Source organism: Sphingobacterium anhuiense, assembly GCF_042686355.1.
GTDB lineage: Bacteria > Bacteroidota > Bacteroidia > Sphingobacteriales > Sphingobacteriaceae > Sphingobacterium > Sphingobacterium anhuiense.
In genome coordinates this window covers 1-57,671 of sequence record NZ_JBHUPE010000007.1, presented here as the reverse complement: position 1 = coordinate 57,671, position 57,671 = coordinate 1, and the positions used below count along the sequence as shown (strand labels likewise).

The window sequence follows — 57,671 nt, the reverse complement described above, 5'->3', positions numbered from 1 at the left end:
GATTAAAAAAGGTAGATCAGAGGTTTCTACAGCGATTAATCCAGCAGGTTCTTCAAAACCGACAGAGTATAAGCTATTAAAGATTTATGAGAAAGAATCTGGTAAGGATGTAACCGATATTTTTCTGAAAACGTATCCGATTAAAATCTGGACGAGATTGTACGATTCAAAAGTAGACAACACAATCGAAAAAATTGATGCAAAAAGGAAAGATACTGTAATGACGGCCTTATCAATCAATAAATTTTCAGGAGCAATAGAATCAAATGAAAATACATTACTATTACCTTCTGGAAACTATTTGTTTGATCTGGAGATTAAAAATAGTACAGGAACCCGTTATTTTCCTAAAATAGGAGAATTCACATTAGTAGATGCACCGTTGTACGAAGTTCCTGCTGTTCGATCTACTGTTGCAATGAAAGTTGGTGCTGAAACAACAACAAAATCAATTTCAAGTAATGCAAGCCACATCAAAGTGGAAAAATTGGCGGCAAAAGAGAATAAGATCATTGTACGAATTGTAGATAAAAACGGTGAACCTTTTAATCCAAAAGCGGGTGAAGTTGATCGTCGACCACTGGGTGGTACTTCAGTAGGGTTTTTGCAGACGATGCAGGATTATGCTTTAACAACCACCTTATTTGACGACCGTATGGAATTTACTTATGGGGTAGTGCCTTTTCCTTTGGTCTCCTTAGGAAATGGATTTAATTACTATTACAGAATTCCGTCAAAATATGTGAAATTTGATGATAGTTTAGAATTACCTTACAATACGTATTCATGTAATGCTCGTTTCTCTTTTCAAGCATTTGTTGGCGGAACATATCAAATTGATGTAATCGTACCTCAAGTAACAAGGGTAAAATAATTGCTTACTCTTGAATAAATACAAGACGCTTAACTAATTTTGGTTAAGCGTCTTTTTTATACCCCAATTATTTCTTACCTCCAAACAAATGAAATCACTATCTTTATATAGATTACACAACCCTATTATGATGAATGCTAGACAATTAGTCAGTTTTACGATAGCCATTTGTATGATGCTAAACATTGGTAACGCACAGACAAATTTGAAATATTGCAACGATCAGATACGAACCGGAGCAGAACAGACAGAAAAATACCTACCCTATTTAAAAGATAAACGAGTTGCCATATTAGGCAATCCATCAACAGTAATAAAAGAGCGCCATCTTGTCGATAGCCTTTTGCTTAGAGGAGTCAATATTGTCAAGATCTTTGGACCAGAGCATGGCTTTAGAGGAAATGCAAGTAATGGAACCGAAGTATCGGACGAACGAGATCCAGTGACACAGATCCCTATAATTTCCCTGTACGGAAATAAGAAAAAACCTACAGCAAAAGATTTAGCAGATGTCGATGTCTTTATTTTTGATGTGCAGGACATGGGCGTTCGCTTTTATACCAATATCAATACCTTACGAGATATAATGGAAGCATGTGCCGAAAATGGTAAAGAGTTGCTTATCCTTGATAGACCAAATCCCAATGCATACCTCATTGATGGACCCATACTCGATATGAAACATAAATCAGGAATTGGCCAATTTCCGGTACCCATTGCCCACGGTATGACTACGGCTGAATTTGCTCAGATGATCAACGGAGAGAAGTGGATGGCAACAGTCCGTAAATGCAAATTGAAGATCATTCCAATAGACGGGTATAACCACAGTATGCTATATAAATTACCTGTCAGCCCATCACCGAATCTCAATACTGAACAAAGTATAATTTTATACCCCAGCACCTGCCTCTTTGAAGGAACCAAACTGAATCACGGTCGTGGAACAGATTTTCCATTCACCATTGTTGGCAGTCCGATATATAAAGGAATCTTCACATTTTCCTTCACACCTGTTAGTAAAAAAGGAATGAGTGAAACACCACTGTTCATGAATGAAGTCTGTTACGGATTAGATTTACGAGATTATGATTTGCAAAGTCTTGTTGACAGCAAAGAGATCAATCTTTCATGGATAAAAGAAATGTACAATAAATCCCCAGAAAAAGAGAAATTCTTTGACCAGAGCTATTCCAAGCAAATCGGAAGTATAGAAAAGCTGGCTGGAGTGGACGAGTTTAGAAAGCAGATAGAGAACAATGTGAGCGATCAGGAAATCAGAGCAAGTTGGAAATCAGGTTTAGAAAGCTATAAAAAGATGCGTCAGAAATATGTCCTTTATAAAGATTGATGTAATACAAGAAAAAATCACTTATTCTACAGGTGGCACATCATTTTCATTAAAACCAATTAAAACACGCCATTAATCGGCAATGGTTTGAAGTTTCTTTGAGAATCATTCGAGACAAGTAGGAGACAAGTTCGACGATGGTATGCCTTCTGTTCGGCGTTTCTTTGCCTCCTTGTCGAACCCCTCCCGAACAATAGGCGAAGGAGAGTCGAACCAGTCCCGAAGGTGTACCCTATAAATGTCAAGCCACTACCGACTCAATCCCGAGTAAAGTATGGACTTTCACGGACTTCTACGGACTTGTATGGACTTTTACGCACTTAAATTTGCTTAATGTAGAGATATGAGCTAGTTGAATCATAAAGCTAAAAATTGTATTTATCCAATAAATAGACTATTTTTAGTAAACCAGTATAGCATAAATCATGTTCGATTTCGAAAAACCTAAGAATCCATATCGAAAAAAAGGAAAAGATTATAATTTGTCTGAGAACAGCAAATTAGCAGGAGCAGATTTCGCATACTCCAATACATTAGCCAGCAGGATTTATAAGCAGATGAAAATCATACAAGATGATTCCGCTAAGTATGAATCCTTCTTACGTCTCAAAAAGAAGCTTTACATGGTTATTCGAAATGACCGTCAACATGCTCTAGGTCAATTGAAATTAGGGTATGGGAACATAAATCCGCTAAAGAATTTCCGTTTTTCAAAAAAGACCAATTGGCAAACTTTCTTTATGAATTTTCCTACAGCAAATTTTGATGTAGAGAAAGTAGAACTATGTATAAGTACCCCACCGATTTTAGCCCGTGAACTTGATACACTTCCTGAAAGAGTTAGAAAAGTTATTCTGAAGATGCATATCATTAAAGTGGCCATAGATGATGAAAATACAGTTGATGTAAGTTCAAGTAAAGAGTTGGTTATAGTTAAGGGAGATGATGTCGAATCACGATCAGTCATTTTTTCCATTAAAAATAGACCCAATGTACTGTTATTATGTGTGGCCACTGTACGGATGTGGTTATTATCTACAGATCATAAAGAGGAATTTCTGACCCGAAACACGAAATATATGACTGCAGAAATATTTGATGCCATATTGATTCGTAACGGTCAGATCTGCAAGTTTGAAGAGGAAACAAATAAAGAAAGCCATTCTCCGGAATTTCCAGATTCAGATGAAGAACTAGATTGGGTGTAATAAAAACTATAATTTATAATAAGCGCATAGGAGACTAATTCCTATTTATTCAGAATAGACCAATATTCTGAAAAAATCGCAACTGTATAATGTTTAATATAGGTATACTTTTGCAAAATTTCGATTTGAAAAATCAGCGAATATTTTGTAAGATTGTAATGATTAAATAACCATATTATTCAGCAATACGCTCCATGACTTCAATCAGTAATTCGGAATTAATAACGATGATCCGTACGGATGAGAGAGAAGGCTTTGCTCAATTATATGAACAATACTGGGAAACACTGCTCAAATACGTTATTAGAATATTACCCGATGAAGACGAAGCTTGCGATGTGGTTCAGGAAACTTTTTTGACACTCTGGGAATTAAGAACTACAATTCCCAAACTTAAATCCATAAAAGCCTATCTTTTAGTTATCGCCCGTAATCTCGCATTTAAACAGCTACGTGCAAAATTAGCGAACACAGATCTGATTGATTTTTATACAGCGCAATATGCAGATGCATATCACAGCATCGATCAGCATTTGGAAAGTAAAGAACTCGGAGTAGCTCTGGAAGCCGAGATTCAGCAGTTGCCGGTAAAAATGCGCGAAGTATTCTTATTGAGCAGACAGCAGCATCTGTCTTATAAGGAAATATCCGAAAGGTTGAATATATCTGATAAAACAGTGAAAAAGCAGATCCACAATGCCTTAAAACTGTTAAGAATGAAAGTCGATGAAGAATATATTCCATATCTGATCCTCTTCTTAATATTTGATATCTGCCGTTGATTTTTTGATGCAAAATATTTTTTATGCTGATAGTCAGGTGTTTGTGATTATTTCGTGAAATGATATACTACTCTGCATCCCTTAATCCCTCTTATCTATAATAACCAGTTATACTTAATGATACATGGACCCGCAAGACTTTAAAGACTTATTGAACCGCTATGCCACGGACAAATGCGCTCCTGATGAACAGCGGGAAGTAGAAAGGCTCATGCTAAAATATCCGCTTTCAAAAAATTGGAAATGGAAAAGTGAGCTGCATAAAGATCGGATTAAAAATAATATGCGGAAACAGATTTTTAATCAGGTAGACCGCGATCTTGGAAAACATATTAGAAGAAAATCTTACTGGATGACCGCTGTCGCATCGTTGCTGTTGATGATCGGAATAAGTACTTTTTTCTATCTTAAGATACATAAAACGATTAATGATGAGCAAGTGATTGCAGAAGCAATAAATGAAATATATAATGACGTTACCCTAACTGATGCAACAGGTCGCGTTACAGTATTAAAAAATAAAGAACAAATACTTGATCTGCGGAAGCTAAGTACGCAGGATAGTAAGTGGAATCCTTCAGGATCATTAAATACGCTACGTGTTCCAAGTTTGCATCAGTTTGCTCTGGTGCTGATGGATGGCACTAAAGTCCGGTTAAATGCAGGTAGCAGTTTATCGTTTCCGACACAGTTTACAGCGGTAGACCGGACTGTGACATTAAAAGGTGAGGCTTATTTTGAAGTCATGCCAAACCATAGTAAACCCTTCATGGTAAATGCTAAGGAAAGTCAGATCAAGGTAACTGGCACCAAGTTTAATGTAGCAGCTTACCCTGCAGATCCACGCATAATTACATCATTGATAGAAGGTGGAGTAGCGTTTCACATAAACCAGAAGCAATACCCGCTTAAACCCGGATATGAAATTGTCGCTGATGGCAATAAAAACTCGGTAGAAATGAAAAGCTTTGACCAAGATCAGGTAATGGCTTGGATAGATGGGTATTTTGTCTTTAACAATATGGATCTGGTATCGGTCATGAAGCATGTTGCTAAATGGTATAACATTTCAGTGACCGCTCCAAGAAAAGTTCCAGCAAAGCGAATAGGAGGTACTTTCCCAAATACAGCATCTTTGGACGACCTGCTCAAAGATCTTGAATTATTGAGTGGTGTAAAATTTATTAGAAAGGGAAAGGAGGTGCAAGTGGTCTACTAATACCCGATCATAGCGCCAAAAAACAAACCAGAAGTGCGACCAACACTTCTGGCTAAAAATGCGCATGAATGTGCATAGGCGTAACACTATTAAGTCTCTAAATCTTAAACCATTAAACCTATACAAATGTATAAAAATAATCGCGCATATCCTTTGTGGTGCGGTAATGAACTATTTAAGTTCCTGTTTATGTTAAAGTTGATAATATTAACTTCTATTCTTTCGATGTCACAGGTAAGTGCCCGAGTGCTGGCACAGCATGTATCGATCAATGTGAAGAATAAAACCTTGAAAGAGGTCTTCAGTCAGGTCAGTAAAAATTCTGGCTATCACTTTTTGTATCTGGAGGAAGATATCAGGAATAAGAAGCCCATATCTTTAGATCTCAAGAATGTGTCTGTTGATAAACTTCTGGAGAAGACTCTCTCTGGACAATCTCTCACCTATATCATTAGAGGAAACCGCATCATCATTGAGAAAGTGCAATCACTCGATGTTACAGAAAAAGAGATCCTGATCCAAAAACGGGAAATATCGGGTGTGGTCACCAACGAAAACGGAGAACCTATTTCTGGAGCATCTGTAACTGTGAAAGGTGAACAGACCGGAGGTGTAACAGATGGGACCGGTTTTTATAAATTTCAAGTTTCGCCAAATGCAACACTAGTTTTTTCTTTTGTTGGATATCAAGGTAAAGAAGTTGCGGTAAGTAACAATACAGTGCTAAATATCACGCTAGATCCACAGGTTAATACAATCGACGAAATTGTTGTAACAGCATTGGGTATTAAAAAAGAAAAGAAAGCTTTGGGATATGCAGTGCAGGAGGTAAAGGGTTCTGATCTGGTTAAAGCGCGTGAACCGAATGGTATTGCTGCGCTAACCGGTAAAGTAGCGGGATTGACCATCACACCATCCAGTAATCTTTTTGGCGATCCAGGTATCTATCTTCGTGGACGTAGCGGTGTATTGATCGTAATCGATGGAGTTCCTGTAAGTTCTGATTCATGGAATTTAAGTCCCGATGATATTGCTTCGTATTCTGTACTGAAAGGTGCAAGTGCCGCCGCACTTTATGGGCAGCGTGGGATCAATGGAGCTTTAATCATTACGACTAAAAAAGGAGGCGGGGCCGGTAAAGGTTTCTTAGTCGAATTCAACTCCAGCAATCAATTGCAGACCGGCTTTAATGCAATACCTAAAGCCCAGACAGAATATGGACCTGGTGACAATTATAAGTATGCGTTTAAAGATGGACGTGGTGGTGGAATCAACGATAATGATTACAACATCTGGGGGCCGAAATTTGAAGGACAGCTTATTCCACAGTATAACAGTCCTATTGATGAAAAAACTGGTGAGCTTATTCCCATTCCCTGGTTGGCCAGAGGAAAGGACAATCTGACTAATTTCTTGAGAAATGGATTTCTAACAACAAATAATCTTGCCATATCAACAAGCAGTGATGTAGGCGAAGTTAGAATGTCAATCTCCCAAAATTATCAACGGGGACAGGTGCCTAATACGAAATTGGGGAGCACCAATTTTAATATGTCCGGCGGACTTAATGCAGGTAAGAAACTACGCTTTGAAGCTAACGTAAATTACAATAGACAGTATACCCCAAACTATCCTAACATGGGCTATGGGCCGATGAACTACATCTATCTGATGCAAGTCTGGGGAGGTGCAGATTATGATGTAAATGACCTTCGTGACTATTGGATCCCAGGACAAGAAGGTATACAGCAATATAACCGCGAATATACCATCTATAATAATCCTTGGTTCGTGGCCAATGAGAATTTAAGAAGCTATCACAAAGAAGATATATTCGGACACCTATTAATGAACTATAAAATCAATGATCAGTTCACGTTTAATGTCCGTACTAACGTAAGCAGCTGGAATCGTAAAAGAACCGTTAAGTATCCGCTCTCAGGTGATTTTTATGAACCAAGAAGAGTAGGTGGATATGAAGAAACAATGGATAATTTTTGGGAAAACAATACAGAAGCCTCTTTAAGCTATCAAAATAAATTCGGTGATTTTGGTTTTAAAGGATCTGCATTTGCAAATTTAAGAACGGTTGGATTGAATAGTCTTTATGGTTCGACTAAGGGCGGATTAATCGTTCCTGGCGTATATGACTTGTCCAATTCGGTAGAACAGTATCTTCCTCAAAATGACAATGCTAGACGTCAGGTTGCCAGTGTTTACGGTTTTACAGATTTTGATTATAAGAACTTTATTTTCTTAAACCTGACCGGTCGTTTTGACCGTTCATCAACGATGCCTAAAAATAAAAACACTTATTTCTATCCTTCAGCGTCTTTAAGTGCCGTGCTTTCTGAAATGATTGAATTGCCAAAAGCCTTCTCACTATTGAAGTTAAGAGGTTCTTACGCCAATGTTGCTAGTGATTTAGTGTCCGAAAATGATCCTTATAATATCTACAAATTATTTCCTACGTATAGTGCGTATAGCACAAGATGGGATAATAATGTGGGGGTAGGCTATAGCGGAGTTTTATATAACAATCAAATATTACCGTCTAGAGTAAAGACTTCTGAGTTCGGCTTAGAAACCAGACTGTTTAATGGACGTTTGGGATTGGATGTTGCTTATTTTAGAAATATTGAAGGACCTGGCATTGTTGACGTAGGTGTGTCCAATAGCTCAGGTGTTACCGGGATTCAAAAAAATGCATATACCTACATCCGGAAGGGGTTTGAGATTACATTGGATGGAACTCCTGTTAAAACAACAGATTTCACATGGAATGTGCTTGCAAACTGGTCCACAAACCACAGATGGTTGCACGAAATTGACGGTGTTTTACAACGTAATGGAATGACTAAACTGGGCGATCGCGTAGATGGGTATTTTATCAGTGATTTTCAACGCGATCCAAATGGTAAAATGATCGTTGGAACAGATGGGCTTCCTGCGTACAACCCGTATAGCTCAAAAATAGGTTATAGCGATAATAATTTTGTACTGAGCTTGAACAATAGTTTCAAGTACAAAGATTTTGGACTTAGCTTCCAATTTGATGGACGTTTTGGAGGTTTGATAAGTAACTACGTAGATAGCTATCAATGGAGCTCAGGTACAGCAGTGGAATCTGCAAATCAATATAGAGATCTAGACTGGAAGAATAGAGATAATGATGCTTGGAATGGTTCTGTGATGAGTGATGGCTTGAAAGTCGTCAGTGGCCAATTAAATACAGATCAAGATGGAAATGTAATATCAGATACACGCAAATTTGCACCAAATGATGTTCCAGTCCTGTGGCAGACTTGGGCCCGTAATTACTACAGGTCTGGTGATATGCTGGCGCGTAGTCGCACATTTGTCAAATTGAGAGAAGTAGTTTTAAGCTATAATGTTCCTAAAACACTATTGGATAGATCAAAATTCTTTAAAACAGCAAGTGTATCGCTAGTAGGGCGTAATCTGTTATACTTTACAGGTAAGGGAACCAAAAATATGGACCTTGATCAGTTTATTGGTGACGCAAGTTTTCAGACTCCATCGGTTAAGAGCTTTGGATTGAACATTAATGCATCCTTTTAGATCACCTAATTTTAAATGTGATAATCAATAATTAAAACTAAAATAAGGAGATGAAAAGCATCATAAGCACACAGCCTACAAACAGCAATGAATATGCTTATGATAGCTTCATAACAGTTAAAAAATAAATATATTTCAATGAAAAATATTAAAATAGCATTATTGCTCGTCCTTGCATCCGCCATATCTTCCTGTCAAAAGATAGATTCGCTCCAGAAGGATACATCAGCTATAAGCAATGCGAAACCACAGCTGATCTTGACAGGCTTATTGCTCAACAGTTCGGATAGTCCCTGGAATACAGATCAACGACACAATCAATATATGGTACTCAATTTTGAACTCTACGGAACACAATCATACGGTTGGTCGACAAGTTCATTTACTGAATATGATCAATTGCGTAATGTAGTCCGGATGGAGATCGAGGCGGAGAAATCCGGACTTGTTGGAGCTCCATATTTGGCATTGGCCAAATTTTTTAGAGCTTATTTTTTTACGAGACTTACAGAAAGGTTTGGTGATATCCCAATGAGTGAAGCATTGCAGGGGGCAAGTAATGGAAACTTTGTTCCGAAGTATGATGACCAGAAGCAGGTGTATAAACAAATATTGCAATTACTGGATGAGGCAAATACCCTGTTGACTCCCTTGGTCGCCGATGGTGCCAAGGTGGATGGAGACTTTTATTTTGATGGTAATTTAGCAAAATGGCAAAGATTGGTCAATTCTTTTAAATTGAGAATTTTGATGTCTTTGAGTAAAAGAGCTGATGATACGCCGGATCTGAATATCAAACAGCAGTTTGCTGCTATAGTCAATAATCAACCAAAATATCCGCTAATGTTGGAAAATGCGGATAATTTTCAGTTGGTGTATAATGGTAATAACCGTACCAATAATTACCCTTTATGGCCGGCTGATGGTGTAGTGATTAAGTATGACAATAGAAATACACTGGCAGCTACTTATGTTAATATTACAAGAAATACAAAGGATCCGCGATTGATGGTTGTTGCTTGGCCAACGGACTCTGCAAAAAATAGTGGTGATGCCAACTATGCGAAAAAGTTTACATCATATAGAGGTGGAAATACAGGCGATCTGCAATCTACGTTACAGAAACAAACTGTTGATGGAAAACTGTCGATGATTAATTTTGATTACTGGATGGCTTCCCCCTCAGGAATTCCTTGTGTACAATTTGGAGCATATGAAACTCATTTCACAATCGCTGAGGCAATCAATAGAGGTTGGTTAACAGGCGATGCGTCCGAGTACTACCGATCAGGTATCAAGAGTTCAATGAATTTTTACGGTGTAAAGAGTGAGGATATTGAAAGTTTCATAAGTAATAACGCTTATAAAGGAAATAATACAGATGGTCTGAAACAGATCTTAAATCAAAAATATGTGGCATTTTTTCAAAATTCCGGACGTGAAGCTTACTATCAGTTTAGAAGAACAGGTATTCCAATGTTTAATATAGGACCTTCTAATGCCAATAACAATGCGATACCGACAAGATGGGCATACCCTACATCGGAGTATACGGTGAATGAAAAAAACGTTAAAACCGCTATCACTAGTCAATTTGGTGGTGCTGATACGCAGAATGGTATCATGTGGAAAATTAAATAATTAAAATTTATAAAATAATGAGAAAAATATCAATACAATTGTTGCTGATCCTAATATGTACATTCGGTGCAACGGCACAGTTTAAAAAAGTAAAACATATTGTTGTTATTGGATGCGATGGTTTAGGCGCCTATGCCATACCAAATGCAGAAATGCCAAATGTGAAACAATTAATGGCAACAGGAGCTTGGAGTTTAAAAGCAAGAACGGTGCTTCCTTCATCCAGTGCTGTCAATTGGGCATCTATGTTAATGGGGAGTTCGCCGACTATGCATGGGTATACAGAGTGGGGAAGTCAGGAGCCGGAAATTCCATCTATAGTTAAGCATGAGAAATATAATAAATTTCCTTCTATCTTCAGTGTGATCCGCGATCAAAAACCCAAAGCGGTTACTGCAGCGGTGTATAGCTGGCCAGGGATCGGCTATCTGATTGAAAAAGATGCGATAACACATGTTTTACCAGCAGACGATAATGAAGATGTTTGTACAGAGAAAGCTGTTAATGTGATTCTTCAAGACAAACCGCTATTTACATTTGTGCATTTTAGTGAACCTGATTATACTGGGCATGGTAAAGGACACAGAACGGAGGCATATTACGATATGCTCAAAAAAGTAGATGCACGTATTGGAAAAATAATTGATGCGGTTAAAAAAGCAGGCATTGCCGATGAAACCATTATCATGGTAACAGCAGATCATGGTGGTATAGATAAAGGTCATGGTGGAAAATCTTTGGATGAAGTGCAAGTACCGTGGATCATGAGCGGACCGGGTATTAAAAAGAATACTGAACTGAAAAGCACGATTATAACTTATGATACTGCCGCAACTTTGGCAACGATCCTGGGGCTTGAACAACCGCAACCCTGGAGAGGAAAGGCAGTGACGGAAGCTTTTGTGAAATAATGCTCTTTTAAAAGTTTATATCCATATAAAGTTAAATAAATAAACGCAAAAAGCCCTCTGATCTGCTCAGAGGGCTTTTTTATTTATGAATCAATTTGATTAAAGAATAATACTTTGTAAATTGGGACATATAAATCTAAACATGCTATTAAAAAAATCAACCTTCCTCCTGTTATTACTTTCTTTTACGATCGGAAGTGGCGAAGTTCATGCCCAAAAGCAAGAAAGACCGAATATTATCGTATTTATCGTAGATGATATGGGATGGGAAGATACTTCGGTTCCTTTTTGGAAAGAAAAAACTCCGTTAAACAATTTTTATCAAACCCCGAATATGGAACGTCTTGCCAGTCAAGGTATGAAATTTACACAGGCTTATGCCAGTAGTGTCTGTTCTCCAAGCCGGGTAAGTTTAATGAGCGGGATGAATGCCGCACGGCATCGGGTAACCAATTGGACATTAAACAGAAATGCTTCGGTAGATGCTAAAGATGATAAACTGGATTTTCCTTTGTGGAACGTAAATGGTATGCAGCCCGTGGATACTATAGAGCGATCTGTATTTGTCAATTCCTTGCCTCAACTATTAAAGGAAAACGGATATTTAACCGTTCATGCAGGAAAGGCTCACTTTGGAGCTGTGGGAACACCAGGAGCTGATCCTATAAATTTGGGATTTGATGTGAATATTGCCGGTCATGCAGCGGGTGGTCCTGGTAGCTTTCTGGGAACAGAAAATTTTGGAAATAATAAAGATGGAACGCCAAAAAGTCCTTGGGGAGTACCGGGTTTGGAAGAATATTACGGTCAGGATATATTCTTGACAGAAGCATTGACGCAGAAGACACTAAAAGTTTTGAATGACTCATTGTCAAATCAAAAACCCTTCTTTTTGTATATGTCACATTATGCAGTGCACGTACCTTTTAATGCGGATAAGCGATTCTATCAAAAATATATCGATAAAGGAGCCACTCATGTTGAAGCACAATATGCTTCAATGGTAGAAGGTATGGATAAGAGCCTAGGTGATATGATGAGTTTTTTAGACCGTAAACATTTGACTGAGAATACAATTATCCTCTTTATCTCTGATAATGGTGGTTATGCCATACAGGATCGTGGTAGAACAGGCAAAAAACACAGATGGAATGAACCTTTAAAAAGTGGCAAAGGATCGGCCTATGAAGGTGGGATAAGAGTACCCATGCTGGTTAAGTGGCCAGCTGTTGTTAAAGAAAATTCGGTAACGGAATATCCCGTTATAATAGAGGATATATTTCCGACTGTATTGAGCATGGCAGGTGTTAAAAAAACAAAAGCTGTGCAACACATAGACGGAGAAAATTTTGTTTCGGTATTGAAGACAAATAAGCAGACAAACCGTAAATCGGCCATGTATTGGCACTATCCAAATAGCTGGGGCGAGACTGGTCCAGGAATAGGTGCAACAAGTACAGTGAGGGACGGTGACTGGAAATTGATCTATTGGCATAAAACACAGAAAAAAGAACTGTTTAATATCAAGAACGATATCGGAGAAGAGCAAGATCTTGCGATGAATAATCCTAAAATCGTAAAAAGGTTATCCGATAAATTGGGTGCTTATCTTCGAAATGTAGATGCACAGATGCCAATAATTAAAAATACTAAAGCTACTGTTCCTTATCCAGACGTAGTTTCTGATCGGTAATACTTCGTAATAAATTTTGGTAAATAATTTATCAAAATAACAAAGCCCTCTAGCATATATTAGAGGGCTTTTACTTTTTTTAGCTACCTAATTTATTCCTGAGTTTAATTTATGCTCCAAACATTTTTCTATTCCTCCCACAGCATATATCGTCTGCAGAGCAATGGGAAGATTAGTGAGAAATTGAGCAATGGGAATTATACTATCCGCACTTTGTATGAAAGAATCTTTTAATGAGCTAATGGAATAACTTTCTATTAATTCATCCATGATTTCGTACCATTCTCTATGAGTTTTGAAACGAAACATTCGAGCTAAGAAATCAGGAGGATAGATCCCTAAGTTATTATTGCAAGAACAAGCTATCTCGTGTTTATGATTTAAGAATAAATCTTTTTTCTTGCATTTTTGTAGGTCTGATTGGATGAAAATCAACCACGCGAGGTCAATTGCATAGCCGATATTCACATAGATGTAACCATAGTTAAAGCCTTCGCATCGCATTATGCTACTGACAGAAATATTAACAAGGTGGTTGAAATTTTTACTCCAGTCCGTACTGCTTTTTGCAAAATTCTCTAAAGAATTTGAATAATTCTTAAAGGTATATTTAGGTAAATACCTAAACTCTTTCCATTTTAGTTTTTTTCTTTTCATGATTGTAGTATTGGATTATTATGCTGTTGGGGTAGCATTAAATAGGCTGTCTGAAAGGCTATATCAAGGGGTGTGTGTTGTGTTCATTTGCTACATTTTAATTTGTGTTATTTCTTGAAATATCTTTTTGGTGAGATATGGAGATGAAATGTAACATTGTATTCAGACGCCTGATTATTTATCGATTTTATAACATAATTTTTTTGTTAACTGCTCTGTTTTTTAAGATTATGGCGACTGTAAGGTTTGCTGAATACAGGTCATGTTCTCTTCTAAAGTGGTTACCGTGTCAAGATGATCTGCTGCTTCCATATATAGTCCTGTTATTTTCTGTGTAGCGTCTTCTTTTATATTTGCGCCTTTATTTTTTGTTTCCAGTTCTGCTGAATTCATTTCCGACATTTTTTCTTCATCTCGTATATCATGAGGACCACCTAATGATTCATTATTTGATTCCGCTTCTTCACGTGGTTTCCTCGATTCCATATGAACATAGGGAGGAAGAGGAATAGAGATACCCCCATGCTCATAGATGTAATAAAGTGCGTACGCCAGACGAATGAGAAATTCGCGAATAACGACAATTTTATCACCAAAATGTTCATTGCCGATAGATCTCTTTAAAGTTAGCTGTTCCATCAGGTCATCCATGGTTTTATACCATTTTTGTAAGGGCTGATAAGAGAAAAACTTACGAATCAAATCGTAGGGGCTTCTTTTATTATTACAAGTGAGTTCAAGTCCATACGAATAGTTGAAGTAATCGTTTCTTGTGTCAAATAATGTTAAGGGATCCTTATGTTTGGGTAGTCCACATTGTTTAAAAATAACATAAGCTATTTCCATCTGCTTAATCATTTGATGGCAATTGTAGCCATTTTCGGGATAACCACCGGTCGACATCGCTGGATAAGCTCCAGTTATTACAAAGAGATTGATATCATTTTGCCAGTTAATGATATCAGTTTGCTGTTGGAAAAAATCACGGATGTAGACCATGGGATTTTTGATATTCTTTTTACTTAAATAGCGAAATTGTTTCGCTTTTAGTTTCTTTTGCGTATTTTTCATAATGGAAATTTTGGTTTAAAATGGTTTTAATTATCTTCATAAAACTAATTTAGGAATTATTTTAAGTCAAAACAAATTATTTTAAGATTAAATTTGCATATATGAGTGATTATTTGAAGAGAATTAAGCTTGTTGCTGACCGGGAAGGAATGAGTGTTTCTGCTTTAGAAGCTACTATTGGAGCCAGTAAAGGCGTTTTTACAAGAGCCTTGACCAACGGCACAGATATTCAATCAAAGTGGCTAATCAGCCTGTTAGAAAATTATCCCGATTATTCAGCAGAATGGTTACTAAGAGGTGAAGGATCGATGTTATGTGCTAAATCAATCGTTAAAGAATTTAATGAGACCTATTTAACCGCCGAACAGGAAGGAATTAACAATGCTGTTATTAATGCCTTACATCAAGTAATAGCATCTCAAAATGCAACAATTAAATCCCAGGAAAAGATAATTTCCTTCATGGAACGACAATTATCAGTTTACGAACAGGAAAATACATCGTCAAAAAAGGAGTAACCCATACGGGGTGATATTTAAGTAGGGATAAAGTAATATTGAAATAGCGTAAAATAACACGCAGAAATTGCGAGTTAAGAGGTTATAATGATGAGAGCGCTGTGTTGCATCATAAAGTATAGGTTAAAAAAGAGAAATCATGTCGGGAGTTAAAGAACGTGTATTATTAATTGCGGAAAGTAAGGGGATAAGCAAAGCTATTTTTTTTGAAGGCTTGGGATTTTCTTATGCTAACTTTAAAGGCGTTCAAAAATTTTCAGCACTTAGTTCGGATGCAATGATAGCGATCTTAACTAAATATAATGATATATGTCCAACCTGGTTATTGATGGGTACAGGTGAAATGTATAGGAACAGTAACGGTGATGAAAGGGGTTCTCTTGAACATTCCAAGCAGCGCCCAGATGATAATGCAATTAAGATGGACGAGGCAATGAATAAAGTGATCAATGCTTTGGAACTGACGATAAGAACACAAGAGAAGACAATTCTTGCCCTTGAAAAGCAAATTGGTTTCTTGGAAAAAGAATAGGGTCGGGTATCATTGAACCTAGTTCTATAAATTAGGCCAATATTGACTCAAGAAAATTTGTATAGTACAATATTTCGTTATTATAATTTTAAAAAAAATAACGGATTCAAGTGATTTTATTGCCGTGGTTTTCGTTTATTTTTGTCTCATGGAGGTAAACTGTCGAATAGAAGAATTATCATTGCTAAGATCTTTTAATAATTAATAATACCATATTTATGTTGGGAAGACTATATCGTTTGTTTGCTGTGTTACTTTGTTTTACAACACTTGATACTGTTGCTCAATCGGCCGGTGATCGTCCTGTTTACACTTCAGAATGGGGGCATCTCTATAGAACCGAAAATAACAAAATGGATCTGCTGGGGATATTTCCGACGGAAGCTCCTGTATATGTTTTGGACTCTACAAAAACACAATATAAGGTGCAGGTGAGTAATGGGGATATTGGGTTTATAATGAAGCAACCTCTCCAACGGGCAATGTTTGGTAAGCGATCAGCGGGTGAGCCTACGCAATATTTCTATCGGGGTACACAAGGAAGCCAGTGCCCTCATTTTTTTGTTCAGGTATCGGAATTACGGGTGCGTAAAGCTCCAGATGTTTCAAGCACTGCAGTAAGAAGAGCAAGACTCAATGAGCTGGTCTGTATCGATTACTTTCCGCTCTACACGGACGGTTGGGTATATGTGGGTGATCACTTTCATGAGAGACCGGAATTTATTCAGGCAAAATTTCTAGGTGCGGAATTGACCTATGATAAAGTGTTAAAAGAATATCTCAAAGTAAAAGGTAAGGATCAAAAACAGGAAATTTTATGGGTAGGAAGACTCAGGGAAATTGCCTGGACCGATGATAAAAAATTAAAACAGGCATTGACATTTTGGAAAGAGTCATTTGAAAATGCTGGATTACAGGACCCGAAAGTTGATATTGATTTTGAATTGTATCTGGCAGATCGGTTTCAAGTTCGTCCGGCATTCGATGTGGTGGAGAAGCAGGTGACATCTTTACGGATGCATTTCGATTGGAAGGGGTTGCTTCTTTATGATGGGAAGATAACAGAAAGTCAGATGAAGCAACTTCAGATGCAAAAAGTATCGGTTATTCCGGATATGCCCGAATGCGGTTGGGAACCTGTATATTATTATCGATCTGATAATAATATCGTGGCATTTGAAGAAAATGTCAAGGGAAAAGTTTTTGGGTCCGTATATCAGGTTACCCTCAGCAATGAGCTAGCCTTGTGGATGGGAGAGGAGCGAATCGATATGAATTATGATGAAAAGGAATTTGTGAAACATTTTGGACATCTGGTTTCGACCGACTGGATCGGTCCCCCGCATGTTTATCGAATCCCCGATGGTGACGCAGGCCTATTTATGATCACTTTTGAAAATGGAAAAGCCGTCCGTTATGAATGTATGTTTTATTGTTAGAAAAGTCAATTAAAGATAAAATAAAAAAGGACCTGCAGCTTTTGTAAGTCCTTTTTTATTTTAAACCAGTTCCATGGCGAAGAGATTGGCGATATGCCCCTTTAGCTTATCTTTTACCTCGTCAATATTGGGTTTATAGCCCAGTTCTCGCTCCATAGAGGTAACGTCTTTGTCGTCTATACCACAAGGTACAATATTTCCAAAATAACTTAGATCGGCATTTACATTGAATGCAAATCCATGCATGGTTACCCATCGGCTTGCGCGGACACCCATCGCGCAGATTTTCCGTGCCTTTTCGTTGTCCCCATCGATCCATACACCCGTAAAACTTGGGTATCTTCCTGCCTGAATTCCATAATCATTTAGGGTTAGGATGATCGCCTCTTCTAACGTGCGTAGATAAAGATGAATATCGGTAAAGAAATTATCTAAATCCAGAATTGGGTATCCAACAATCTGACCAGGACCATGATAGGTAATATCACCGCCACGGTTGATCTTATAGTAGGTTGCTTCTTTCTCTTCGAGCGCTTTTTCATCCAATAAAAGATGTTCAGGTTTCCCAGATTTCCCTAAGGTATATACATGAGGGTGCTCGTTGAAAATTAAAAAGTTTTCCGTTGGAACTTCTGTGCTGTTAACCCGGTTTTCATGTTTTACAGCTAAGGTTTTATTAAAAATCTCTTCTTGTCTATCCCAGGCTTCTTGATAATCTACCAAGCCCCAATCGATAAAGGTTACTTTTTTATTTTGCATAGTGATGTGGCTATATGCGTTTTAGCCCAGTTTGAAATGATTAAAGCACGCTTGATTTTACATCGGGTATACCCTGTCATTCAAGCGTACTTTAAGTACTTATAAATTCGGATTAGTAAAGCAAATTATTATAAGGATATCTTTCACGGTGAATTTCCACAATGATATCGTATAATTTTTGTTTAAATTCCTCTAAGTTTGTTTTATTTGTAGCTGAAATGAAGATTGCTGGATCAGCATTCTTGGCCATCCAGCTGTTTTCAAAATCTTCTAATGTTACTGTTTTTTCACCTTCTTCACCCTCTTCAACTGTCGGTACATAAGCATCAATTTTATTGAATACCGTAATGATTGGTTTATCTAAAGCTCCAATATCTTTCAATGTCTCATTAACAGCGATAATATGATCTTCAAAATTTGGGTGTGAAATATCGACCGCATGAATCAATACATCCGCTTCGCGGACCTCGTCTAATGTTGATTTAAAACATTCAACTAAATGATGGGGAAGTTTACGGATAAAACCTACAGTATCGGATAATAAGAAGGGTAAATTATCAATCACTACTTTACGAACGGTTGTATCTAATGTTGCAAATAATTTGTTTTCAATCAAAACGTCCGATTTTGAAATCATGTTCATGATGGTTGATTTCCCGACATTGGTATAGCCGACTAAAGCAACACGTATCATTTCACCCCGATTTTTACGTTGTGTTTCGTTCTGTTTGTCAATCAGGTCAAGACGTTCTTTTAAAACAGTTATTTTATTTAAAATAATACGTCTATCAGTTTCAATCTGACTTTCACCAGGACCACGCATACCGATACCACCACGTTGGCGTTCCAAGTGGGTCCATAATCTTGTCAACCTGGGTAATAAATACTGTAATTGTGCTAATTCAACTTGTGTTTTTGCTTGCGCACTTTTAGCGTGGCTTGCAAAAATATCTAAAATTAAATTTGATCTGTCTAATATTTTAACTTGAAGCTCACGTTCGATATTACGTAATTGAGAAGGAGATAATTCATCATCAAAAACGACCATATCAATTTCTTCTGCGATTACAAAAGCTTTAATATCTTCCAATTTTCCTGCCCCTACATAGGTGGAGCGATCTGGATAAGTTAATTTTTGCGTGATAATACCTTTTGTTATCCCGCCTGCAGTTTGAACTAAAAATTCTAATTCTTCAAGATACTCGTGTGCTTTTTCCTCGCTTAATCCCTGAGGAATTACACTCACGAGTAAAGCTGTTTCCGGTCTTACTGCGGTGTCGTATATTTTGATTTTTGCCATTGTTTTCTATTCTAATTTTGTATTGCTTATTAAGATTTTGCATGAGTAGGCCAAGGGGCACTGCAAAAAGACGTGAAAATGATGTGACGTCATAGCACGATGACTCAATAATAATACAAAGATAATCGTTTTTAGTTTAATTGTTTTATGCCAAAAGCGGATCCTATAATTTTATTAAAGAAGCTTACAGACTAATGCATAATGGAATAGGAGGGAGATAAGTACTTTATGAGATCTTATCCCATGCAATACCGTCCGTTTTTCTAGCGAGGTATTGTCTGAGTGATGCATGACGTTCTTCTGTCATTTCTGGATCTTCCTTGAAGATATCAATAACAGAATTACGGGCTTCTGACAGAAGCTGTTGGTCTGTTGCAAGGTTGGCCAGTTTTAATTCCAGTACACCAGATTGCTGCGTACCTGAAATATCGCCCGGACCACGAAGTTCTAAATCAACTTCTGCGATTTCGAATCCATCATTTGTTCGTACCATTGTATTCAATCGCAACTTCCCTTCCTTGCTTAATTTATTACTTGACATTAAGATACAGAACGATTGCTCTGCACCACGGCCAACCCGTCCTCTCAACTGATGGAGCTGTGATAAACCAAATCGTTCCGAGTTTTCAATAATCATGACAGAAGCATTGGGAACATTAACACCGACTTCAATTACGGTTGTTGCAACCATAATCTGGGTTTCATGTTTCACAAAACGTTGCATCTCAAAATCCTTATCTTTGACAGGCATCTTGCCATGGACAATACTGATCTTAAATTCAGGAAGCGGAAATTCACGTTGGATATTTTCTAGACCTGCTTCTAGGTATAATAAGTCTAGTTTCTCACTTTCCTTGATCAGTGGAAATACAACATACACCTGTCTCCCCTTAGCTATTTCTTCACGGATAAGACCAAACATGCGCAATCTGGAGCTCTCGAAAAAATGAACTGTCTTAATCGGTTTTCTTCCCGCAGGGAGTTCGTCGATAACCGAAATGTCCAAATCGCCATACATAGTCATTGCCAAAGTACGCGGAATAGGGGTAGCGGTCATCACGAGCATATGTGGTGGAATGCTATTTTTACGCCAAAGTTTAGCGCGCTGTTCAACTCCAAACCGGTGTTGTTCGTCAATAACAACAAAACCTAAATTCTTAAATTTGACTTTGTCTTCAATTAAGGCATGGGTTCCTATCAGGATATCCAACGAACCATTTTCCAATTCTTCATGTATGATACGGCGTTGCTTAGTACTCGTAGAGCCTGTTAACAATTTAATATTGCAGATATCCTCTCCCAGTAACTCTTTTAGCCCCGTATAATGTTGGGTTGCTAATATTTCTGTTGGAGCCATCATGCAAGCTTGAAAGCCGTTGTCTATGGCCAAAAGCATAGTTAAAAGTGCAACCACTGTTTTCCCGGATCCCACATCGCCCTGCACCAAACGATTCATTTGTGCGCCGGTAACAGTATCCTGTCTGATCTCTTTGACGACACGTTTCTGTGCATTGGTCAACGGAAAAGGAATTCGTTCTTTGAAAAAGGTATTGAATTTGTCCCCGACTTTAGAGAAAATCTGTCCCCTGAATTTTTTAGTATTGAGCTGTTTATTTTTTAGTAATTTGAGCTGAATATAAAATAATTCTTCAAATTTGATACGTTTGATAGCCTGTGTCAGTTCCTCTTGGCTCTGTGGAAAATGAATAGCAACAGTGGCTCTGGCTTGGTCCATCAATTGATGCTTGGCCAATAAATAAGCTGGTAGCTGTTCAGTGAGTTGACGAAATACGGTTTCTAAAGCCGTCTGCTGTAATTTTTGAATCCCTTTACTGTCCAAGTTGAATTTCTTCAGTTTCTCAGTGGAGGAGTAGACAGGTTGCAAAGTCATATTACCCAAGTTTTTTACTTGAGCTTGATAAGGTTCCATTTCGGGATGTGTGATCGATATCTGTCCGTTAAATACAGATGGTTTCCCATAGAGCACATAAGCGGAACCTACTTTTAATGATTTTTGTAACCAGGTGATCGATTGGAACCACACCAGTTCGATGCTCCCTGTTTCATCTTTGAATTGGCCAACCAAACGTTTTGCTCTTTTTTCACCAACTTCTTTAAGCCCAATAAGTCTCCCTAATACTTGGGCCGAATACATATCGGCATCGAGTTGTCTTATTTTATGAAATACGGTACGGTCAATATAGCGAAAAGGGTAATAGCTGAGCAGGTCACCAATGGTGAAAATCTGTAATTCTTTTTTAATTACATCAGCTTTCTGAGGGCCTACGCCTTTCAGATATTCTATTGGGGTTATTAAAGATAAATCAGCCATTCTTCTACTTTGCTAATTTAAGGATTTTACTTAAAAATTTAGCAAAATAGTATAGATGATTGCTAAAGTTGTCGTACCTGCTAATTAAAAAGGAGTATTTAGTACGGTGATGTGGTATCAGATATTTTTCCCAATAATAATAAAAAAGGCTGCCCTTTATGCAGTGCCCCCAAAATATTGGACAATTCTTCTCGGATTGCGGTAAGGACAGAAAGCTTAAAAGAAGCACTAAAGTGTCTTTCCCCTTTCCTGGGAAGTAGCCCCGATTCCCCCTGATACTTATATATTTTGTACCAGGTCTCAAACAAAGAATACGTAATCCCGAATTCTTCTCCCAAAGACTTTGCAGAACGATAATGCTCATCCATTTGTCTAACACAGCTCAACTTAAATTCAAAACTGTGCTTGTTTTTCTTATTCATAAAAATGCCCCCAGAAAGTGTCTAACTTTTTGGGGGCACTGCAAAAGACAGCCTTTTAAATGAGATAAGATCTTGACTAAAAATTTCCTTTATTTACATCCCACCATAGACGTGTACCACCGTTATCAGCACCACCAAGTAATGAAATGGCATTCTGTACCTCAGCTGCATTCGTGTTGTACTCATTTTGCGGAAATGGTAAACGGCGGATCTGAATCTTAGTGTCAATAAGACCCGCGCTATTATTAACCGCAACAGGGAATAATTTTGGATATCCGGTTCTACGGAACTCACTCCAGGCTTCTTGTCCTTCCGGGAAGATCGCTAACCATTTTTGTGTAATAATACGTTCCAATTTTTCTTCATTAGAGGCAGCATCATTCCATTGAATAGTTAAGGTAGTTGGTGCATCTGCATTATTGCTTGCATTGAATGGATCAACGTAAGCAGCAGCTTTACTCGTGTTGTCTTGTAAATATGCCGATAAACCGCTTACGCCCCATTGTGCAAAAGAGGTTTCAACACCTTTTTCATAAAGTGATTTTGCTGTTCCACCAACATTTGCCCAACCTCTCAATGCGCCTTCAGCACGTAAAAAATAGACTTCAGCAGCCGTCATTAAAATTGGGGCAGTGGTTGCCGTGAATGAAGGTGTACTTCCTCCTGTATTAAGCGCTGACAACATCTGGTATTTGTCTTTTTCAATACCTGCTGCACCTGTACGGATACCAATGTATTTGCCCGCGAAGCCGGTTGTCTGTTTGTCAACTGGTACTGGCTCCATATATTTGGAAATACGTGGATCGCCGTAACCTGTCATGTATGACTGTAAAGAAGCATTCATTCGGGTATCTGCCCAATTCTTTGAAATAAACCAAAGGGGATTGCTGAATGTACCGTCTGTAGGAACCTTCACTTTGAAGTTTTCACTATTCGCTTCAATAACGCCACCATTTGCTGGATCTAACGCTTTCTCTGCTTGTACTTTTGCTAGTTGAGGGTCAACTTTTACAATACGCACAGCAAGACGCAAGCGAAGTGAGTTAGCTAATTTTAACCAGTTCTTAAAACGTGTTTGGTTATCCAAATTCGGATAAACTAAATCGATCTCTTCAATTTTGTCGGTCATTGGACTTTGGGCATTAAATGACTTTAAAGCCTCAGTCGCTTCATCTAATTCTTTGAAAAAAGCAGTGTAAAGATCAGCTTGCTTATCATAAGGAATATCTCCAGATGTGCCTACTTTGCTATATGGAATAGGTCCGTAAATATCAGTTACGCGATTAGCAGCTGCTACCTTAATTACTTTTGCGGCTCCGCCAAGTGCTGGATAGTTTTTATCCAATCCATTTTTTTGTAGTTTATCAATAGATTTGATCACATCAAGGTAAAGCACTTTAAAGGGTTCACCATTCCAGCCATTTACCATAGCGTAATTCAGGTTATTTTGACCGCTATTGAAAGGTGTAGGGGACATGAAATAACCAGAGAATACGTCGGCATTCAGATTTTGTTGAAGTTGATATGAATTTGGATCACCACCTCCGGAAAAATTGTAAATGGCCATCTGTGCTGTTTTGAAGAATAGTACCAAATCTTTTCCATCGGCAGCTAAATCTTCATCTGTCAAGCCGTTGTTGTTTTTGTTGTATTCTTCGAAGTCTTTTGTACAGCTGCTCATGGCACTTCCAAGTACCACAAAAGCTAACATCAACTTAGTTATATTTTTGAAATTGTATTTCATCGTTGTTTTATTAAAAAGTTGCATTCAAAGTAAGACCATAATTACGAGTTGGAGGCATCATGAAGATATCGACTCCACTTAATGTATTGCCGGTAGACATGGTCACTTCAGGATCAAAAGGTGCTTTCTTAGTAAAGTAGAATAGATTTCTTCCGACTGCCGAAACGCGTAGCTTTTTAAAGAAACTATCATTAAGATTAAAGTCATAGCCTAGCACTAATTCGCGTAGTCGAACAACTGTTCCGTCATAAATATATTGACTGCTTACAGGTCCCATACCACCAACGGTTGTATACCATTTCTCTGCTGCAACATTTGTTACTTCAGCACCAGCAGCTGTAACGCCATTAATTGTTACACCTCCATTAGCACGGGCATCTCCACTTGCTTTTGAAACACCATAACCGTCAAGAAGCGCCTGTGTTATGGACATCACTTCGTAATCAAACTTGCCGTCGATCAAGAAACTTAAGTTGAAGTTTTTGTAACTAAAGCTATTGTTCAATCCCATCTGCCAAATAGGATTTGAGTTTCCTAATTTAGTATAGTTAGAATTTTTTTGAGGGGTACCATCTGCCGAGACTAGGATACGGCCTTGATCATCACGTGCAAAATCTTGACCATAAATGTCACCAAAAGAACCCCCTACTTCAAATTTGGAAGCGTAATTGTTACGACCATCTCCAGTTAATGCAAATTCTTTAATGCGATCATCTAATTTGATAATCTTGTTTTTATTATAGGTGAAGTTTAAACTTGTTGTCCAGGTAAAATTGTCGTTCTTAATGGCATCTAATGAAACTAATGCTTCAACCCCTTGATTTTGGATATCTCCAGCATTGATAGCATATTGATCATACAATGATGCTTGACTTGCTGCAATTTTGAAAAATTGATTCTTCGTGTTTGTCTTATAGTAGGTTACATCTACGTTTAAACGGTTGTTCCACATGCGCCATTCAGTACCAATCTCTAATGAATGGGTTTTTTCTGGTTTAAGACCTTTCAGAAAAGCGATGTCATTGAGGTTGATAACACCATAAGCATTCAGATTATTGGTTAATAAGGTGGTGTAAGGAGGTAAATCATTACCAACAATAGCATATGATCCTCTGATTTTGGCCATATTGACAAAATCAGGCATATTCAATTTGTCGTTCAAAACAACACCTAAACCTACTGATGGATAAAAGAATGAATTTGATTCTGTGAAAGCAAGTGTACTTGACCAATCATTACGAGCAGTTAAATCAAGATATAACCATTGATCGTATGATAGATTAGCACTGGCAAAAACAGATTGCAGTTGTCTTCTGTTATTTGATAAACCTGTCGGAGTAGGTGTAGTCGAATTCTGAATGATAAACTGATTTGGATATTGCAGACCTGCTGTTCCGCTGGTGTAATCTACTCCTTCAGTCTTCCAGTCTGTAATACTTGTTCCCACGACACCGGTAATCTGAAGCTTATCGTTCACATTGAAGTTCATGTTAGCGATTAGATCACCATATTGTTGTGTGATGGTTGTATTCGTGTAATTATAGCCGCCATTTGGTCTAGCTAAAATATTTTGAGTACCTGCATATATTTTTCGATCCCAAACTTCACTCGTCCGATCTACACTTCCACGTGCTTGAACATTAATCCATGGTGCAATTTGATATTTGGCACTTCCATTTAATAATAAACGGTTTCTTTTTGAACTGTTCTGGTTTCTGTTTACGATCCACCATGGGTTTTGTTGGGTTGTAGGATCGTCGGATAAAGTAAACCAGTTCTGATCATAAAGATTACGGCTTGGATTAAATTTCTCAAAATCTTTGTAAGGTGAAATATCAATGCTACGAGGCAATAAATAAAGCCCTACTAAAGGATTATAATAAAAACCAGATGTCGGTGCATTATCCAATTTTTGGGTAATATAATTGGCACTTCCTTCAACCGTTAATTTGTCATCAAAGAATTTAGCACTTTCTTTCAGATTGAAATTGTGACGGGTCATGTCATTATTTGGCGTGATTCCTTTTGCTAAGGTGTTCGCGTAAGAAAAATAAGTTTGATTTTTCTCGTTTCCGCCTGATAATGTCAATGAATTTGTAAAATTACTACCTGTTCTTAAGAACTTGTCAACATTATTAAAATTAGCTTGATCGCTTTTCTCTCCCCAACTGGATACACTTGTCGCACTAGATTTTCCACCCGATCCTTGTCCATATTGATTTTGAAATTCGGGTAAAGATGTTGCTTGTTCGATTTGTGCACTGGAAGAGAAATTGACGGTTGTACGTCCTCCTTTTCCAGACTTTGTTGTAATCAGAATAACACCGTTTGCCGCTTGGCTACCATATAAAGCCGCAGCAGATGCTCCTTTTAGTACAGAGATATTTTCCACATCTTCTGGATTGATCATAGCAATTGGATCTCCGGGATCGCGTTGGCCACCAAATACGTTATCAGGCTGCGTTCCTAATGTCTGATTATTAATGGGAACACCATCAACAACATATAATACCTGATTGTTACCTGATGCAGATTTATTACCTCTGAGGACAACTTTAGCAGAACCGCCTGGTCCTGACGAACTTGATGCAATATTAACACCTGCAACTTTACCATTTAGATTGTTGGCTAAATTGGTGCTTTTTACACGATTCAGTTCATCTCCTTTAAGTTGTTGGGTCGAATAAGTTAAGGATTTTTGAGAACGGCTAATTCCTAGTGCTGTAACGACTACACTTTCTAATTGCTGTGTCTGCGGTACAAGACTCACGTTGATAGTGGTTTCATTTGGCCCTAATGTAACAGTTTTGGTTTCGTAACCAATCACACTAATGCTCAAAATACGATTCTTATCGTCAACGTTAATTTGAAAAACACCATTAGCATCCGTAGAACTAGCTTTAGAAGTACCTAGAACTTTAATGGTTGCTCCAGCTATTGCGGCTTTAGATTGACTGTCCACAATAGTACCCTTTACTTGATTGTTTTGGGCATGGAGTAAAGAAGCTGAAAAAAGCATTGTCGGAACAATACCCAGTATCTTTAATGTAGTTTGTAATTTACTATTCATTCAGTAATATGTGTTATGATCTAATTATGTCTTTACACATTTCATAAGAATAGATTTATTGTAAATGGCTAATTCAATTTAGCACATTGGTCAGTAGATGTCTCATATTGAAGATAGGTAGGATACGCAATTTCGTAAATGTGAATAAATATCAATACAAGGTAAAAATAAGAAGGATTCTTATTCTAGGAATCTAATGTACTACTGTTCTATAAAATTTAAAAGAGTTTTATAACATATGTGATACATTTTAACACTTGTTTCCTATAAGTGGTTATTTATCAGGTTGTTTTATTTCAATGTTTTTTACAGGGAAATTAAGTTTTGTATCATAATTTGTTTTAATCTCAAAAAATATATGTTCAGACGTAGAGAGGGAGATCAAAAAAAATCGGCCAATACTTTAAGAGCTTAGCCGATTTTAAAAATACTGCTGTTTGTTTTATTATTCTGAGAGCTCAACAACGGGTTTGTTATTGACGCATTTTACTCCTTTGGGATATGTATATTTTCCTGTCGAACAATTCGGCTTTTCACGTTCTATGATATTCTTTTTTAAGGAATTGTAAAGTGCAATATCTTTCATGATTTCCGGACGTTCTGCTGTTCTAATATATGCTATATGTTCAACTCCACAGTCTTTTAAGCGTATTGTCGTACCCCAGTTTTCGGTTCCGCTACAAATAAGATTATTCAGGTATTTGTCGATCTTTATTTTTAAAGGGGCAATACGTATTTTACTTTCTGATAAGCTTAAATCTTTTATGTATAGTAATTTGGATTTTCCGTTTTCGCAGGAAAGTTGAGTAGGTTCACTATTAAACAAAATATACTCCTCACAGGGTTCGTAAATAATTCCTTCTTTGATACCGGCATTGACTTCGTTGGATCTAAGTGCTAAATATTCCTCCCATAGTTTGTTGAATTGTGATTTGAAACGTTTATGCACAGGAAAATAAACATGCCCACACCAAAAGTTGTTGACTTTCTCAATGTTCCAGTCTGTCAGATCTCCACATTTTTCTGAAGCAATAAGTTTATCAATTTCGGTTTTCTTTTCTTCAGCTTTAGCAGACCATTGTTCAGAGGTAAAATCGTCTTTTTTGCAAGCACTAAAAAGTAACAGAAATAGAAACAAATAGCTGAGTAGTTTTATAAATTTCATATCGAGTAAGTATAAAGTCTAAAAGACTAAAATCGGTTTATTATTTTCACATCGCACGGATTTGGGGGCGGGGGCACTATTCGGAGTACAATTTTGTAGTTCTTTATCTAATTGGGTTAGATGAAAATATAAGGTATTATATTCTGTAAGAATTATATAAAATCCATTACGATATGTTTGATCAGCAATAGTCGGAATCCATATCTGGGAGCAATCTTTTTTTATACCAGTAATTATCCAATCGCCTGCTGCTGTGCATGGTTTATCTTTAAAGTAATTTTGCAGTGTTTCACTTCTTTCGTTTAAAGCCGCTCGTGTCTGTTCGATATTGAAATCTTCGACAGTTTTTACCTTTGCAAATCCATTCTGACATATAATCCCGAAATGCACAGGCATATGTAGATATGCAAGGTTTAGGTATGGTCGATCATCGGCTTTCATTGCTTCTGTTAATAGTTTTGTATGTTCGGTTTTTAGAAGATCATATTGTTTTTTTATTGTAGGGGAAACAGGTAAGTAACCTTTAACATTAGGATTTAATAATAAGGTATCAACATATGATTTGCTGATTTCTTCACACGAAATACGCTGTGTCAGCAAGTTCATTTCTTGATATTTTTCTGATGCTTTTTTATAAAGTTCTTCATAAGAAGGATGATCTTTTTGACACGACGATATTATCGTGAGCACTAAAAAAGAAAGTGTAAAAAATCGATAGATTTTCATTGCATTAAGGTTACATGGTTAATATTAGTTTATTAGCATGTAAACGTAACTAACGAAGGTTGTGCTACATGTATTTTTTCCTTTTAAAGAGAAATTTTATTTTATCAGAATTGAAGATCAGAATGGCAATGAAAATAAGACCATATGCCCAAAATTTGTAAGGATCTACCTGCTCCCGAAAGTAAGTAATAGCGAGTGCGAATGCAATGATGGGATTAATGTACAACATGATTCCCAATGTGGAAGAAGATATTTTCTTTAATGCATACATGCTCGAGAAGAGCGGTATGATTGTGAACAATAGTGCTATTGTTAAAGTAACAGTCCAAAATGTGCTGTCTTGAGGTATTGGACTTTGATCAATTAGCATTTGGGGGATAATAAATAATGTACAGATGGCAAGTTGGATCGCCAACATATTGAGCTTGTCAAACCCTTGTATAATACGCTGTAATACCAAATAAAAGGCATAGAGTGCGCCTATGGTTAGGGACCATAGTACTTCTGTAAGTGATCCGGTTGCCAACATGAGCACGCCAGTACTAGCAACAAACAATGATAGCTTTTGGGCTATATTTAGATTTTCTTTTAAAATTAAATAGCCTGCTGCAGTAGTGATTAATGGACATAGGATGTAAGCAAAAGCACCGGCCTGCACACTGATGCTATTAATGCAGTAGATATATGTATACCAGTTTGCAAATAAAAATATAGCAGAAATAACGGTAAGACAGATAATTTTAATTCTTTTCTCCCTGGACAACTGCCAAAAATGATTATAATCAGCTTTAAGGTCCGCTTTTCTGAAAAGAATATTGAACAGCCAAAGAAGTGAAACCGCTAATATGATGCGGTAATGGAGAATATCCTCGGCTGACCAATTTTTTAATAAGCGTATAGGGACTGCCATAAACCCCCAGATTAAAGGGCCTAAAAAAGCCGCTAAGAAATACTTTCCGCGGCCTTCAGTATCTTGTTGTACGTTTGTCATTAATCTTTCCAAGCAATCACGGAGATTTCTACGTTTACATTTTTAGGAAGAGTCTTTACAGCAACACATTCACGTGCAGGCTGTACGGTCGTGAAGTATTGGGCATACACTTCATTTACAGTAGCAAAGTCATCCATACTGCTTAAGAAAATTGATGCTTTAACAACATCTTCAAATCCATAACCTGCATTTTTTAAGATAGCATCAACATTCTTTAACACTTGATGTGCCTCATCTGCAACTCCTGTTGTGATTAATTCCATAGTTTCAGGAATTAAAGGAATTTGTCCAGAAACGTATAATGTTTTGTCAGCTTTTATAGCTTGGTTGTAAGGACCAATTGCGGCTGGTGCTTTTTCGGTATTTAAAATAATTTTTTGAGACATATGATGGTATTTAGGATGCAAAGAAAAACTTGTAAATCAGCGCCAGAATGAAAACGATGATCGCTATAGCATTGATAATATGCATAGCTTTTAGATTGCCGTTCGTTGGGCGATTGGGGTCTTTTTTTCTAAAAAAGTACATGGAACTAAGTTACGCTAGTAAATTGATAATCGCAATGATTATCTTTAAACAATCAAAAATAAAAGATAATGAATAAACTCGCTTTAGTTGGTGGAAGAATTTTTTCAGATTATAATCTTATTGAAGATAGAACATTGCTTATTGAAAACGGAGAGATTACTGGAATAGTAGAGCCTAATCAAGTTCCAGCTGATTTTGAACAGATTGTTGTTAATGGAGCTAATATTTGTGCAGGTCTCATTGATTTACAGCTGTATGGCGACGGTGACGATTTATTTTCGGCGCATTTGACTTCAGCATCTTTACAGCGCATTTCTGATCGTTTGGTTCGAAAAGGAACGACTTCATATATGATGACTTTAGCGACAAATACGTTTGAAGTTTTTCAAGAAGCAATTCAGGTTGCTGACAATTTTAAACATGATGCATTATTGGGATTGCACCTTGAAGGGCCATTTTTGAATGTGAAGAAGAGAGGGGCTCACCCGGCTGATCTAATTGTAAAAGCAACAAAAGAAAATATTAAGGAATTGCTTGGCGAGCACAATACTGTTGTGAAAATGATGACCATTGCTCCAGAATGTATGGATGATGATGTTCTTGAGTACCTAAAATCGTATGAACTTTTATTAAGTGCAGGACATAGTGATGCAACCTTTAATGAAGGCACTAAAGGTTTTGATCTGGGGATTCCCACAAGTACCCACCTATTTAATGCGATGTCTTCTTTACATCATCGGGAGGTTGGTATGGTAGGAGCTATTTTCAATCATCCAACAGCATGTTCGAGTATAATTACAGATGGACATCACGTCAGTTTCGAGGCAGTTAAAGTGGCTAAAAAACAAATGGGCGAACGATTGTTTTTGATATCAGATGCAGTTGCTGCTTGTACACAAGGAATCTATCAACATGTGTTGAATGACGGTTATTATTCACTGCCCGACGGAACGATTTCGGGAGGAGCCATTTCTCTATTTGAATCGGTTAGAAATATAGTGCAACAGATTGGTGTTCCATTGGACGAGGCGATACGGATGGGAACTACTTATCCAGCAAGATTGCTAAAGCGTACAGATATTGGAAATCTGAATATAGGAAGTATAGCTAATGTGATCATATTTACTTCTGATTTTGAACTTCAAGATGTTCTGGTTAAAGGAAAGTTAATATCGCACTAGTGCTGTTGATACAAAATCATAATCCGTACATTTGTAACTTATTTTGAAATTATTCTTTAACATTTTTTAATGAAACATCACTTATTAATACTTTCAGTTGCTTTATTCTTATTTTCATGCTCTTCCAAAAAGAATAGAAAAACAGAAGAGGTAAAAACCACACCTGCAGTAATTGTACAGCATCCTGATAAAAAGGATAAACCGCAACGTGAAAAAGTTAACATTAATATACAGGAGAAAAAGGTTGAAGCACCAAAAGAAATTGCCGTGGAGCTTCCTGAAGTGCAACGTGAATTTCGTGCTGCATGGATCGCATCTGTCGCGAATATAAATTGGCCAAGTAAAAACTTTTTATCTACGGATGAACAAAAACAGGAAGCGATCCAAATTTTAGAATTTTTGAAAGCAAATAATTTCAATGCTGCAATTTTTCAGGTTCGCCCCTCATCGGATGCGATGTATAAGAGTGATCTCGAGCCCTGGTCATATTTTTTAACAGGAGAACAAGGAAAAGCTCCTTTTCCATATTATGATCCCTTGGAGTTTTGGGTTGAAGAGGCACATAAGCGGGGGATTGAATTACATGTTTGGTTAAATCCTTATCGTGCTCACCATACTTCTGGCGGTAAGTTGACAGAGGCATCTATGGCTAAAAAAATGCCCAATTCCGTTGTCCGTTTGAAGCAGGGATGGTATTGGTTTGATCCGTCAAAACAATCTACTCAAGACCATGCTGCACGTGTAGTAATGGATATTGTAAAACGTTATAACATTGACGGAGTACATTTTGATGATTATTTTTATCCTTATGCGGAATATAATGGAGGGCAGGATTTTCCGGATAATGACAGTTGGAATGATTACAAAAAGAATGGTGGTACATTGGCTCGTGCAGATTGGCGTAGAAATAGTGTAAACACATTCATTGAACGGATCTATAAAGAAATAAAAGCTGAAAAGAATTTTGTGAAATTTGGTATTAGTCCTTTTGGGATCTGGAAACCAGGTTATCCGGCCGGTATTCAGGGGTCTAGTCAATATGATCAATTATATGCAGATGCAAAATTGTGGCTGAATAAAGGTTGGGTAGATTATTATACGCCACAATTGTATTGGCCTATACAGCCGGCTAAACAAAGTTTTACAACTTTGTTGAAATGGTGGGAGAGCGAAAATACAATGCATAGACACCTTTGGCCGGGTATCAATACCGTGGGGAAACGTACAGCAGAATATTCAACTGAAATTGTAAACCAAATTGCAGCGATGCGTAATATCGTGCCAGATAGTAAAGGTATTGTTCATTGGAGCTTAGCTGGCTTAATTAAAAACCCTACGATGACAAGAGCAATTTTTGAAGGTCCTTACCAAAATAAAGTATTGATACCTAGAACGCCTTGGTTGAATGCAAATCCGATGCTGAAGCCAACTTTGTTGTTGACCGCAGAAAAAGATTTTGTTTTTGCAAAGTGGCAACATAAACAAGTAGATCAAGTTTATCACTGGATACTTTACTGCAATTATGGTGGTGAGTGGTCATATGAGATTTTTGATCCTTCGGTTACTGCCAAGCAACTTGCAAAAAGTAAGAATGGTAAAAAGTTACAATATGTGGCAGTAAAAGCAGTGGATCGTCTGAGTAATGAGAGTCCATATATGGCGGAAAGGATTAAGTAATTTAAAATAAATCTATAAAAAGGGATATCTAAAAAGGTATCCCTTTTTTTGTTCTGGGAATTTGTGTTTTGATGTGGTAGCGTACATTATAGTCTCGGTGTATTAATTACATTGCTTGATAACAAGCGATTTGGAGTTCGTATTTATCTGAAGTATATTTAGATATGGAAGATACTTATAAAAAAGCTGGTGAATCTGTTATACGGATATCTCAGTTGATGTTACCCTCTAACGCCAACTTTGGCGGAAAGATTCATGGCGGCTATATTTTGTCATTGATGGATCAAATTGCTTTTGCAGTTGCCTCCAAGTTTTCCGGAAATTATTGTGTGACAGCGTCCGTTGGAAAAGTGGACTTTCTAAAGCCTATTGAAGTAGGGGAGTTGGTAACACTTATCGCTTCGGTCAATTATGTAGGAAATAGTTCGATGGAAGTTGGAATTCGTGTTGAATCGATGAATATTCAATCTGGTGAGACAAAACACTGCAACTCATCATATTTTACAATGATTGCAAAAAATGCTGAAGGAAAATCTGTTCGTGTTCCGCGACTTATATTGGAAAGTGAAAAGGAGATCTTTCGGTTTTATAAAAGTGTGATTAAAATAGAAATTGAAAAGGAAAGAGAGCGGGCTACCCTCGATTTGGAATTTGACTCTCAAGAACAACAGGAATATATCAAACAACATTACGATGTGAAAATAAATTTGTGATGATGGTGATAATAATTTAGTGGTGCGGTCTTTTGCATATTGTTTTTTTTGTTTTTAAGGTTTATCAATCGATTGTATGGTAACTTAATGATTTTCAAGTGTGTTTTATGGCATTTTTTGAAAATAATTACGCATAATCTTGCAAAGCTTAGAACCTTTTTATACTATTGTAGAGTAATTCGTATAAACCTGTCGGGATCGAAACATCCGATATAAACAATTGCTACTAACTAAATTATTATCATGAATAAAAAATTACTCTTATTCTGTTCGGGAGTGATGTTATCTACCAGCTTGTGGGCACAAACGAAAACTATTTCGGGGAAAGTGACCAATGCATCTGATGGGACATCCATGTCGAATGTGACTGTAAGCATCAAAGGCAAAGCAGTAAGTACGCAGACCAATCCAGATGGAAGTTTTACCATTAAAGCAGATCCTGGAGATGTGCTTATTTTTAGCACTATTGGTTCCAAACCATTGCAACAGACTGTTGGCTCAAGCTCTACCGTCAATATTGCCCTTTCCAACAGTGAAGAAGCATTGACCGAGGTAGTTGTAACTGCTATGGGGATAAAGAAGGAGAAAAAAGCTTTAGGTTATGCTGTTCAGGATATTAAGGCCGACGAGCTGATGAAGAATAAAACTGCAAATGTAATTAACTCCTTAGCGGGTAAAATTGCTGGGGTTAATGTTACACAATCATCTGGTGCTGCGGGTGCAGGAGCACAAATTATTTTAAGAGGAGGTACTTCTTTAGAACGTGATAATCAACCGTTATTTGTCGTGGATGGTGTTATTTATGACAACTCAACGGTGATTGGTGGTAATAGTGCTTTTGATGGAGCTCAAGCAACTTCAACTTCGAATAGCAATCGTGTTATGGATGTAAATCCGGAAGATATTGAGAATGTTTCAGTTTTGAAAGGTCCTGCAGCCGCGGCTTTATATGGATCAAGAGCAGCGGCCGGTGCAATTATTATCACAACAAAAAAAGGAAAAGATGGAAGTACTGAAATTGGTTTTTCAAGTCGTGCTTCTACTAACTGGGTGAATAGATTACCAGAACAACAGAGTAAATACAAAAGAGGTATCTATAACACGCAAGGACTATTAGATAATAATACAACAAAATCCTGGGGAGAAAGATTTGGAGATAGTGATATTATGTATAATAATATTGAAGACTTTTTCCAGAACTCAACAATCTTTGATAATTCAGTGAATTTATCGGGTGGTAATAAAAATGGTTCATTCTATTTGTCGGGTTCCCGATTTGATCAAAAGGGTATTATCCCGAATACAAGCTTTGATAAAACAACATTTCGATTTAATGGTGATCAAAAATTTGGCAAGTTAACAGTTGGTGCAAATGTTGCCTATTCACTGTCAAATACCGATAAAACATTGACCTCTGCAGGGTTGTGGGGTTCTGGAGGCTCAGGAGCATTGGAATCACTCTATGGCTGGTCTCGAAGTGAGAATATGAAAAAATATCTCAATGATGACGGGACAAAGTATCGGTTATTTGCAGGTTTACAGCCATTAGAAGATGATGTTGAAAATCCTTATTGGACGATCAATAAAAACAAACTTGGTGATAATACTGAGCGATTTACCGGTAGTATTAATGCGACAATGCCAATTTTTGATTGGTGGAATGTTTCTTACCGTGTAGGAACAGATAGTTATTTGACCAAAAATTCAACAACTTTAGCCGCTGGTGGTGCTGTTAAACCATTGTGGCAAGATGGGATGATGTCTGAAAGCGATTATAAATTTAATTATTGGTCGTCAAATTTAATGTCGGATTTCAATAAAAGAGTAGGTGATTTTGACTTAGGCGCTCTAATAGGTTTCTTTTCAGAACAGACAAAAACGAATAACAACCAAAAAATGGGTTATCGTTTACAAGTTGAAGATTTTTATAGTTTCGAAAATATTGAGGCGGCAAATAAACAATTTCGTGTAACAAATGCTAAGAAACGTTTATTCGGTGTGTATGGCGAGTTACGTGCTTCTTATAAAAACATGCTTTACTTAAATGTAACAGGAAGGAACGATTGGACGTCAACATTGCCGGTTGCAAATCAATCCTATTTTTATCCATCAGTCGGCGGAAGTTTTGTTTTTACAGAGTTGTTAAAGGATAAGGGTTTAGACTGGTTGAACTTTGGTAAGTTACGTGCCTCTTACGCACGCGTAGGTAAAGATGCAAATCCATACGTAACCAATACTTACTTGTGGCGACCAATATCCCATCTCGGAGATATTGTTGGAGTTGGGAATAATTGGCAAAAAGGAAACCCATATTTAAAGCCAGAAACAACAGGTTCTTTTGAGGTAGGAGCTGAATTACGATTCTTTAACGGACGATTGGGTATCGACTACGCTTATTATACAAATAATTCTTATAATCAGATTCTTTCTCCCCGTCTAGGTCAATCTACGGGTTACATTTTTGTCTCTGTTAATGGTGGAGATATTTATAATAAAGGGATGGAGTTGTCATTAACAGGTAAACCGATTGTTAAGAAGGATTTTATTTGGGAAACAACATTAAATATGTCTAGAAATAAAGGAACTGTTGATAATTTATTGGCAGGAGTTGATATTCTATATGTAACTGATGTACAGGTGGGAAATGCAAAAGCAGCATCATTTAATGGTGGTAATTTTATGGGAATATCTGGATCTCGATGGACACGCACATCTAATGGTCAAGTTGTTTTAGATGCAAATACGGGTATGCCTGTTAGTGATAATCTGGCTACATATAATATTGGTAATCGTGAACCAAAATTGACAGGTGGTTTTAATAATAGTTTGACATATAAAAATTTCAATTTATCATTCTTATTGGATTTTAGAATCGGAGGAGATGTTTATAATGGAACCGATTATGCAATGACATTAAATGGTACGAGTAAGCGATCAGAAGATCGGGATCAATTGATTTTGAGTGGTGCCGTACGTAATGGAGGCACAGATTTAGAGCCAATTTATAATGATAAAACATTTACTTTTTTAGCCGATGAATTTTATGATATTAAGGGTGTAAGGACAAGCGGAAAAAGTATAATTCGAGATTATTGGAGTGATTACTACGCTCGTGAAAGTGCAAATTTCATGACCAAAACTAATTGGTTAAGATTGAGAACTATTTCTATGTCATATAACTTTTCAAATGGGGTTCTTAAGAATGCAGGTATTTCAAATGTTGTAAAGGGCTTAACGGCAACGCTGACGGGAACCAACCTGTGGTTATTGACCAATTATAAAGGTTTGGATCCTGAAACTTCCGCAGCGGGTTCTGGAGTAGTAGGATCAAGTTCCGTAGGTATTGATTATAATGGTGTGCCAAGTACAGCTGGAATTATGTTTGGATTAAACTTTAAATTTTAAGATTGAAAGCTCATGAATAAATATAGAAAAATATTAACATTACTACTGGTTTTAGCACTATCATCTTGTAGTAAAAAATGGTTGGATATTAACGTCGACCCCAATACACCATCTAGTACTGTTGCTTCAGTTAAAAGTCGATTGGCCTGGATTCAACATTATTATTTATATGCTCAGGGGACTGCTGGGACAAGAGCAAATTTTATAACACAACAATTGACTTTTGTAAGCAGTGCGGCGCAACAAAGTATGACTGCTGGCTGGAATCCAATTGCAGGAATGTCAACAACACCATATCAATTCTTTTTTGTAGGTGCTGGTTCAAATTTTCAAGATATGGAAGCTAAAGCTACTGCAGAAGGTGCCTATCATTATTTGGGGGCTACTAAAGCTATTCGTGCAATGGGATTTATGCTAATGACGGATTGGTACGGTGAAATGCCATATACTGAGGCATTAAGTGAAGTTATCACGCCCAAGTTTGACGGAGGAAAAACCATATTTGAGGGGTGTTTAGCAGATATCGATCAAGCGATTGAATATTTTAAAATGCAACAGCCAAGTACAGCCACTCCACTATCAGAAGGCGATAGCTGGAATGGTGGAGATGTAAATAAATGGTTGAAGATGTGTTATGGCTTAAAAGCGCGATGGCTGAATAACCTATCTAAGAAATCAAGCCTTTATAAACCGGATGACATATTGTTAGCTTTAGATAATGCTCCTTTGTCGATTGGTGAAGGAACAACGGTGTCTCATATTGATGATCCGACCGATAATCTTGGCGATATTTTATTTGCAGATCCTGTAAAAACTTCTATTGTATTTAATAATGCAGGGATGAATACAAATACACTGGTTACGAAATGGTACGAAGATATCTTGACTAATTTTGATCAAAAGGGTGTTGAGGATCCAAGAGCGGATAAACTTCTTCCTTGGGCAGAATACGGTATTCCAAAGAAATTTATTCGTAGCAAAGGGGTGGATATGCAATCAACAATTCGTATGAATGCAGGGCCATTGACATCTTCATACAATGACGGAAATACGCCGATTATTAATAATAATCGTACAATTGCACCACATACATGGTATGTAAATTCAGCTAATAATGCGCGCTGGGGAGATACTGTTTATGTTTCAATTAAAAGTAGTTCAAAAGGATATAATAATGATGTTTCGGATATATTTAGATGGAAAGATGGTACCGTGGCTGCTTCTGGGACATTTTATTCTCGACCAGATGCGCCAACGCATTTGTTAGGGTATCCTGAGATGTGCTTTATCAAAGCGGAGGTATTATTTAATAAAGGAGATAAAGGAGGTGCATTTGAAGCATACAAATCAGGAATCAAGGGGCATATTGATTTAATGAATATGAAGTTAAATACTTACGGTAATATAAACCCGAGCAAGTCTCCAATGACAGATGCTAAAATTGACAATTTCTTGAATAATGGTATTGGTACCGCGGCCAATATTACTTTAGCCAAAATCATGATTCAAAAATCAATAGCCTTGTCATTTTCACAACAAAACTGGAATGATATGAGAAGGTATGATTTTAGTAATTTGGTTTACCCAGGGTGGTCTGTGCCGTATGAATATACTGTGACAGCCGCTGCGCAGATTAAAATTCCTTTAGGAAAGCAATTTAGAAGAGTGCGTCAGGTTTCGCATGAAATAAATTATAATGCAGAAAATTTGAGAGCATCACATCCAAATGCATTGAGTGATGATATTTGGTCATTCCCTGTGTGGTGGGATATAAAAGAATAATCTATATTTGAAAGCCGCGTTTTGTTGCGGCTTTCTTTTCTTTGAACTGCAATAATTATGCTTATGAGATTTTATTTAAAATTTATTTTTATCCTGTTTCCAGTTTTTCTTTGGGCTCAAACACCAATTGTTATTCAAAAACCAATTATTTGGAATGCTGAGCGTGAGCAATTGTCTTTAGATTATTTGAAAAACAGGCATGGTATTGTACAGCAAAAAGCCATTATTAAGCCTACAATGGTAGTGGTGCACTGGACCGCGAATAACAGTGTTCAGGCAACATTTAATACATTCAATCCAGTGCTATTGCCCGGAAGGCCCGAACTAAGAAAGGCAAGTGCTTTAAATGTTTCTTCCCAATATGTTATTGACAGAGATGGAACCATTTATCAGTTTCTACCCGATACAGTGTTTGCAAGGCACACGATCGGCTTAAACTATTGTGCTATTGGTATTGAAAATATTGGAGGAGATAAGTATCCACTTACTGAAAAGCAATTAAAAGCAAATGAGAAACTTATTAGACACTTGAAAAGTAAGTATCCAATTGATTTTGTAATTGGCCATCATGAATATAGAGCTTTTCGAAAGACTAAGTACTGGAAGGAGACAGATCCTGATTATTTTACGTCTAAATCAGATCCAGGGGATGCATTTATGTTACAGCTGAGGGAAAATCTGGCTGATTTGAAGCTTTTATCTTTATAAAAGATCGAATCCGATCAATGAAATAAAAGGAGCTCGTAAGGGCTCCTTTTTTTGTTATTTATATTTTTTTAAGGATTTCATTGCACTTACAGAGTTTTTTCTTGCTTTTAGTGTGCGAAAGATAAGTATGTTGTAATTCTAATATTAAACTAGCATTTGCATTTTTATGCTACACTATGCACGTGTATCAGTAATGTTACATTTGAGTGTATCTGTTACACTATTTGACGTATTATTTTAAGTTTTATTTTATATTAAATGCTTGATATTTAACTATTTATGATTTAAATACAGATATTTTTGTTAAAAAATGTTAAATATGGAGTGGCGATGTTTGAATATGATAAAAGTGATCACTTACTTTGTTTTGCGTTTTTATGAGTGATTTAATTTAAAAAACGAAAACATCTACTTACATTTATTGACGAATTATCAACTATTTGGCAGTATGGTAGATATGCTGTCATCAATTTTAATTTAACTATGAAAAGACTATTTGCATTCCTTGCATTGACAAGTTTTCTTACTTTCAATTCGTGTGCTAGTAAATCAGCAATTGTAAGCAAGACTTCTTCTGTCAATAATAATTCAGAAATCTTACCTGGAGCAGATCAACTTGCAATTTACTTACCCATGTTAAAAGGTAAGAAGGTTGGGATAATGGGTAATCAAACTTCTGTTGTTGGACGATCAAAGGAACATTTGGTTGATCTATTATTTCGGGAGAAAGTGGATTTAAAATTCGCTTTTGCTCCTGAGCATGGATTTAGAGGTGATGTAGAAAGGGGGGAGAAATTTGGAAATGATGTTGACTCAAAAACAGGATTGCCTTTATATACTTTATATGGCGGTAATCAGAAACAGGATTCAATCATAAACACTATCGATGTTATGATTTTCGATCTTCAGGATGTAGGTGCTCGATTTTATACTTATATCACTTCGTTGCATCGTGTCATGGAATTATGTGCAAAACATAATAAGAAATTGATTGTCTTGGATCGACCTAATCCAAATGGAGATCAAGTGGACGGTCCAGTAAGACATGATGATAAATTTAAATCTGATGTTTCTTGGCACAAAATAGCGATGATTCACGGTTTGACAATTGGTGAATTGGCGAAGATGGTTAATGGTGAAAAATGGTTGGAAAATGGAAAGCGATGTGATGTTACGGTTGTCCCTGTAAAAGGATATGATCATAAGATGATGTATGAACTGCCGGTTATTCCCTCACCAAGTCTTCCAAATGCGTTATCGGTTCGGCTTTATTTGTCATTATGTCTTTTTGAAGGGACTGATATTTCGGTGGGTCGTGGAACGGATTGGCCATTTCAAATTATTGGTTATACCAATCCAGTTTATGGTTCATTTACTTTTACTCCAGGTGATCGCCATGGTATGACAAAACATGTCGAAGGTAAAGGTGCTGTTAATTATGGTCTTGATCTTCGAAATATAATTCCTTCGCAGCACAAGTTTACCCTGAAATATCTCTTGGATTTTTACAATAAAACTCCTGATAAATCAACTTTCTTTGCCCGACCTGCCTTTTTTGACAAGCTAGCGGGAACAGATCAATTAAGACTGCAGATTCTTGCTGGTAAATCGGAAGATGAAATTAGAGCATCATGGGCTAAGGATTTAGACGCATATAAATTGATGCGTAAAAAATATTTGATCTACCCAGATTTTGAATAAAACAAACAAACTAAATATCAATATAAGCAATCATTTATTTTAAAACGCTACAATACAATGAGAAAATTTATACTATTTTCTGTTGCGGTTGGATTAAGTGTGCCTTCTAAGTCTTTCAGTAATGTGAGCAAAGAGAGTATTCTAAATAATCCTAAAGTAACACAGTCACTTTTAGCTTCATCCAAATCTGTACTTCAAAATGCAGTTCAGGGGGTAGTGACTGGACCAGATGGGCCCATGTCCGAGGTAAGCGTAGTAGTTGTTGGAGGGACAGCATCTACAAAAACTGATAGCCAAGGTCATTTCAAAATTGCTGCTCCAATTGGAAGTAAATTAAGATTTACTTCTGTGGGTTATGCAACAAAAGAGGTGACAGTAACTTCTAATAAAGTCAATGTAACCATAGAATCAAGCAATGAAGCTTTGGAAGAAGTCGTTGTGGTTGGTTATGGTACACAGAAAAAAGGAAATGTAACAGGTGCTGTATCGACTATTAATGTCAAAGAAAATTTGCAGAGTAGACCAATTGCAGATGTTGGTCGTGCAATTCAGGGAACAACACCAGGATTAAGTGTTACAATACCTAGTGGAGAGGTGGGGGCTGATCCGAAAATTAGAATTCGTGGTGCGATTTCTTCAATCCAGGGGACATCTAACCCACTTATTTTATTGGATAATGTTGAAATACCAAGTATTCAATATGTCAATCCTGAAGATGTAGAGTCGATTACCGTTTTAAAAGATGCCGCAGCTTCTTCTATTTATGGAGCTAAAGCCGCTTTTGGTGTTATATTGATTACAAGTAAGACGGGAAACACAACCGAAAAAATCAATGTGAATTATTCCAACAATTTCTCTTTTCAGAATCCCTTTAAAAGATATGAGATGGGGCGTTTGAACGCATTGAAATATACGGTAGACGCTATGGATCGAGTAGGGGAAACGGAGACTGGAGCTTTTTATAAAATCAATAGAGAAAGCTACGAGAAAGCTGTCGATTGGGATAAAAAATATGGCTCTACTATCGGAGCAGATGATCCGACAGTATACGGAAGGGATTGGTATGTGAATCCTACAGCTCCAACTAAGAAGTTTGGTATACGTACTTATGATCCATATGATTATATGATTAAGGAGTGGGCGCCTACGCAAACTCATAATCTATCCTTAAATGGTAGTATTAATAAGACAAAATATACTGCTTCATTCGGTTCGTTAAACCAAAGCGGCATGTTGAAACCTGGAAATTCAGATAAATTCACAAGGTATAATGCTGCTTTACGCCTTAGTACTGAGCTTAATAAATATATAACTGTTCGGGGTGGTGCTATGTTTGCTCAACGAAATAAGACATATCCATATGCCACAAACTCCACTACAGCAGATCCGTGGTTATACATGTATCGATGGAGTTCCTTGTATCCGATGGGCAATGATGAAAATGGAAACCCAATTAGAAGTCCTTGGAGTGAAAATAATGCAGCTAATGATGCATCGATGTTGCGCAACTACATTAACTTAAATGCAGGTGCGACAGTTAATATTAAGAAAAATTGGCGAGTAGATATTGATTATAGTTTTACGAATGAAGATTTTTCGTGGAGAAGAAATGGTACACGATATACAGCAGCAAATTCATGGGTAGCAGCGAAGAAAAGAGTTGATGCTAGTGGTAATCCGGTGTATGTTAATAGTGATGGTGCTGTTGTGTCTGCTACTGATGAAGGAGCTATACAGGCATATGATTTATCAAATGATATGTATACCGCGAATGGTTCTGCGCAAGATCATATTTATATGCGGTCTGAAAATGAGCAAAAACATACCTTTAATGCCTATAGTACATATGATTTAAATCTAAATGACGATCATGTATTTAAATTTATGTTAGGTATGAATCGTGTTGCTTCAGCCGGTCAATATCATTGGACACAAAGAGCCGATTTAATTGATATTACAAATCCGCAGTTTGATCTTGCTGTGGGCACAATTACGGGTAGCGGAGGAGAGTACTGGGAGTCGCAATTAGGGTATTTTGGACGTGTTAATTATGCTTATAAGAACAAATATTTATTAGAGGCAAATCTTCGTTATGATGGCTCATCTAAATTTCCAAAAGATTTGAAATGGAGATGGTTCCCGTCGTTCTCTGCAGGATGGGTGGCTTCGGAAGAAAGATTTATGGAATGGGCAAAACCCACGTTGAATCAATTGAAGTTTAGAGGTTCTTGGGGTATTATTGGTAACCAAACTGTACCTTCTGATCTTTATATATCTAACATGTCTGCTGGTCAGACAGGATGGGTCATTGATGGAACATTGACAAACTCTGTTGGCTCACCGAAATTAAACGTTCTTGATGTAAGCTGGGAAGATTTGGAAACTTTGGATTTTGGTTTAGATGCGCGTTTTTTTAAAAATAAATTAGGCCTTACAGTTGATTGGTATCAAAAGAAAACAAACAATATGTTTGCTCCTTTAGAGGGAACAACTTGGACTTTGGGAGCTGCAGCTCCAGTAGGTAATTATGGTACATTGACAACTAAAGGATTGGAAATTGCTGTTGATTTTAATCATAGATTCGAAAATGGTCTTGGGATTAACTTAAGAGCTAATATCGACGATTCAAAATCGGTATTTAGTGGATATACAGAATCAAGAACTACAGGTGTGAATTATAATGGACGTGTGTATGGTGATATCTGGGGTTTTGAAACTGATCGCTTGTATCAATATGATGATTTTGTATTGGATGGAAATGGCAAAGCTCAATTGGTCGACCTTACTGAAGGTATGTCCAAGTATTACCTAAGTGGTGGTAAAAAAGCTTATTTATTAAAAGATGGTCCTGACGGCGAAAAGGCTGTTTACCAACCGAGATATCAAAATTCATCTAATTTTTATTATGGTCCAGGGGACGTGAAATTCAAGGATCTGAATGGTGATGGAGAAATCGACAACGGTGATGGTACGATTGATAATCCTGGAGATATGAAAATTATTGGAAATTCAACACCAAGATATCAATATGGATTCAGGATCGGTGCAGATTTTAAAGGTTTTGATATTTCGGCTTTCTTTCAAGGTGTTGGTCAGCGTAAAGTTTGGGGAACAGGATTTTTAGCTATACCGGGTTTTAATGTCTCTGATGGTGCTATGCCAGCAAGTTTTGTGGATGATTATTGGACACCTGAAAATCAGGGTGCATTTTATCCAGCAGCATTTAATAATGCAGGCGGTACCAATGTGAATAATATGCAGATTCAGTCGCGATACTTATTGGATATGTCTTATTTAAGGATTAAAAATTTAACAATGGGATATTCGATTCCTAAACAAATATTGGATCGCGCAAAAATCAATAATTTAAGACTGTATGTGTCGTTGGAGAATTTCTTTACTTGGGATAAATTGAATGGGTTACCTGTTGATCCAGAGGAGGTAGAAGGGGAATCGATTTTTAATTCTACGAACTATAATGGTGGTCGCACAGGTGTTGGTACACCAACATTTAAAAGTGCTTCATTTGGTGTTCAGTTAAACTTTTAAAACTAGAGAAATGAAATTAAATAAACATATTATAGCAGTTTTACTGTCAGCGACAGGTTTAGTTTCTTGTAATAAGGACTTGCTCGATCGTTCAGAAACAACTAAAGTGATTGATGCTGAGTTTTGGAGAAATCAGACTGATGTTAGATTATATGCAAACGATTTTTATACAAACTTTTTTGTAGGATATAATTCCGGATTCGGTGTCGCATTTGCTCCTTTAAGAGGGTACAATTGGGCTGATGATTTTACATCTGAAGGAACACAGGCGAGTTTTGAATCAACCGTTCCTACCACTCGTGGATCTTCTTCAGCTACAACTGAAATGTTAACTCAATATTCAGGACCTTCCTGGAATTTCTATTGGGTGCGAAAGGCTAATGTAATGTTAAACAGGTTGGAAAATAAAGCAAAGCCTAATTTATCACAAGAGGAGTATAATCATTGGACAGCTGTTGCGAAATTTTTCAGAGCTTTTGAGTACGCTCGTTTAGTAGGAGTGTTCGGAGATGTTCCCTACTTTGATGCTGAGGTCGATCCAAAAGATTTTGATACGATGTATAAAGCCCGGACCCCAAGAACGGAGGTAATGGATAAAGTATATGACGACTGCAAGTTTGTTCTTGAAAATATGCGTGTTGATGATGGTAAGGGATATATTGGTCGTTATGCCGCTGCTGCTTTGATCTCAAATTGGATGTTGTTCGAGGGAACTTGGGAGCATTATCATAATGTCGATAAAACAAGAGCAAAAAAGTTTTTAGAATTAGCGGTTGAGGCTTCTCAATATGTGATGAATTCAGGTAAATATACCTTTGGAAGTGATTTTAAGAGTTTATTTGCTTCTGAAGATCTAACGGGTAATCCGGAAGTGATTTTCTTTAGAGCTTATAATGATGCTGTAAAAGTTACACATGCAATAGGTTCGTACAGTAATGGATATGAGGGGCAGGATAAAGCATCAAATCTGAGCTTGCTGAAATCTTTTATCTGTAATGATGGTAAGGTGTGGCAAAACTCAACAGCAGCTAAAGCAAGTGATTTTTCATTGAAGGCATTGGCGGCATCTCGGGATCCTAGATTTGAAGCAACTTTTATGGATACGGTCAATACGGCTGCGGTTACATTGGCTTATGTTCATAAATTTTCGAGTAGAGACGCATTGACTTACATCGGTAAAACTTATCCTGCGAAATGGACAAGTAATACAAATACAAATGATGCTCCTGTAGCGCGCTTGGCAGAAGTGGTGCTGAATTGGATTGAAGCTAAACAAGTGTTGGCTGAGAATTATGGTGGTGCTGCTGTGAGTCAGAATGACTTGGATAAATCAATCAATGCAATAAGAAATCGACCATTAGATGCAGATGCGGTGAGAAAAGGTGTTAAGAAAACAGCGCCATTATTACTGTCTGCGATTCCAAATGATCCTACTAAAGATGGTGACGTGTCTCCTTTAATGTGGGAGATTCGACGTGAACGCCGTATGGAGTTTGTATATGAAGGAGCTCGTTTGAATGATATTAGGCGTTGGAAGAAACTAGATTATATGAATTTTAATAAGCCTGATTATATGTCTGGTCCTTGGATCAATGCATTGAAAGATTTGCCTAAAAATGCTGCTGGTACTAATTTAGCAGATTCATATAAAAATAAGTTGAAAGTTATGAAGGCAGATGGTACTATAGTGACATTTACAGGTACAAATGCAGGTGATATGATAGGTTATTATGTTGTCGCAAACTTTACAAATAGAGTCGCTTTCACAGAACGATCATATATGTCACCTGTTGGACTTAATCAAGTACAACAATACGTGGACAGAGGATATACATTAACACAAACAGCAGGCTGGTAGTCTTTGACTACTGGGGTATTAGAGCCACTTAATTTTAGTGGCTCTTTTTATTTGGTCCCATTGACCATTTTACAAAGTGTTTGTTTGCGTTATTATTTTGTATTATTGCACAAACATGCATGTTTATGCATTTTTTTAAGTATATTTACGTTAATAACTGATTCCTATCATGATAAAAAGAACCTATACGATTATTTGCATAATGATTTTTGCCTTCAATTTCTTGCATGCGCAAACTTTCAAATTTGCCCATGTAACAGATACGCATGTTGGCGGTGCAACTGGAGAAGAAGATTTACGACGAACCGTAAAAGATCTCAATACATTAAAAGATATTGATTTTGTTATTTTATCGGGTGATATCACAGAATTTGGTGCAGATCATGAATTGAAATTGGCGAAGCAGATACTGGATAGTTTGTCATTGCCCTGGTATGTAATACCTGGAAATCATGATGGTAACTGGTCTGAAAATGGGGCCAATACTTTTCGCAGCGTATTTGGAGGTGAAACCTTCTTCTTTAAACATAAAGGATTTATGTTTTTGGGAACAAACTCTGGTCCTAATATGCGGATGAGTCCTGGTCAGATTCCGAGGGAAAACCTAGTGTGGATGGATTCTGTGTTTAGTGCTCATCCTGATCGTAATACCCCTCTCATATATATCAATCACTATCCGCAAGATTCTTCTTTAAATAATTGGTTTGAAGCGTTGGATCGTGTGAAAGCTAGAAATGTGCAATTGGCTTTTTGCGGACATGGTCATATAAATAAAGTGTACGACTGGGAGGGGATACCTGGGATCATGGGAAGGTCAAATTTGCGCGCGAAGAATGAATATGGTGGTTATAATATTGTGACGATTGACCAGGGTAAGGCTACTTATCAAGAACGTACAGTTGATGGACGTTACTTGAACCCTTGGGCAGTGATCAAGCTAGAAAATCATCATTTTGAACTAGATAAAAAGAAATATCCGAGACCAAATTACGCTGTTAATGAAAAATTTGCCTCTAAAGTTGCTGTGGATTGGGTTTTTCAAGATGAAAGTGATATCGGTTCTGGAATGGCACTTTATAAAGATTTGATCATTACAGCAAATACTTCAGGTGATGTTTTTGCTTTGGATAATAATACGGGACAGAAAAAATGGTCATTTAAAACAGGTGGTAAAGTTTATTCAACACCAGCTGCTTGGAAGGGGGTTGTTGTCGTCGGTTCTTCAGATCATTATATCTATGGGTTGGATGCAGAAAGTGGACTGTTAAAATGGAAAGTTAAAACAGAAAAAGCTGTTTTGGGGTCGCCTTTGATTCAGAGTGGTACTGCATACATCGGCGGTTCGGACGGAGTTTTTAGAGCATTGGATGTATTGACTGGAAAGGAAAAGTGGAATTTTAAGGGTGTAAAAGGGTATGTTTCCACGCTCCCAACTTATTATCAAAATCTAATAATTTTTGGTTCTTGGGGTAATGGTTTTTATGCCCTAAATGCGCAGTCAGGTAAATTAGAGTGGGAATGGAATAATGGTCATGCAAATCGGATGTTTTCAGCAGCTGCTTGTTATCCCGTTGCGGTGAATAACGCCATTTATGTGGTAGCTCCAGATCGGTTTATGACAGCTTTAAATGCAAAAAATGGAAAGGTTATCTGGAGAGAGAAGATGGATACAATACGCGTTAGAGAGTCAATGGGTTTATCAACTGATCATAAATATGTTTATGTGAAAACAATGGATGGTGATTTACTTGGTATTTCCACCAAAGCTGATAAAATGGAAGTCTCATGGAAATCAGATTTGAAACTTCCATATGAACTAACCCCATCAGCGATTACCGCTAACAATAAAATTGTTTTTGTTCCAAGTCATTCAGGTTTGCTGTCAGCTGTTAATGCCTCGTCAGGAGCTGTATTGTGGCAATATAAAATATCAAATGGTATGGTCAATCCGCCATTGATTATGGGTAATAAAGGGTTAGTTTGCAGCACAATGGATGGTAAAATTGTTAAACTAAAATTTTAACTTTATAAAAGTTCTAAATTATGAAATTAACTACGCAAAACTTATTACATTTACAGCGAGTTTTTATGCTTGTTTTTGCATGTTTTGTTTTTAACTTTGCGAAAGCGCAAGAACAGGCATGGATAAGAGTGAACCAATTAGGGTATACACCTGCAGGAATTAAAGTTGCGGTATTTGGAGCAAAGGAAAAGGCTGATTATACTCGGTTTGAACTGATTGATGTGAAAACGCAGAAAAGTGTATTTTCGAATTTAATCGGTAAAGATTTTGGAACTTATGGGCCATTTGTGCAAAGCTTTAGGTTTGATTTTTCAGCATATCGCGATACGGGTTCTTATTATTTAAGAGTTGGAAAAGTGAAATCACCAGTTTTTAGAATTGGAAAGGATGTATATAAAGGAGCTGCTGATTTTGCGCTTCGTTATATGCGGCAACAAAGAACACTTTTTAACCCGTATCTAAAAGATAGCTGTCATACACACGATGGTTTTGTATTGCATGCTAATAAGGTAGGTATTGCAGATAGCTCACGTATTGATGCAGGAGGAGGCTGGCATGATGCTTCCGATTATTTGCAATATTCAACGACTTCGGCTAATGCTACTTATCATTTGTTAGCGGCTTATAGAGATTTTCCAAAAGTATTTGGGGATCAAAAGCAGGCAAATGGATTGGATGGTCAGAATGGTCGCGCTGATGTGCTGGACGAAGCAAAATGGGGTTTGGATTGGTTGCTGAAGATGCATCCTGCGCCAAACTTAATGTTTAACCAGATTGCAGATGACCGTGATCATACGAATATGAGAATGCCAGGTGAAGATCCTTTTTATGGAAGAGGTTTTGAAAGACCTGTTTATTTTATAAATGGAGAACCGCAGCAACGAGGTAAGTTTATGAATAATACAACAGGTACAAGTTCAACGGCAGCCAAATTTTCGAGTGCTTTCCATCTAGGTAGTTCTTTGTTTAGAAATGATGATATTAAATATGCTAAAAATTTGGCTAATAAAGCCAAAACAGCATATAACTTTGCATTGATAAAACCAGGGGTAACACAAACAGTATCAGTGAAGTCTCCTTATATTTATGCTGAGGATAATTGGGTTGATGATATGGAGCTGGCTGGAGCAATGTTTTATGGAGCAACAAATAAGAAGAGGTTTTTAAATGAATCGATAGCTTATGCGCGGCAGGAGAAAATTACGCCGTGGATGGAAACAGATACCGCAGCACATTATCAATGGTATCCATTTATTAATCTTGGGCATTATGAACTGGGAAAACAGCTAAAAGGCAATGATCGCGAGGAGATTGTCTCATATTATAAGTCTGGAATAGCGTCGGTCTTTGAACGAGCAAAAACAAATGCCTTTTATAGGGGGGTCCCTTTTATCTGGTGCAGTAATAATTTGACTGTATCCTTCGCTATTCAATGTTTATGGTATAAAGAATTGACACAGGATACACAATATGATGAATTGGCACAAGCAAATATAGATTGGATCTTCGGTACAAATCCTTGGGGTACAAGCATGGTTTATGGTTTGCCTTCGTGGGGCGATACACCGGTTAATCCGCATTCTGCTTTTACTCATTTAAAAAATTTTCCAATTGATGGTGGGTTGGTTGATGGTCCCATAATGACTTCGACATATCGTAATCTGATCGGAATTAAATTGCTCAATGAGGATCCGTATGCGGCATTTCAAAGTGATCTTGTTGTTTATCATGATGATTATGGTGACTATAGTACAAATGAACCCACAATGGATGGTACTGCTTCATTGATCTATTTGTTAGCTTCTCAAGAACAAAAGGCCTTAGAGGAGCCTCAAATAAAAAAGTAGTCAAAGATTCTTTTGGAGCTATCGTGAGAGGAGATAGCTCGCAAAAGCAACTAGCGCTGGTTTTTACAGGACATGATTTAGCTGATGGTGGATTGACGGTGCTAAAAATATTGAAAGAAAAGGATGTAAAGGGTTCTTTCTTTTTGACAGGAGACTTTTTGAGAGCGTCGAAATTTCATTCTGTTGTAAAGGAGATTAAAAGCAATAAACATTATCTTTCTGCTCATTCTGATAAACACTTATTGTTTAGTGACTGGGGCAATAGACAAGGTTTATTAGTAACAAAGGATTCATTTATCCAAGATTTGGAGATGAATTTCAGGGAATTAGAAAAATTAGGTTTTCAAACCGATAACAAATATTTTATTCCTTCGTATGAATGGTACAATCAGGAGATTGTAACTTGGAGTGAGGAAATGGGATATGTGCCCATTAATTATACTCCTGGATTACGAACTGCCGCCGATTATAGTTATCCTGAAATGGGTAAACGATATTTATCTTCCGATGATATTGAAAAGGGGCTATGGGAACAAAATAAAAAGCTAAACGGATTAAATGGATTTATCATACTCATACATATGGGCACAGACTCACGTCGAAAAGATAAATTTTATCACCGTTTAGGTAAAATAATAGATAAGTTAAAGAAAGAGGAATATCAATTTGTCGATATTCGTGAGTTATTACAATAGAATAAAGGATAATATAGAAGATAGGATGATAAATACAACCGAAAAAGAATCGCATTACCAGGATTTAGAAAAAATGACTGTTTTGGAGTTGTTGACGAATATTAATAACGAAGATAAGACCGTTCCGATGGCCGTTGAAAAAGCTATTCCGCAGATAGAGGCGTTGGTTAATGAGTGTGTGGCTAAGATGAAAAATGGGGGACGTGTTTTTTATATCGGTGCTGGTACAAGTGGACGATTAGGTGTTTTGGATGCATCAGAATGTCCTCCAACTTATGGTGTTCCATTTGATTGGATTATCGGAATGATTGCAGGAGGAGATACGGCTATCCGAAAAGCAGTTGAATTTGCCGAAGATGATACAGAACAGGCCTGGAAGGACTTGACTGAATATAGTATCAATAAAACGGATGTTGTTATCGGTATTGCCGCATCAGGAACGACTCCTTATGTAGTTGGAGGTTTACAAGCTGCCAATGCCGCGGGATTAGCAACAGGCTGTATCGTTTGCAATAGTGGTTCTCCTATAGCAAAAGAAGCGCAATTACCTGTGGAAGTTGTGGTTGGACCTGAGTTTGTTACAGGTTCTACACGTATGAAAGCAGGGACTGCTCAGAAATTAGTACTGAATATGTTAAGTACCTCCATTATGATCCAATTGGGACGTGTGCAGGGAAATAAAATGGTCGACATGCAATTATCTAATCATAAATTAGTGGCTCGCGGGGTTCGTATTATTATGGATGAAACGAATGCAACGGAAGCTGAAGCGACAGAATTATTAGAAAAATTTGGTCATGTGCGCCAAGCAATAGAGGCATATCAAGAAACACACTAAAACACTAAATCACCTATTATAAAACAAACTTATGTCACCAATAATTTTATTATCATTTTTGGTGGTCTACTTTGCTGTTTTACTTGCCGTAGCGCATTTTACTTCAAAGGGATCATCAGACAACTCCACTTTTTTTGTGGCTAATCGCAATTCGAAATGGTATATGGTTGCCTTTGGAATGATTGGTACTGCATTGTCAGGAGTGACCTTTATTTCAGTACCGGGAGCAGTTGGTGCTTCAGAATTTAGCTACTTTCAGTTTGTACTCGGAAATGCCGTTGGTTTTATTATCATCGCATATGTCTTGTTACCGCTATATTATAGGATGAACCTAACTTCTATTTACACCTATTTAGAAGAACGTTTTGGTCATACAACCTATAAAACAGGAGCTGCTATTTTTTTAATTTCAAGAACGATCGGTTCTGCTTTTCGTCTTTACTTGGTTGCTATTGTATTGCAACATTTTATTTTTGACGCTTGGAATATTCCTTTTGTAGTTACAGTTGTCATCTGTCTGTTGTTAATTTGGCTTTATACAAATAAAGGCGGGTTGAAGACAATTATTGTTACAGATACACTGCAAACAACATTTTTGATAACAGCGGTCATTCTTTCCATCTACTTTATGGCTAAAGGACTAAACTTTGGAATTGTTGATACTTTCGAAGCAGTTAAAGAAAGTAGCTATTCTAAAATATTCTTTTGGGATGATTTTGTTGGTAGCAAAGCTAATTTTTGGAAACAATTTCTAGGGGGAATTTTTGTAACCATTGCCATGACAGGATTAGACCAGGATCTGATGCAGAAAAATCTTTCCATGGGAACAATCAAAGAGGCTCAAAAGAATATGATTACGTTTACCAGTGTATTTGTGGTGATCAATATTTTCTTTTTGGCAGTTGGAGCACTGCTCTATATCTATGCAGAGAAAAATGGAATTGATATCAGTCAGCTTGCTACTCGTGATTATTTATATCCCGAAATTGCCTTAAATCATTTGGCTATTCTTCCGGCAATAATTTTTATGATGGGATTGACGGCAGCTACATTTGCAACTACTGACTCAGCATTAACTGCTTTGACGACTTCATATTGTATTGATTTCCTAAATTTTAATAAAAAAGAGAATCCAAATGACCCAGTATTGGTTAAGCAACGTAATTATGTACATTTTGGCTTTTCTATTGTAATGTTATTGGTGATTTTAGTATTCAAATTAATTAATGATGATTCGGTGGTAAACGCAATCTTTACAGCGGCAAGTTATACATATGGTCCATTGTTGGGACTGTTTGTGGTAGGTATTGCGACAAAATATGCAGTTAGAGACAAACTAGTGCCTTTCATTTGTGTGATATCACCAGCTATTTTGTATATTTTGAAAACTTATGTAATAGAAGTTTATACGCCGTATGTGATCGGTTTAGACTTGATCATTATCAATGGTTTTATAACATTCTTATTGTTGATTTTAACTTCTCCGGGTAAAGCCTCCGATAGAGCGCTTTCACATAATTAAAAAAAGTTAAGTGATTTGTACGTGCAAAAAAATTAAGTTAAGTTTGATTAAATTAGTTTTTTTGCACGTATGTATCAATTGATAGAAGAAACCGCTGGATTTATCCGCAAGAAAATAGGCGATTTTCAGCCTGAATTTGGAATAATACTAGGTACTGGATTGGGTAAGTTGGTCGATGAGATCGACGTCCAGTATTCATTGATGTATTCCAATATCCCCAACTTTCCCATTTCTACAGTTGAATTTCATTCCGGTAAATTGATATTCGGTACGCTGAATGGTCGTAGGGTTGTAGCGATGCAGGGTAGACTTCATTATTATGAAGGCTACAATATGAAAGAAATTACATTTCCAATCCGTATCATGAAAGTCTTGGGCATTCAGAAGCTCTTTGTTTCAAATGCCTCAGGATCTTTAAACCCTAATATTCTTAAAGGTGATTTGGGTATTATTTCCGATCACATTAATTTGTTGCCAGATAATCCGCTACGTGGTTCAAACTTAGCCGCATTCGGCCCGCGTTTTCCTGATATGAGTCAACCTTATAACCGTGAAATGGTAAAGCAAGGTTTAGACATTGCTGTCTACAAAGAAATTAGGGCACATGAGGTTGTATATGTAGCTGCCCCAGGACCAAATTTGGAAACTAAAGCCGAGTATCGTTACATGAGATTGATTGGCGGTGATATTGTGGGGATGAGTACTGTGCCTGAAGTTATTGTCGCTAATCATATGGATATACCTGTTTTTGCGATCTCTGTGATTACTGATGAGGGTTTTCATGATAATCTGCAACCTGTTTCTTTGCAGGACATCGTAGATATAGCTGCAAAAGCTGAACCAAAGATGACGTTAATTTTGAAAGAATTAATAGCTTTGCAATAGTTTTTAAACAATACTAGTTCAAATATTAATGAAGGTGACCCTGCGCTTATTAGCGATTTTTTGTTGTATTCTTGGTTTTGTAAATCAAGTTCAAGCACAAAGTAATGATGAATGGAGTAGTGCTTTAGATTCTGCTCGGGCAAAAGAAGATGCGAAACAGGATTCTGTTATTTTGTCTGCTAAATATATTCGATATACAACATTGGATATGATGAAAAAAGGAACCTACACCGTTCAAATAGATACATCACATCGTAATTTTCAGTATTACAATAAACAGAATTTACCATGGAATCCCAGTATCAATTTAGGTTCCTATGGTTTAGCAACGCGTGACCTATTATTTCAACCTAGTAAAACGATAGGTTTTCAAAGTGGATTTCACAGTTTGGAACGTACCTTGTACAGGCCGGATTCTATTCAATATTTTAGGGCACGTGCCAGATTTTCGGAACTTTATGCTGTAGGATTTTTCTTTGATGATCAAGTATTTCGTGCAAGACTTGCACAAAATATAAATCCAAGACTTAATATAGGTGGAGAATTTCATGCAACAAGAGCTGATGGATATTATACCAATCAAAAGTATTCCGATATCAAATCGGCTTTATTCGCTTGGTACGAGTCAGAAAATCACCGCTATAATTTGTTGACAAATTTGGTGTTTAATAAACTTGATGCTTCAGAGAATGGTTCGATTTTGTCAGATAATATATTTAAAGATAAAGAAAAACAATCGTCCGATCGTTACCCCGTAAGATTGCAGGGACTAGGGGACAATAGACCTCGAAATGAATGGCGTGATAATTCATTCTTCATTCGCCAATCGATGTTTCTTGGTCATCTTGATACCGTTGATGCAGGTAAGCCTACAATGCAGATTTACCCTACAAATAGCGTTGCACATAACAGTTCTGTACGAATTCAGAAATATAATTTTTTTAAAAATGAAACCGATGCTAATGGTGCTTTCCCCTATGGCTCTTCCAGATTAACGCAGGATACAACGGAAATTACTTCTATTTCAAATGAATTTGAATATAGCTTTTACTTGAGGGGAAAATCTATTTTTAAAAATGAAGCGAAATTAAATGTTGCTTTTCAACATGATATGTATTGGTATTCAGATAGTGGTATCAATAACAGATTTTATCAAAATGGTATGCTAAAAGGGGAGCTGGGGTATAAGTTCTCAGATCGAGTTAATCTGACAGGTAAAGTCAATCAGATAGTGATGGGTCATAATTTTGGTGATTATCTTTATGAAGCAAAAGCCGACTTTTTATTAAGTTCGAATGTCGGTAAAATTACGCTTTCGGCTTATTCGCAGAATAAATCACCAGAAATGGTGTTTAATCGAATGAATTATACCTACCACCAATGGGAGCGAGATCTTAATAAAACAAAAACACAAAATCTAGCTTTTCAGTATAGCAATCCAAAAATTGGGTTCAATGGAAAGGTTGAGTACTTTTTAATGGATAACTATCTTTATTTTAAAGAGATTGATAATCCGAAAAATGATCCACGTCTGGCTAAATTAATTGAACCGGCGCAATTGGGATCTGTTAATCTATTAAAGGTTTCAGTAGGACAAAAGTTCAAGTTTAGTAAATTCACTTTGGATAACTTAATTGTATATCAAAAAACAGATCAGCAGGAAACACTTGCAACTCCTGAAATATATACCTGGCATAGTCTGTATTACAGCAATGTGCTTTATAAGGTGGTTGATTTCAATATTGGAGTTGATGCACGTTTCAACACTCCGTTTACAACTCCATCTTATTCAATTAATGCAAGTCAGTTTTATAATGATAATGCAGGAATTAAATTTTCGACTTATCCTATATTTGATGCATGGGCTACAGCAAACATACAACGCGTGACACTTTTTATCAGTTGTAATTTTGTAAATCAATATTTGGGCATGCCAAAAGGCTATTATACTGTTCGTCGTTATCCGATGAATGATGCGAATATAAGATTTGGTGTTTCTTGGAAATTCTATGACTAAAAATATTGAAAATTATATGCGTGGCTTCTAGTGGATTGCGTTTTTAAGCGTAAAAAACTTTTGAAATAATTTTGAGAGTCGAAATTTTGCAGTACATTTGCATACGCAATTAGGGAAAGGCATTATATACCGAGAACTAAAGCAGAAAATTAGCTCAGCTAATTTATTGAAAGTCTGAAAAAATGGAGAATTAGCTCAGCTGGTTCAGAGCATCTGCCTTACAAGCAGAGGGTCACTGGTTCGAACCCAGTATTCTCCACGCAAACAGAAGTGTTTAAAAATACTTAACGGAGAATTAGCTCAGCTGGTTCAGAGCATCCCGATATAGCGGGAGTGGTCACTGGCAAATGAGATGGTTCATTGAAAGAAAAAAGGAGAATTAGCTCAGCTGGTTCAGAGCATCCCGATACATCGGGAGTGGTCACTGGCAAATGAGATAGTTCATTGAAAGAAAAAAGGAGAATTAGCTCAGCTGGTTCAGAGCATCTGCCTTACAAGCAGAGGGTCACTGGTTCGAACCCAGTATTCTCCACATAAACAGAAGTGTTTCAAAATACTTAAATGTGAATTGGCTCAGCTTGTTCAGAGCATCCCGATATAGCGGGAGTGGTCACTGGCAAATGAGATGGTTCATTGAAAGAAAAAAGGAGAATTAGCTCAGCTGGTTCAGAGCATCTGCCTTACAAGCAGAGGGTCACTGGTTCGAACCCAGTATTCTCCACATCAAAGCATCGATTTATCGATGCTTTTTTTAT

At 37.0% G+C, this 57,671-nt stretch carries 41 protein-coding genes and 3 tRNA genes (1 of these 44 running past the window's edge); 31 read left to right on the top strand and 13 right to left on the bottom strand.

Going from position 1 to position 57,671, the window contains the following annotated elements:
- The 9 genes from ACFS6I_RS17040 to ACFS6I_RS17000 form a co-directional block, all read left to right on the top strand.
- Positions 1–874, top strand: partial view of a DUF5007 domain-containing protein gene (locus ACFS6I_RS17040; protein WP_380922372.1) — the 3' portion only. 116 nt of this gene lie to the left of the window's left edge; the window shows 874 of its 990 coding nt (coding positions 117–990); the start codon falls outside the window, past its left edge; it ends in the stop codon at positions 872–874.
- Between the two features lie 172 nt (positions 875–1,046).
- Positions 1,047–2,225, top strand: coding sequence for an exo-beta-N-acetylmuramidase NamZ family protein (locus ACFS6I_RS17035; protein WP_380923067.1), 1,179 nt, complete (start codon positions 1,047–1,049; stop codon positions 2,223–2,225).
- A 425-nt stretch (positions 2,226–2,650) separates the two neighbouring features.
- Positions 2,651–3,433: a hypothetical protein gene (locus ACFS6I_RS17030; RefSeq protein ID WP_380922371.1), complete on the top strand. Its 783-nt coding sequence runs from the start codon at positions 2,651–2,653 to the stop codon at positions 3,431–3,433.
- Between the two features lie 194 nt (positions 3,434–3,627).
- A complete protein-coding gene (locus ACFS6I_RS17025; RefSeq protein ID WP_380922369.1) occupies positions 3,628–4,215 on the top strand; it encodes an RNA polymerase sigma factor in 588 nt (195 codons plus the stop codon).
- 124 nt (positions 4,216–4,339) lie between these two features.
- A complete protein-coding gene (locus ACFS6I_RS17020) occupies positions 4,340–5,434 on the top strand; it encodes a FecR family protein (RefSeq protein WP_380922367.1) in 1,095 nt (364 codons plus the stop codon).
- Positions 5,435–5,623: 189 nt separating this feature from the next.
- Positions 5,624–9,016, top strand: coding sequence for a SusC/RagA family TonB-linked outer membrane protein (locus ACFS6I_RS17015; protein ID WP_380922365.1), 3,393 nt, complete (start codon positions 5,624–5,626; stop codon positions 9,014–9,016).
- Positions 9,017–9,154: 138 nt separating this feature from the next.
- Complete coding sequence (locus ACFS6I_RS17010; protein ID WP_380922363.1) at positions 9,155–10,657, top strand: SusD/RagB family nutrient-binding outer membrane lipoprotein; 1,503 nt, start codon at positions 9,155–9,157, stop codon at positions 10,655–10,657.
- A 17-nt stretch (positions 10,658–10,674) separates the two neighbouring features.
- Entirely contained in the window at positions 10,675–11,568 is an 894-nt protein-coding gene (locus ACFS6I_RS17005; RefSeq protein WP_380922361.1) for an alkaline phosphatase, read from the top strand.
- A 142-nt stretch (positions 11,569–11,710) separates the two neighbouring features.
- Positions 11,711–13,261 (top strand): sulfatase, encoded by a 1,551-nt coding sequence (locus ACFS6I_RS17000; protein ID WP_380922359.1) that lies wholly within the window; start codon positions 11,711–11,713, stop codon positions 13,259–13,261.
- Positions 13,262–13,348: 87 nt separating this feature from the next.
- Here ACFS6I_RS17000 and ACFS6I_RS16995 read toward each other — a convergent pair whose 3' ends face one another.
- Together ACFS6I_RS16995 and ACFS6I_RS16990 are read right to left on the bottom strand one after the other, a co-directional pair.
- Positions 13,349–13,918 carry a hypothetical protein gene (locus tag ACFS6I_RS16995; RefSeq protein WP_132840906.1) on the bottom strand — a complete coding sequence of 190 codons (570 nt, stop codon included), beginning with the start codon at positions 13,916–13,918 and terminating at the stop codon, positions 13,349–13,351.
- Positions 13,919–14,146: 228 nt separating this feature from the next.
- Complete coding sequence (locus ACFS6I_RS16990; protein ID WP_380922357.1) at positions 14,147–14,989, bottom strand: hypothetical protein; 843 nt, start codon at positions 14,987–14,989, stop codon at positions 14,147–14,149.
- Positions 14,990–15,090: 101 nt separating this feature from the next.
- On the opposite strand from ACFS6I_RS16990, the gene ACFS6I_RS16985 reads away from it, so the two are divergent.
- The 3 genes from ACFS6I_RS16985 (at position 15,091) to ACFS6I_RS16975 (ending at position 17,478) form a co-directional block, all read left to right on the top strand.
- Complete coding sequence (locus tag ACFS6I_RS16985) at positions 15,091–15,507, top strand: hypothetical protein (RefSeq protein ID WP_380922355.1); 417 nt, start codon at positions 15,091–15,093, stop codon at positions 15,505–15,507.
- Between the two features lie 139 nt (positions 15,508–15,646).
- Entirely contained in the window at positions 15,647–16,039 is a 393-nt protein-coding gene (locus ACFS6I_RS16980) for a hypothetical protein (RefSeq protein WP_380922353.1), read from the top strand.
- A gap of 218 nt (positions 16,040–16,257) precedes the next feature.
- The gene (locus ACFS6I_RS16975; RefSeq protein ID WP_380922351.1) at positions 16,258–17,478 is read left to right on the top strand and encodes a hypothetical protein; all 1,221 of its coding nucleotides are present in this window, start codon (positions 16,258–16,260) and stop codon (positions 17,476–17,478) included.
- Between the two features lie 60 nt (positions 17,479–17,538).
- On the opposite strand, the gene lipB is transcribed toward ACFS6I_RS16975, so the two are convergent.
- The 11 genes from lipB to ACFS6I_RS16920 all read right to left on the bottom strand — a co-directional run bounded on the left by lipB (position 17,539) and on the right by ACFS6I_RS16920 (position 30,515).
- The gene (gene lipB, locus ACFS6I_RS16970) at positions 17,539–18,237 is read right to left on the bottom strand and encodes a lipoyl(octanoyl) transferase LipB (RefSeq protein WP_380922349.1); all 699 of its coding nucleotides are present in this window, start codon (positions 18,235–18,237) and stop codon (positions 17,539–17,541) included.
- Between the two features lie 112 nt (positions 18,238–18,349).
- Complete coding sequence (gene hflX / locus ACFS6I_RS16965) at positions 18,350–19,537, bottom strand: GTPase HflX (RefSeq protein WP_021191965.1); 1,188 nt, start codon at positions 19,535–19,537, stop codon at positions 18,350–18,352.
- A gap of 226 nt (positions 19,538–19,763) precedes the next feature.
- The gene (gene recG, locus ACFS6I_RS16960; RefSeq protein ID WP_380922347.1) at positions 19,764–21,869 is read right to left on the bottom strand and encodes an ATP-dependent DNA helicase RecG; all 2,106 of its coding nucleotides are present in this window, start codon (positions 21,867–21,869) and stop codon (positions 19,764–19,766) included.
- A 98-nt stretch (positions 21,870–21,967) separates the two neighbouring features.
- Entirely contained in the window at positions 21,968–22,291 is a 324-nt protein-coding gene (locus ACFS6I_RS16955) for a helix-turn-helix domain-containing protein (protein ID WP_380922345.1), read from the bottom strand.
- 76 nt (positions 22,292–22,367) lie between these two features.
- Entirely contained in the window at positions 22,368–24,035 is a 1,668-nt protein-coding gene (locus tag ACFS6I_RS16950) for a RagB/SusD family nutrient uptake outer membrane protein (protein ID WP_380922343.1), read from the bottom strand.
- Between the two features lie 10 nt (positions 24,036–24,045).
- Positions 24,046–27,105: a SusC/RagA family TonB-linked outer membrane protein gene (locus ACFS6I_RS16945; RefSeq protein WP_380922341.1), complete on the bottom strand. Its 3,060-nt coding sequence runs from the start codon at positions 27,103–27,105 to the stop codon at positions 24,046–24,048.
- A 445-nt stretch (positions 27,106–27,550) separates the two neighbouring features.
- Positions 27,551–28,270, bottom strand: coding sequence for a hypothetical protein (locus ACFS6I_RS16940; RefSeq protein ID WP_380922339.1), 720 nt, complete (start codon positions 28,268–28,270; stop codon positions 27,551–27,553).
- Between the two features lie 18 nt (positions 28,271–28,288).
- Positions 28,289–28,996 carry a hypothetical protein gene (locus ACFS6I_RS16935; protein ID WP_380922337.1) on the bottom strand — a complete coding sequence of 236 codons (708 nt, stop codon included), beginning with the start codon at positions 28,994–28,996 and terminating at the stop codon, positions 28,289–28,291.
- Positions 28,997–29,060: 64 nt separating this feature from the next.
- A complete protein-coding gene (locus tag ACFS6I_RS16930; protein ID WP_380922335.1) occupies positions 29,061–29,987 on the bottom strand; it encodes an EamA family transporter in 927 nt (308 codons plus the stop codon).
- The gene (locus ACFS6I_RS16925; RefSeq protein WP_132840927.1) at positions 29,987–30,373 is read right to left on the bottom strand and encodes a RidA family protein; all 387 of its coding nucleotides are present in this window, start codon (positions 30,371–30,373) and stop codon (positions 29,987–29,989) included. Before ACFS6I_RS16925 ends, ACFS6I_RS16930 begins: the two co-directional genes overlap by 1 nt.
- Positions 30,374–30,383: 10 nt before the next feature.
- Complete coding sequence (locus ACFS6I_RS16920; protein WP_310437834.1) at positions 30,384–30,515, bottom strand: DUF6728 family protein; 132 nt, start codon at positions 30,513–30,515, stop codon at positions 30,384–30,386.
- 68 nt (positions 30,516–30,583) lie between these two features.
- Between ACFS6I_RS16920 and nagA the strand changes: the two genes are divergently transcribed.
- The 19 genes from nagA (at position 30,584) to ACFS6I_RS16825 (ending at position 57,637) form a co-directional block, all read left to right on the top strand.
- On the top strand, positions 30,584–31,696 hold the full coding sequence (gene nagA, locus ACFS6I_RS16915; protein ID WP_380922332.1) for an N-acetylglucosamine-6-phosphate deacetylase: 1,113 nt from the start codon (positions 30,584–30,586) through the stop codon (positions 31,694–31,696).
- A 69-nt stretch (positions 31,697–31,765) separates the two neighbouring features.
- On the top strand, positions 31,766–33,373 hold the full coding sequence (locus ACFS6I_RS16910; protein ID WP_380922330.1) for a glycoside hydrolase family 10 protein: 1,608 nt from the start codon (positions 31,766–31,768) through the stop codon (positions 33,371–33,373).
- A gap of 164 nt (positions 33,374–33,537) precedes the next feature.
- Positions 33,538–34,086: an acyl-CoA thioesterase gene (locus ACFS6I_RS16905; RefSeq protein WP_132840933.1), complete on the top strand. Its 549-nt coding sequence runs from the start codon at positions 33,538–33,540 to the stop codon at positions 34,084–34,086.
- 243 nt (positions 34,087–34,329) lie between these two features.
- Positions 34,330–37,491, top strand: a complete 3,162-nt coding sequence (locus ACFS6I_RS16900; protein WP_380922327.1) for a SusC/RagA family TonB-linked outer membrane protein — start codon at positions 34,330–34,332, stop codon at positions 37,489–37,491.
- Positions 37,492–37,503: 12 nt separating this feature from the next.
- Positions 37,504–39,273 (top strand): SusD/RagB family nutrient-binding outer membrane lipoprotein, encoded by a 1,770-nt coding sequence (locus tag ACFS6I_RS16895; protein WP_315401563.1) that lies wholly within the window; start codon positions 37,504–37,506, stop codon positions 39,271–39,273.
- Positions 39,274–39,336: 63 nt separating this feature from the next.
- Complete coding sequence (locus ACFS6I_RS16890; protein WP_380922324.1) at positions 39,337–39,981, top strand: N-acetylmuramoyl-L-alanine amidase; 645 nt, start codon at positions 39,337–39,339, stop codon at positions 39,979–39,981.
- A gap of 483 nt (positions 39,982–40,464) precedes the next feature.
- Positions 40,465–41,682, top strand: coding sequence for an exo-beta-N-acetylmuramidase NamZ family protein (locus ACFS6I_RS16885; RefSeq protein ID WP_380922322.1), 1,218 nt, complete (start codon positions 40,465–40,467; stop codon positions 41,680–41,682).
- Between the two features lie 57 nt (positions 41,683–41,739).
- Entirely contained in the window at positions 41,740–45,231 is a 3,492-nt protein-coding gene (locus tag ACFS6I_RS16880; protein WP_380922320.1) for a SusC/RagA family TonB-linked outer membrane protein, read from the top strand.
- A 10-nt stretch (positions 45,232–45,241) separates the two neighbouring features.
- A complete protein-coding gene (locus tag ACFS6I_RS16875; RefSeq protein WP_380922318.1) occupies positions 45,242–47,089 on the top strand; it encodes a RagB/SusD family nutrient uptake outer membrane protein in 1,848 nt (615 codons plus the stop codon).
- 169 nt (positions 47,090–47,258) lie between these two features.
- Positions 47,259–49,112, top strand: coding sequence for an outer membrane protein assembly factor BamB family protein (locus ACFS6I_RS16870; protein WP_380922316.1), 1,854 nt, complete (start codon positions 47,259–47,261; stop codon positions 49,110–49,112).
- Positions 49,113–49,132: 20 nt separating this feature from the next.
- Positions 49,133–50,959: a glycoside hydrolase family 9 protein gene (locus ACFS6I_RS16865; RefSeq protein WP_380922314.1), complete on the top strand. Its 1,827-nt coding sequence runs from the start codon at positions 49,133–49,135 to the stop codon at positions 50,957–50,959.
- A 23-nt stretch (positions 50,960–50,982) separates the two neighbouring features.
- Positions 50,983–51,654, top strand: a complete 672-nt coding sequence (locus ACFS6I_RS16860) for a polysaccharide deacetylase family protein (protein WP_380922312.1) — start codon at positions 50,983–50,985, stop codon at positions 51,652–51,654.
- A 25-nt stretch (positions 51,655–51,679) separates the two neighbouring features.
- Complete coding sequence (gene murQ / locus ACFS6I_RS16855; protein WP_132769378.1) at positions 51,680–52,492, top strand: N-acetylmuramic acid 6-phosphate etherase; 813 nt, start codon at positions 51,680–51,682, stop codon at positions 52,490–52,492.
- Between the two features lie 31 nt (positions 52,493–52,523).
- A complete protein-coding gene (locus ACFS6I_RS16850) occupies positions 52,524–54,014 on the top strand; it encodes a sodium:solute symporter (RefSeq protein WP_380922310.1) in 1,491 nt (496 codons plus the stop codon).
- Positions 54,015–54,083: 69 nt separating this feature from the next.
- Entirely contained in the window at positions 54,084–54,899 is an 816-nt protein-coding gene (locus ACFS6I_RS16845) for a purine-nucleoside phosphorylase (protein ID WP_380922308.1), read from the top strand.
- A gap of 28 nt (positions 54,900–54,927) precedes the next feature.
- Complete coding sequence (locus tag ACFS6I_RS16840) at positions 54,928–56,916, top strand: putative porin (protein WP_380922306.1); 1,989 nt, start codon at positions 54,928–54,930, stop codon at positions 56,914–56,916.
- Between the two features lie 184 nt (positions 56,917–57,100).
- Positions 57,101–57,175: transfer RNA gene (locus tag ACFS6I_RS16835), tRNA-Val, on the top strand.
- 198 nt (positions 57,176–57,373) lie between these two features.
- Positions 57,374–57,448 (top strand) — tRNA-Val (locus tag ACFS6I_RS16830).
- Positions 57,449–57,562: 114 nt separating this feature from the next.
- Positions 57,563–57,637, top strand: a tRNA-Val gene (locus ACFS6I_RS16825).
- The last annotated feature ends 34 nt before the right edge of the window (positions 57,638–57,671 follow it).

What these genes read in the sequence shown, in the direction of transcription:
- ACFS6I_RS17035 (WP_380923067.1), top strand. Translation starts at nt 1,047, where the DNA reads ATGATGCTAAACATTGGTAACGCACAGACAAATTTGAAATATTGCAAC.
- ACFS6I_RS17030 (WP_380922371.1), top strand. Translation starts at nt 2,651, where the DNA reads ATGTTCGATTTCGAAAAACCTAAGAATCCATATCGAAAAAAAGGAAAA.
- ACFS6I_RS17025 (WP_380922369.1), top strand. Translation starts at nt 3,628, where the DNA reads ATGACTTCAATCAGTAATTCGGAATTAATAACGATGATCCGTACGGAT.
- ACFS6I_RS17020 (WP_380922367.1), top strand. Translation starts at nt 4,340, where the DNA reads ATGGACCCGCAAGACTTTAAAGACTTATTGAACCGCTATGCCACGGAC.
- ACFS6I_RS17015 (WP_380922365.1), top strand. Translation starts at nt 5,624, where the DNA reads ATGTTAAAGTTGATAATATTAACTTCTATTCTTTCGATGTCACAGGTA.
- ACFS6I_RS17010 (WP_380922363.1), top strand. Translation starts at nt 9,155, where the DNA reads ATGAAAAATATTAAAATAGCATTATTGCTCGTCCTTGCATCCGCCATA.
- ACFS6I_RS17005 (WP_380922361.1), top strand. Translation starts at nt 10,675, where the DNA reads ATGAGAAAAATATCAATACAATTGTTGCTGATCCTAATATGTACATTC.
- ACFS6I_RS17000 (WP_380922359.1), top strand. Translation starts at nt 11,711, where the DNA reads ATGCTATTAAAAAAATCAACCTTCCTCCTGTTATTACTTTCTTTTACG.
- ACFS6I_RS16995 (WP_132840906.1), bottom strand. Translation starts at nt 13,918, where the DNA reads ATGAAAAGAAAAAAACTAAAATGGAAAGAGTTTAGGTATTTACCTAAA.
- ACFS6I_RS16990 (WP_380922357.1), bottom strand. Translation starts at nt 14,989, where the DNA reads ATGAAAAATACGCAAAAGAAACTAAAAGCGAAACAATTTCGCTATTTA.
- ACFS6I_RS16985 (WP_380922355.1), top strand. Translation starts at nt 15,091, where the DNA reads ATGAGTGATTATTTGAAGAGAATTAAGCTTGTTGCTGACCGGGAAGGA.
- ACFS6I_RS16980 (WP_380922353.1), top strand. Translation starts at nt 15,647, where the DNA reads ATGTCGGGAGTTAAAGAACGTGTATTATTAATTGCGGAAAGTAAGGGG.
- ACFS6I_RS16975 (WP_380922351.1), top strand. Translation starts at nt 16,258, where the DNA reads ATGTTGGGAAGACTATATCGTTTGTTTGCTGTGTTACTTTGTTTTACA.
- lipB (WP_380922349.1), bottom strand. Translation starts at nt 18,237, where the DNA reads ATGCAAAATAAAAAAGTAACCTTTATCGATTGGGGCTTGGTAGATTAT.
- hflX (WP_021191965.1), bottom strand. Translation starts at nt 19,537, where the DNA reads ATGGCAAAAATCAAAATATACGACACCGCAGTAAGACCGGAAACAGCT.
- recG (WP_380922347.1), bottom strand. Translation starts at nt 21,869, where the DNA reads ATGGCTGATTTATCTTTAATAACCCCAATAGAATATCTGAAAGGCGTA.
- ACFS6I_RS16955 (WP_380922345.1), bottom strand. Translation starts at nt 22,291, where the DNA reads ATGAATAAGAAAAACAAGCACAGTTTTGAATTTAAGTTGAGCTGTGTT.
- ACFS6I_RS16950 (WP_380922343.1), bottom strand. Translation starts at nt 24,035, where the DNA reads ATGAAATACAATTTCAAAAATATAACTAAGTTGATGTTAGCTTTTGTG.
- ACFS6I_RS16945 (WP_380922341.1), bottom strand. Translation starts at nt 27,105, where the DNA reads ATGAATAGTAAATTACAAACTACATTAAAGATACTGGGTATTGTTCCG.
- ACFS6I_RS16940 (WP_380922339.1), bottom strand. Translation starts at nt 28,270, where the DNA reads ATGAAATTTATAAAACTACTCAGCTATTTGTTTCTATTTCTGTTACTT.
- ACFS6I_RS16935 (WP_380922337.1), bottom strand. Translation starts at nt 28,996, where the DNA reads ATGAAAATCTATCGATTTTTTACACTTTCTTTTTTAGTGCTCACGATA.
- ACFS6I_RS16930 (WP_380922335.1), bottom strand. Translation starts at nt 29,987, where the DNA reads ATGACAAACGTACAACAAGATACTGAAGGCCGCGGAAAGTATTTCTTA.
- ACFS6I_RS16925 (WP_132840927.1), bottom strand. Translation starts at nt 30,373, where the DNA reads ATGTCTCAAAAAATTATTTTAAATACCGAAAAAGCACCAGCCGCAATT.
- ACFS6I_RS16920 (WP_310437834.1), bottom strand. Translation starts at nt 30,515, where the DNA reads ATGTACTTTTTTAGAAAAAAAGACCCCAATCGCCCAACGAACGGCAAT.
- nagA (WP_380922332.1), top strand. Translation starts at nt 30,584, where the DNA reads ATGAATAAACTCGCTTTAGTTGGTGGAAGAATTTTTTCAGATTATAAT.
- ACFS6I_RS16910 (WP_380922330.1), top strand. Translation starts at nt 31,766, where the DNA reads ATGAAACATCACTTATTAATACTTTCAGTTGCTTTATTCTTATTTTCA.
- ACFS6I_RS16905 (WP_132840933.1), top strand. Translation starts at nt 33,538, where the DNA reads ATGGAAGATACTTATAAAAAAGCTGGTGAATCTGTTATACGGATATCT.
- ACFS6I_RS16900 (WP_380922327.1), top strand. Translation starts at nt 34,330, where the DNA reads ATGAATAAAAAATTACTCTTATTCTGTTCGGGAGTGATGTTATCTACC.
- ACFS6I_RS16895 (WP_315401563.1), top strand. Translation starts at nt 37,504, where the DNA reads ATGAATAAATATAGAAAAATATTAACATTACTACTGGTTTTAGCACTA.
- ACFS6I_RS16890 (WP_380922324.1), top strand. Translation starts at nt 39,337, where the DNA reads ATGAGATTTTATTTAAAATTTATTTTTATCCTGTTTCCAGTTTTTCTT.
- ACFS6I_RS16885 (WP_380922322.1), top strand. Translation starts at nt 40,465, where the DNA reads ATGAAAAGACTATTTGCATTCCTTGCATTGACAAGTTTTCTTACTTTC.
- ACFS6I_RS16880 (WP_380922320.1), top strand. Translation starts at nt 41,740, where the DNA reads ATGAGAAAATTTATACTATTTTCTGTTGCGGTTGGATTAAGTGTGCCT.
- ACFS6I_RS16875 (WP_380922318.1), top strand. Translation starts at nt 45,242, where the DNA reads ATGAAATTAAATAAACATATTATAGCAGTTTTACTGTCAGCGACAGGT.
- ACFS6I_RS16870 (WP_380922316.1), top strand. Translation starts at nt 47,259, where the DNA reads ATGATAAAAAGAACCTATACGATTATTTGCATAATGATTTTTGCCTTC.
- ACFS6I_RS16865 (WP_380922314.1), top strand. Translation starts at nt 49,133, where the DNA reads ATGAAATTAACTACGCAAAACTTATTACATTTACAGCGAGTTTTTATG.
- murQ (WP_132769378.1), top strand. Translation starts at nt 51,680, where the DNA reads ATGATAAATACAACCGAAAAAGAATCGCATTACCAGGATTTAGAAAAA.
- ACFS6I_RS16850 (WP_380922310.1), top strand. Translation starts at nt 52,524, where the DNA reads ATGTCACCAATAATTTTATTATCATTTTTGGTGGTCTACTTTGCTGTT.
- ACFS6I_RS16845 (WP_380922308.1), top strand. Translation starts at nt 54,084, where the DNA reads ATGTATCAATTGATAGAAGAAACCGCTGGATTTATCCGCAAGAAAATA.
- ACFS6I_RS16840 (WP_380922306.1), top strand. Translation starts at nt 54,928, where the DNA reads ATGAAGGTGACCCTGCGCTTATTAGCGATTTTTTGTTGTATTCTTGGT.